Origin of the sequence: Campylobacter sp. RM5004 (assembly GCF_022369455.1) — a bacterium.
GTDB lineage: Bacteria > Campylobacterota > Campylobacteria > Campylobacterales > Campylobacteraceae > Campylobacter_E.
The window spans coordinates 746,795-804,465 of sequence record NZ_CP059599.1 but is presented as its reverse complement, the minus strand read 5'-3'; the positions used below and the strand labels follow the sequence as shown (position 1 = coordinate 804,465).

General features: G+C 29.1%; 58 protein-coding genes and 1 pseudogene (2 of these 59 running past the window's edge). 16 read left to right on the top strand and 43 right to left on the bottom strand.

Annotation, left to right across the window (positions count from 1 at the left end; all coding sequences use genetic code 11):
* The 6 genes and pseudogenes from AVANS_RS04105 to pta form a co-directional block, all read right to left on the bottom strand.
* Window positions 1-1,047, bottom strand: partial view of an MFS transporter gene (locus tag AVANS_RS04105; protein WP_239818390.1) — the 5' portion only. It extends 213 nt beyond the left edge of the window; 1,047 of the gene's 1,260 nt are visible here — the first part of the coding sequence; its start codon is at window positions 1,045-1,047; its stop codon lies off the left edge, out of view.
* Window positions 1,048-1,069: 22 nt separating this feature from the next.
* Window positions 1,070-2,227, bottom strand: coding sequence for a UxaA family hydrolase (locus AVANS_RS04100; protein WP_239818531.1), 1,158 nt, complete (start codon window positions 2,225-2,227; stop codon window positions 1,070-1,072).
* A gap of 102 nt (window positions 2,228-2,329) precedes the next feature.
* Window positions 2,330-2,587, bottom strand: a pseudogene (locus tag AVANS_RS04095) (UxaA family hydrolase); the annotation flags it as partial.
* On the bottom strand, window positions 2,584-3,480 hold the full coding sequence (locus tag AVANS_RS04090; RefSeq protein ID WP_239818389.1) for a dihydrodipicolinate synthase family protein: 897 nt from the start codon (window positions 3,478-3,480) through the stop codon (window positions 2,584-2,586). The pseudogene AVANS_RS04095 and the gene AVANS_RS04090, both read right to left, overlap by 4 nt.
* Before the next feature lie 278 nt (window positions 3,481-3,758).
* Window positions 3,759-4,928 (bottom strand): acetate kinase, encoded by a 1,170-nt coding sequence (locus AVANS_RS04085; RefSeq protein ID WP_239818388.1) that lies wholly within the window; start codon window positions 4,926-4,928, stop codon window positions 3,759-3,761.
* Window positions 4,929-4,947: 19 nt separating this feature from the next.
* Entirely contained in the window at window positions 4,948-6,402 is a 1,455-nt protein-coding gene (pta, locus tag AVANS_RS04080) for a phosphate acetyltransferase (RefSeq protein ID WP_239818387.1), read from the bottom strand.
* Window positions 6,403-6,471: 69 nt separating this feature from the next.
* On the opposite strand from pta, the gene flgH reads away from it, so the two are divergent.
* Genes flgH through AVANS_RS04065 form a run of 3 tightly spaced genes read left to right on the top strand, consistent with a single transcriptional unit; the run spans window position 6,472 to window position 8,935 of the window.
* On the top strand, window positions 6,472-7,143 hold the full coding sequence (flgH, locus tag AVANS_RS04075; RefSeq protein ID WP_239818386.1) for a flagellar basal body L-ring protein FlgH: 672 nt from the start codon (window positions 6,472-6,474) through the stop codon (window positions 7,141-7,143).
* A 28-nt stretch (window positions 7,144-7,171) separates the two neighbouring features.
* Window positions 7,172-8,035, top strand: a complete 864-nt coding sequence (locus AVANS_RS04070) for an AraC family transcriptional regulator (protein WP_239818385.1) — start codon at window positions 7,172-7,174, stop codon at window positions 8,033-8,035.
* 60 nt (window positions 8,036-8,095) lie between these two features.
* Window positions 8,096-8,935: an ATP-binding protein gene (locus AVANS_RS04065; RefSeq protein WP_239818384.1), complete on the top strand. Its 840-nt coding sequence runs from the start codon at window positions 8,096-8,098 to the stop codon at window positions 8,933-8,935.
* A gap of 17 nt (window positions 8,936-8,952) precedes the next feature.
* On the opposite strand, the gene AVANS_RS04060 is transcribed toward AVANS_RS04065, so the two are convergent.
* From AVANS_RS04060 to AVANS_RS04035, 6 genes are all read right to left on the bottom strand, one after another.
* The gene (locus tag AVANS_RS04060; RefSeq protein WP_239818383.1) at window positions 8,953-9,684 is read right to left on the bottom strand and encodes an IclR family transcriptional regulator C-terminal domain-containing protein; all 732 of its coding nucleotides are present in this window, start codon (window positions 9,682-9,684) and stop codon (window positions 8,953-8,955) included.
* An 88-nt stretch (window positions 9,685-9,772) separates the two neighbouring features.
* Complete coding sequence (locus tag AVANS_RS04055) at window positions 9,773-11,611, bottom strand: transketolase (protein WP_239818382.1); 1,839 nt, start codon at window positions 11,609-11,611, stop codon at window positions 9,773-9,775.
* Window positions 11,612-12,652 (bottom strand): PDZ domain-containing protein, encoded by a 1,041-nt coding sequence (locus AVANS_RS04050; RefSeq protein WP_239818381.1) that lies wholly within the window; start codon window positions 12,650-12,652, stop codon window positions 11,612-11,614.
* A complete protein-coding gene (locus AVANS_RS04045) occupies window positions 12,649-12,951 on the bottom strand; it encodes a YbaB/EbfC family nucleoid-associated protein (RefSeq protein WP_239818380.1) in 303 nt (100 codons plus the stop codon). The genes AVANS_RS04050 and AVANS_RS04045 overlap by 4 nt, the downstream gene beginning before the upstream one ends.
* A complete protein-coding gene (locus tag AVANS_RS04040) occupies window positions 12,944-14,284 on the bottom strand; it encodes a UDP-N-acetylmuramoyl-L-alanyl-D-glutamate--2,6-diaminopimelate ligase (protein WP_239818379.1) in 1,341 nt (446 codons plus the stop codon). Before AVANS_RS04040 ends, AVANS_RS04045 begins: the two co-directional genes overlap by 8 nt.
* Window positions 14,281-14,553: a NifU family protein gene (locus AVANS_RS04035; RefSeq protein ID WP_239818530.1), complete on the bottom strand. Its 273-nt coding sequence runs from the start codon at window positions 14,551-14,553 to the stop codon at window positions 14,281-14,283. The genes AVANS_RS04040 and AVANS_RS04035 overlap by 4 nt, the downstream gene beginning before the upstream one ends.
* Window positions 14,554-14,657: 104 nt before the next feature.
* On the opposite strand from AVANS_RS04035, the gene trxA reads away from it, so the two are divergent.
* Together trxA and dapB are read left to right on the top strand one after the other, a co-directional pair.
* On the top strand, window positions 14,658-14,966 hold the full coding sequence (gene trxA / locus AVANS_RS04030; RefSeq protein ID WP_239818378.1) for a thioredoxin: 309 nt from the start codon (window positions 14,658-14,660) through the stop codon (window positions 14,964-14,966).
* A 5-nt stretch (window positions 14,967-14,971) separates the two neighbouring features.
* Window positions 14,972-15,706 (top strand): 4-hydroxy-tetrahydrodipicolinate reductase, encoded by a 735-nt coding sequence (dapB, locus tag AVANS_RS04025; RefSeq protein WP_239818377.1) that lies wholly within the window; start codon window positions 14,972-14,974, stop codon window positions 15,704-15,706.
* A 118-nt stretch (window positions 15,707-15,824) separates the two neighbouring features.
* Here dapB and AVANS_RS04020 read toward each other — a convergent pair whose 3' ends face one another.
* Window positions 15,825-16,388: a YiiX/YebB-like N1pC/P60 family cysteine hydrolase gene (locus AVANS_RS04020; RefSeq protein WP_239818376.1), complete on the bottom strand. Its 564-nt coding sequence runs from the start codon at window positions 16,386-16,388 to the stop codon at window positions 15,825-15,827.
* 72 nt (window positions 16,389-16,460) lie between these two features.
* Between AVANS_RS04020 and AVANS_RS04015 the strand changes: the two genes are divergently transcribed.
* Window positions 16,461-16,826, top strand: a complete 366-nt coding sequence (locus AVANS_RS04015) for a DUF4878 domain-containing protein (RefSeq protein WP_239818375.1) — start codon at window positions 16,461-16,463, stop codon at window positions 16,824-16,826.
* A 281-nt stretch (window positions 16,827-17,107) separates the two neighbouring features.
* Window positions 17,108-18,418 carry a C4-dicarboxylate transporter DcuC gene (gene dcuC / locus AVANS_RS04010; RefSeq protein WP_239818374.1) on the top strand — a complete coding sequence of 437 codons (1,311 nt, stop codon included), beginning with the start codon at window positions 17,108-17,110 and terminating at the stop codon, window positions 18,416-18,418.
* Between the two features lie 37 nt (window positions 18,419-18,455).
* On the opposite strand, the gene AVANS_RS04005 is transcribed toward dcuC, so the two are convergent.
* From AVANS_RS04005 to rpsT, 17 genes are all read right to left on the bottom strand, one after another.
* Window positions 18,456-19,334, bottom strand: coding sequence for a radical SAM protein (locus tag AVANS_RS04005; protein WP_239818373.1), 879 nt, complete (start codon window positions 19,332-19,334; stop codon window positions 18,456-18,458).
* Between the two features lie 266 nt (window positions 19,335-19,600).
* Window positions 19,601-20,476, bottom strand: coding sequence for a WYL domain-containing protein (locus AVANS_RS04000; protein ID WP_239818372.1), 876 nt, complete (start codon window positions 20,474-20,476; stop codon window positions 19,601-19,603).
* Window positions 20,473-21,078: a hypothetical protein gene (locus tag AVANS_RS03995; RefSeq protein WP_239818371.1), complete on the bottom strand. Its 606-nt coding sequence runs from the start codon at window positions 21,076-21,078 to the stop codon at window positions 20,473-20,475. Before AVANS_RS03995 ends, AVANS_RS04000 begins: the two co-directional genes overlap by 4 nt.
* Window positions 21,079-21,245: 167 nt before the next feature.
* Window positions 21,246-21,440 carry a hypothetical protein gene (locus AVANS_RS03990; protein WP_239818370.1) on the bottom strand — a complete coding sequence of 65 codons (195 nt, stop codon included), beginning with the start codon at window positions 21,438-21,440 and terminating at the stop codon, window positions 21,246-21,248.
* Window positions 21,441-21,599: 159 nt separating this feature from the next.
* Window positions 21,600-22,343: a hypothetical protein gene (locus AVANS_RS03985; protein WP_239818369.1), complete on the bottom strand. Its 744-nt coding sequence runs from the start codon at window positions 22,341-22,343 to the stop codon at window positions 21,600-21,602.
* 109 nt (window positions 22,344-22,452) lie between these two features.
* Window positions 22,453-22,587, bottom strand: a complete 135-nt coding sequence (locus tag AVANS_RS09570; protein ID WP_275583456.1) for a hypothetical protein — start codon at window positions 22,585-22,587, stop codon at window positions 22,453-22,455.
* A 508-nt stretch (window positions 22,588-23,095) separates the two neighbouring features.
* Window positions 23,096-23,503 carry a large-conductance mechanosensitive channel protein MscL gene (gene mscL / locus AVANS_RS03980; protein WP_239818368.1) on the bottom strand — a complete coding sequence of 136 codons (408 nt, stop codon included), beginning with the start codon at window positions 23,501-23,503 and terminating at the stop codon, window positions 23,096-23,098.
* Window positions 23,504-23,551: 48 nt separating this feature from the next.
* A complete protein-coding gene (gene hypF / locus AVANS_RS03975; RefSeq protein ID WP_239818367.1) occupies window positions 23,552-25,672 on the bottom strand; it encodes a carbamoyltransferase HypF in 2,121 nt (706 codons plus the stop codon).
* Entirely contained in the window at window positions 25,656-26,798 is a 1,143-nt protein-coding gene (locus AVANS_RS03970; protein ID WP_239818366.1) for a hypothetical protein, read from the bottom strand. Before AVANS_RS03970 ends, hypF begins: the two co-directional genes overlap by 17 nt.
* The gene (locus tag AVANS_RS03965; RefSeq protein WP_239818365.1) at window positions 26,788-27,360 is read right to left on the bottom strand and encodes a hydrogenase maturation protease; all 573 of its coding nucleotides are present in this window, start codon (window positions 27,358-27,360) and stop codon (window positions 26,788-26,790) included. Before AVANS_RS03965 ends, AVANS_RS03970 begins: the two co-directional genes overlap by 11 nt.
* A complete protein-coding gene (gene cybH / locus AVANS_RS03960) occupies window positions 27,357-28,004 on the bottom strand; it encodes a Ni/Fe-hydrogenase, b-type cytochrome subunit (protein WP_239818364.1) in 648 nt (215 codons plus the stop codon). Before cybH ends, AVANS_RS03965 begins: the two co-directional genes overlap by 4 nt.
* Before the next feature lies 1 nt (window position 28,005).
* Entirely contained in the window at window positions 28,006-29,712 is a 1,707-nt protein-coding gene (locus AVANS_RS03955) for a nickel-dependent hydrogenase large subunit (protein ID WP_239818363.1), read from the bottom strand.
* 2 nt (window positions 29,713-29,714) lie between these two features.
* Window positions 29,715-30,794, bottom strand: a complete 1,080-nt coding sequence (locus AVANS_RS03950) for a hydrogenase small subunit (protein ID WP_239818362.1) — start codon at window positions 30,792-30,794, stop codon at window positions 29,715-29,717.
* 232 nt (window positions 30,795-31,026) lie between these two features.
* A complete protein-coding gene (nifJ, locus tag AVANS_RS03945) occupies window positions 31,027-34,572 on the bottom strand; it encodes a pyruvate:ferredoxin (flavodoxin) oxidoreductase (RefSeq protein ID WP_239818361.1) in 3,546 nt (1,181 codons plus the stop codon).
* 60 nt (window positions 34,573-34,632) lie between these two features.
* On the bottom strand, window positions 34,633-35,505 hold the full coding sequence (locus tag AVANS_RS03940; RefSeq protein WP_239818360.1) for a hypothetical protein: 873 nt from the start codon (window positions 35,503-35,505) through the stop codon (window positions 34,633-34,635).
* Window positions 35,502-36,569, bottom strand: coding sequence for a peptide chain release factor 1 (gene prfA / locus AVANS_RS03935; RefSeq protein ID WP_239818359.1), 1,068 nt, complete (start codon window positions 36,567-36,569; stop codon window positions 35,502-35,504). The genes AVANS_RS03940 and prfA overlap by 4 nt, the downstream gene beginning before the upstream one ends.
* A gap of 7 nt (window positions 36,570-36,576) precedes the next feature.
* A complete protein-coding gene (rpsT, locus tag AVANS_RS03930) occupies window positions 36,577-36,843 on the bottom strand; it encodes a 30S ribosomal protein S20 (RefSeq protein ID WP_239818358.1) in 267 nt (88 codons plus the stop codon).
* Between the two features lie 98 nt (window positions 36,844-36,941).
* On the opposite strand from rpsT, the gene glmM reads away from it, so the two are divergent.
* The 3 genes from glmM to hemJ are packed head-to-tail and all read left to right on the top strand — an operon-like array spanning window position 36,942 to window position 39,150.
* Window positions 36,942-38,264, top strand: a complete 1,323-nt coding sequence (glmM, locus tag AVANS_RS03925; RefSeq protein ID WP_239818357.1) for a phosphoglucosamine mutase — start codon at window positions 36,942-36,944, stop codon at window positions 38,262-38,264.
* Complete coding sequence (gene lspA, locus AVANS_RS03920) at window positions 38,261-38,704, top strand: signal peptidase II (RefSeq protein WP_239818356.1); 444 nt, start codon at window positions 38,261-38,263, stop codon at window positions 38,702-38,704. Before glmM ends, lspA begins: the two co-directional genes overlap by 4 nt.
* Before the next feature lie 2 nt (window positions 38,705-38,706).
* On the top strand, window positions 38,707-39,150 hold the full coding sequence (hemJ, locus tag AVANS_RS03915) for a protoporphyrinogen oxidase HemJ (protein WP_239818355.1): 444 nt from the start codon (window positions 38,707-38,709) through the stop codon (window positions 39,148-39,150).
* Window positions 39,151-39,270: 120 nt separating this feature from the next.
* On the opposite strand, the gene AVANS_RS03910 is transcribed toward hemJ, so the two are convergent.
* From AVANS_RS03910 to AVANS_RS03890, 5 genes are read right to left on the bottom strand one after another with little or no spacing between them, the layout of a single operon-like run.
* Entirely contained in the window at window positions 39,271-40,305 is a 1,035-nt protein-coding gene (locus AVANS_RS03910; protein ID WP_239818354.1) for an aspartate-semialdehyde dehydrogenase, read from the bottom strand.
* Window positions 40,302-41,603 (bottom strand): sigma-54 dependent transcriptional regulator, encoded by a 1,302-nt coding sequence (locus AVANS_RS03905; protein ID WP_239818353.1) that lies wholly within the window; start codon window positions 41,601-41,603, stop codon window positions 40,302-40,304. The genes AVANS_RS03910 and AVANS_RS03905 overlap by 4 nt, the downstream gene beginning before the upstream one ends.
* Window positions 41,600-41,986: a hypothetical protein gene (locus tag AVANS_RS03900; RefSeq protein ID WP_239818352.1), complete on the bottom strand. Its 387-nt coding sequence runs from the start codon at window positions 41,984-41,986 to the stop codon at window positions 41,600-41,602. Before AVANS_RS03900 ends, AVANS_RS03905 begins: the two co-directional genes overlap by 4 nt.
* A complete protein-coding gene (locus tag AVANS_RS03895; RefSeq protein ID WP_336611575.1) occupies window positions 41,962-42,444 on the bottom strand; it encodes a lipoprotein required for motility in 483 nt (160 codons plus the stop codon). Before AVANS_RS03895 ends, AVANS_RS03900 begins: the two co-directional genes overlap by 25 nt.
* Window positions 42,445-42,484: 40 nt before the next feature.
* The gene (locus AVANS_RS03890) at window positions 42,485-43,180 is read right to left on the bottom strand and encodes a plasminogen-binding N-terminal domain-containing protein (protein WP_239818351.1); all 696 of its coding nucleotides are present in this window, start codon (window positions 43,178-43,180) and stop codon (window positions 42,485-42,487) included.
* Window positions 43,181-43,276: 96 nt separating this feature from the next.
* Here AVANS_RS03890 and AVANS_RS03885 point away from each other — a divergent pair, with 96 nt between their 5' ends.
* The 4 genes from AVANS_RS03885 (at window position 43,277) to AVANS_RS03870 (ending at window position 47,716) form a co-directional block, all read left to right on the top strand.
* Window positions 43,277-44,449 (top strand): peptidoglycan DD-metalloendopeptidase family protein, encoded by a 1,173-nt coding sequence (locus AVANS_RS03885; protein ID WP_239818350.1) that lies wholly within the window; start codon window positions 43,277-43,279, stop codon window positions 44,447-44,449.
* Window positions 44,449-45,801, top strand: a complete 1,353-nt coding sequence (gene mgtE, locus AVANS_RS03880) for a magnesium transporter (RefSeq protein ID WP_239818349.1) — start codon at window positions 44,449-44,451, stop codon at window positions 45,799-45,801. Before AVANS_RS03885 ends, mgtE begins: the two co-directional genes overlap by 1 nt.
* Window positions 45,802-45,868: 67 nt before the next feature.
* Entirely contained in the window at window positions 45,869-47,554 is a 1,686-nt protein-coding gene (locus AVANS_RS03875) for a methyl-accepting chemotaxis protein (protein WP_239818348.1), read from the top strand.
* 12 nt (window positions 47,555-47,566) lie between these two features.
* The gene (locus AVANS_RS03870) at window positions 47,567-47,716 is read left to right on the top strand and encodes a hypothetical protein (RefSeq protein ID WP_239818347.1); all 150 of its coding nucleotides are present in this window, start codon (window positions 47,567-47,569) and stop codon (window positions 47,714-47,716) included.
* A 399-nt stretch (window positions 47,717-48,115) separates the two neighbouring features.
* Here the strand turns inward: AVANS_RS03870 and AVANS_RS03865 are convergent, their stop codons facing one another.
* The 6 genes from AVANS_RS03865 to selA form a co-directional block, all read right to left on the bottom strand.
* The gene (locus AVANS_RS03865) at window positions 48,116-48,745 is read right to left on the bottom strand and encodes a histidine phosphatase family protein (protein WP_239818346.1); all 630 of its coding nucleotides are present in this window, start codon (window positions 48,743-48,745) and stop codon (window positions 48,116-48,118) included.
* Window positions 48,738-50,324, bottom strand: coding sequence for a phosphoglycerate dehydrogenase (gene serA, locus AVANS_RS03860; protein ID WP_239818345.1), 1,587 nt, complete (start codon window positions 50,322-50,324; stop codon window positions 48,738-48,740). Before serA ends, AVANS_RS03865 begins: the two co-directional genes overlap by 8 nt.
* Window positions 50,325-50,433: 109 nt before the next feature.
* Window positions 50,434-50,934 carry a hypothetical protein gene (locus AVANS_RS03855; RefSeq protein ID WP_239818344.1) on the bottom strand — a complete coding sequence of 167 codons (501 nt, stop codon included), beginning with the start codon at window positions 50,932-50,934 and terminating at the stop codon, window positions 50,434-50,436.
* 45 nt (window positions 50,935-50,979) lie between these two features.
* Window positions 50,980-51,975 (bottom strand): HAMP domain-containing sensor histidine kinase, encoded by a 996-nt coding sequence (locus AVANS_RS03850; RefSeq protein WP_239818343.1) that lies wholly within the window; start codon window positions 51,973-51,975, stop codon window positions 50,980-50,982.
* Window positions 51,976-52,081: 106 nt separating this feature from the next.
* Window positions 52,082-52,519: a thioredoxin-dependent thiol peroxidase gene (gene bcp / locus AVANS_RS03845; RefSeq protein WP_239818342.1), complete on the bottom strand. Its 438-nt coding sequence runs from the start codon at window positions 52,517-52,519 to the stop codon at window positions 52,082-52,084.
* Entirely contained in the window at window positions 52,519-53,808 is a 1,290-nt protein-coding gene (gene selA, locus AVANS_RS03840) for an L-seryl-tRNA(Sec) selenium transferase (protein ID WP_239818341.1), read from the bottom strand. The genes bcp and selA overlap by 1 nt, the downstream gene beginning before the upstream one ends.
* A gap of 47 nt (window positions 53,809-53,855) precedes the next feature.
* Between selA and AVANS_RS03835 the strand changes: the two genes are divergently transcribed.
* Both AVANS_RS03835 and AVANS_RS03830 read left to right on the top strand, forming a co-directional pair.
* Entirely contained in the window at window positions 53,856-55,466 is a 1,611-nt protein-coding gene (locus AVANS_RS03835) for a 4Fe-4S binding protein (protein WP_239818340.1), read from the top strand.
* Window position 55,467: 1 nt separating this feature from the next.
* Complete coding sequence (locus tag AVANS_RS03830; RefSeq protein WP_239818339.1) at window positions 55,468-56,151, top strand: hypothetical protein; 684 nt, start codon at window positions 55,468-55,470, stop codon at window positions 56,149-56,151.
* Between the two features lie 11 nt (window positions 56,152-56,162).
* Here AVANS_RS03830 and AVANS_RS03825 read toward each other — a convergent pair whose 3' ends face one another.
* Window positions 56,163-57,002: a DUF535 family protein gene (locus AVANS_RS03825; RefSeq protein WP_239818338.1), complete on the bottom strand. Its 840-nt coding sequence runs from the start codon at window positions 57,000-57,002 to the stop codon at window positions 56,163-56,165.
* Window positions 57,002-57,671: the 3' end of a translation elongation factor 4 gene (gene lepA, locus AVANS_RS03820; RefSeq protein ID WP_239818337.1), read on the bottom strand. 1,118 nt of this gene lie beyond the right edge of the window; 670 of the gene's 1,788 nt are visible here — the last part of the coding sequence; the start codon falls outside the window, past its right edge — the gene reads right to left on this strand; it ends in the stop codon at window positions 57,002-57,004. Before lepA ends, AVANS_RS03825 begins: the two co-directional genes overlap by 1 nt.

The following is a 57,671-nucleotide window of genomic DNA, read 5'->3' as shown; positions in this document are numbered from 1 at the left end:
TGGTAGATTCCAAAAAATAGGCTGAATTACAATAAAACCAACAGCAGCTAACGAAATAAATAAAATAAATAAAGCTAAAGAATTCATAAATACAGATATAAACATACATAACACTGCTAAAAATAATAATGCAATGCTAAAAGAACTCCAAGACTTTAATTTATCAGCATAACTTGTAATAATAGGTAGAGCAATTAATACTACTAGCCAAGGAATTGCGCTAATAAGCCCAACTTTTAAACCTACACTAGTTCCTAAAAAATGTGATACTTGTGTCGGTAAATAAAACAAAACCCCATAAACACTAAGCTGTATTGCAAAATAAACTAAAACAAATTTCCATACTAATAAAGAAGTTAAAGCTTTACTTGTATTACAATCTTTTTTACTTGCTTGTTCTTTTGCAAGTTCATTTAATAAAATTTGTTTTTCTTCTTCGCTTAAATACTTAGCATCTTCTGGTTTGCTAGCAAGCTTAAAAAATGCATAAACACCTACTACTACCGTAATTGCTCCTTGAATAATAAACATCCATTGCCAGTTTTTAAACCAAATGCTAGGTGCGTAATCTAAAATAGCCCCTGTAATAACGCCACCAAGCATAAGAGCTAATGGAGCTCCTAATTGATAAAAGCCATAAGCTTTTGACCTATATGCAGTAGGAAAAAAATAACTAAGATATAAAATAACTCCAGGACTAAATCCAGCTTCGCTAAGTCCTAATAAAAATCTTAGAATATAAAAACTTGTTTCATCTTTTATAAACATCATAGCCATACAAACAAGTCCCCAAGTTACCATAATTCTACTAAGCCATACTTTTGCTCCTAGTTTATGTAATAACAAATTTGATGGAACTTCAAATATTGCATAACCTATAAAAAATATCCCAGCCCCTAAAGCATAAGCACTATTGCTTATACCCGCATCAATTGCAATATAATCTTTTACATAAGCAATGTTTGATCTATCCAGCATTGCTAAGCAAAACATTAAAAGTATTAAAGGCATTATCTTTAAATACATTTTATTTACTATTTTTTCCATGTAATCCTCCTTTGATTACGACTTAACAAGTTGTTGCAAGTCTCCAAACGCTAAAATCATTTTGTTTATTGATTTCTGCTTTTGTTAATTTACCTTCGCTTATTCTTATAATTAATTCAATTAACTCATCTCTAATGTCTTCTTTACACTTATTACCATCTACGATTTCACCAGCATTTAAGTCAATTACATCAGCCATATTCTTCGCACAAAAATTATTTGTGCTTAGCTTAATCGTTGGAGTTGTAGGGCTTCCTGTTGGAGTTCCACGACCTGTTGTAAATACAACTAAATTCGCCCCACCTGCAACCATAGCACTAAGCTGTTCTATATCGTTTCCTGGAGTATCCATAAATGTAAGGCCTTTTTTAGTAACTGGCATTGCATAATCAATCACATCTACAACTTTAGTTGTCCCTGCCTTATAAACACAACCAAGGCTTTTTTCTTCAATAGTAGTAAGTCCGCCTGCTATATTTCCTGGGCTTGGATTTGCACCACGAATGTCTGAGCCGCTGTTTTTAACATTTTCTTCAAAGCCATAGATTTTTTCATATATTTTTTTCTCAACATCAGCATTAATTGCACGCCTTGCTAAGATATTTTCAGCTCCTATTAGCTCAGTTGTTTCAGCTAAAATTACAGCTCCACCATTTTCAACCACATAATCACTTAGACTTCCTAGCGATGGATTTGCACTAAGCCCACTATAAGCATCACTTCCACCACATTCAGTGCCTAAGATAATATCGCTAAAATCGCCTTCACTCAATTTGCATTTACTAGCATTTTCAAGCATTTCTTTAACTATTTTTATGCCTTCATTTGTTGTATTTGTAATACCACCTAGCTCTTGAATACTAATCGCTCTTACATCTTTATAAGGTGCTAAGCTTTTAGCTAGTTCTTTAACCGAATTTGAGCTAATAGTCTCACAACCAAGCCCTACTACAAGTGCAGCATATACATTTGGGTTTGCACAATTTCCAGCCATAAGCATTCTTGTTTGTTCTGCGTCAAAATCAAGTTGGCTACATCCGTGCTGATGAGTTACATATACAGCTTCAGGGCATGCTTTGGCAATATTTTCTACAACCTTATTAGCGCATACAACGCTTGGAATTATTAAGACTTTATTTCTTAAGCCAAACTTGCCATCTTCTCTTCTATAACCTTTCAAAACTACTTTTTCGTGTTTTGAATCTTGTGCGTTTAGATTTTTCTTGTTTGCACTCTCTTGGCTTAATTTTAAAGCATTTTCTAATTTTGAACTATCACAGCTATCGCCTCTACCACGAACGCCCTCGGTATTATTTGTATGAACCCACTCGCCTTTTTTTATATCAATACTAGCTGCTCCTATTACTTCGCCGTATTTAATGATAAAATCACCTTTTTTGATATCAGTTAAAGCGAATTTATGTCCGCTTTTAATATCATTTAGCAAAGTAACATCGCCAAAAACTTCGCCGTTTTTTAAATCACTTATTGCAGTTGCGACATTGTCTATTTCGCTAACTTTTAAAAATCTATTTTTCATAATGCACTTTCTATGTTTTTAACTAATTCTTTTGCATATTCAAATTTTTCACTAAGTGCTTTTAGAGTTTCTTCGCTTAGTGGATGAATGCTTTTATTTGCGAATGCAAAACCACGAGCTTTAAGTAAAAGTGCAAATCCCATAGGAAATGATAAACTCATTCCAAATCTAATAGCTGGCAACAATGCTTTTTGAAGTTTTATTGCTCTTTCATAATTTTTTTCATTATATGCTTTATAAATCGCACTCATAACATCAGGGAAAACACATCCTGCACTTGTCATTGAGCCTTTTGCACCCATCATTAAAGCTCCAAAATAATGCTCTTCACGACCCACAAATACATCAAAATCACTTGGCACAACATCTAAAATATGATTTAGTAATAACGCATCTCCACTGCTATCTTTCATACCTACAATATTTGGTAATTTGCTTAATTTTTCAATTAGATTTAAACTCATTGCAGGTGCAAAAAGTGGGATATTGTAAATATAAAGCGGAAGCTTTACTTTAGCTTGTAAGTCTTTTACATAAGTATAAAGCGTATCATCGTTAAACTTATAATAATACGGCATCATAAGTAAAAGCGCATCAGCTCCTTTATTATAAGCTTCGTTTGCAAGGTCTAAGCTTTCTTGGTAAATACAACTTCCTATTCCACAAATAACAGGCACTTTTTTATTAGCAGCTTTGATTGAGAGCTCTAGCATTTTTGCTTTCATCTCATAAGGCATTGCTTGTGAATCTCCTGCACTTCCGTTGCAAAACAATCCATCAAGCCCATTAGCAATGCCCCACTCACACATTTTTAAAAACTCAGCTTCATTAATACTTCCATCATCTTTATATGGTGTATATAAAGCTGGTAAAGTTCCTTTAAGTATTCCCATATTATTCTCCTTAACTTTTTGTATATACAAAAAAATTAAATTTTATTTTTTGTATTTATGAAAGATATTGCATAAAAGGTAAAAATTATTTAATTTAAATCAAAAAATCCAAATATTTTTAAAAAGTGTTACTTTTCGTATAAGTTAAATCATATTTTGTATATACGAAAAAATAAAAGAATTATATTTATGACTTAATGCAAAAAATAATTAAATTAAAGAATAAAGATTAAAAAAGTTTTGGAATTTGAATTAGGAATTTCCTAATTCAAATTCTTTTAAATTAATGCTAAAGTTTGCTTTGCTATTGATAATTCTTCGTTTGTTGGAATAACTAAAATAGGATATTTTGAATCAGCTTTTGCTATATTTCTTGCTACTTTTTCACGCTTAGCATTCTTTTCTTCATCAATACTAAAGCCAAGGTGTGCAAGTTGCTTACAAACAGCTGCTCTCATTAAATCATCGTTTTCGCCAATTCCAGCTGTAAAAATTAGAGCTTTTGCAGGAGTTACTGCAAGGTATGAGCCTATGTATTTTGCTATTCTATAACAAAACATATCAAATGCTAATTTTGCTTTCTCATCGCCGTTTTGCATATTTTCTTCAATTTCACGCATATCATTAGCACCACAAATTCCTAATAAGCCACTTTGTTTATTGCAAATTTTATCAAGTTCAGCAACGCTTAAGCCTTTATTGTATGCTAGATAAAATAAAGCTCCTGCATCAATATCACCACATCTAGTTCCCATCATTAAACCTTCAAGTGGAGTAAGCCCCATTGAAGTATCCACACATTTACCACCTTTAATAGCACTAATACTTGCACCATTTCCTAAGTGAGCTGTAATTGCATCAATATTTTGAACGCCTAAGAATTTTTCTGCTTCGCGAGTTACATACTCATGAGATGTTCCGTGAAAACCATATCTTCTAACGCCATCTTCTTCATAGTATTTATTAGCTATTGCATAGCGATATGCGATTTCTGGCATTGTTTGATGAAATGCTGTATCAAATACTGCAACGTTTTTAACACTTGGAGCAAGACTTATAATTGTTTTAATTCCTGAAATATTTGCAGGATTATGTAAAGGTGCTAATTTTACTAATTCATCTAAAGTTTTTAAGCAATTATCATCTACTAAAGTTGCTTTAATAAATTTATCTCCACCATGAACTACACGATGACCTACTGCTGCTAATTCGCTAAAATCAGTTAAAAGTCCGCTTTTTGCAAATAAATCACGAACTACTTTTAAGCCATCTTCGTGATTGTTTATGCCACCTAAATGCTCTAATTCTTTACCATCAAATTTAATTTTTGCTCTTGAATTGCTTTCACCAATTTGCTCAACCAAGCCACTTGCAACGCTATCTTCATTGAAAAATAATTGAAACTTTAGTGAGCTTGAACCTGCGTTTAAAACTAATACTTTTTTCATTTTCTTTCCTTTTTATAATTTATTGTGCTTGAATTGCACTAATTAAGCATGTATTTACAATATCTTCAACCAAACAACCTCTGCTTAAATCGTTGATTGGCTTGTTTAAACCTTGAAGTAATGGACCAACTGCAATTGCTCCTGCACTTCTTTGAACTGCTTTATAACCTATATTTGCTGCGTTTAAATCAGGGAATACAAATACATTTGCTCTTCCTGCAACCTTACTATCAGGCATTTTCTTACTAGCTGTTGCAATATCTACTGCAGCGTCAAATTGAATAGGACCATCATATACTAATCCTTCATAAGCTTTTGCTAACTCGCAAGCTTGTTTGGTTAAATCCACACTAACGCCACTTCCGCTATTTGCAGTTGAATATGAAAGCATTGCTACTCTTGGCTCAAAACCAAAAGCTTCATAAGTTTTTGAACTAACATAAGCTATTTCAGCTAAGTTTTCAGGAGTTGGATTTGGAGTTACTGCACAATCTGCAAAATACCACACCTTATCACTTAAGCACATGAAAAATCCACCGCTTACACTCTTTACACCTGGCTTGGTTTTTACTATTTGAAGAGCTGGGCGAATTGTATCAGCAGTAGAACATGCAGCACCACTAACCATAGCATCAGCATAGCCTAAATGAACTAAAAGAGTTCCGAAGTAGTTTCTATCTTTTATAAGTTCTTTTGCTTGTTCGATAGTCATGCCTTTTGATTTTCTAGCTTCAAAAAGCGCATTAGCACATTCATCATCTAACGATGAATTACCTGGATTATAAGTCTTTACATCATCTAAATCAAGACCTAAATCACTAGCCTTTTGTGCTATTTCTTTATTGTTTCCTAAGATTATTAGTTTTACTGCTTTGCTTTCTAATAATTTATGAGCTGCTTTTAAAATACGCTCATCGTTTCCTTCTGGTAAAACTATTGTTTTAATATCGCTTTTTGCTTTACTTTCAAGCATAACTTCAAATGCCATTGGACTTACATATTCAGGCTTTTTAAGATTTAATAATTCATCTATGCTTGTGTTTTCGTTATATAAACTAGTATAGTTATGATGAATTTTAGCAAACTCAAATTTGGTTAAATCACTATCAATTACATAATTTAGATTTAATTCTTTACTAAGTCTTAGATTAATCCAAAATGTATCAAGACCACCAAAAGCACCAAAACTAGAAACTAAAACAAAATCATATTTAGCTTTTAGCTCATTAAACTTGATAATTATACTTTTATAAAAAGCATTCTCATTTTCTAAATACTTCTTAACTCCACTTTGTGTATCAAATAAATATTCTGTTTTGATATTAAAATCTTTACTTAATTTATCTAAACCACAAACACCATCTTCACAAGCAAGTGCTTGAAAAACTACCATATTAGGGTATTTTTTAGATAATTTAATAGCAAGATTATTTAGGTTTTCCCTGTTACTTTTTTGAAAGTAAATCGCATTCATTGCTACTCCTTCATTGATTAAATTTTGCTAGAGTATATGCCTAAAGTATTAATAAATAAGGAAAATCTTGTGAAAAAAATATATGCTTTTATTTTAGGCGTAATAATTTCAGGTTGTGGCTTAGCAGACCCACAAATGGATATGAAAGCCCCAACTTATGTAGAACAAATTGAACCTAAGGCTGAAAATAATTTAGGAAGTCCTGGCTCACTCTTTGGCAAAGGCTCAAACCCATTATTTAGCGATAATAAAGCAATGAATGTAAATGATATTGTTACAATAATCATAAAAGAAGATGCTTCGCAAAGCTCAAAGGCAAGCAAAAGCACTAATAAATCTACAAATACTAATTTAAACGCAGGAGTATTCGCAGGATTATTATCAAAACTTAATAAAAATACTGATATAGGATTTAATACTAAAAATACTAGTGATTTTAGCGGTAGTGGTCAAGCAAGTAGAAACGAAAAATTTCAAACCACGATAAGCGCTAGAGTTATAAAAGTTTTAGCTAATGGAAATTATTTCATAGAAGGAAAAAAACAGCTTTTAATAAATGGCGAAAAACAAATCGTGCAAATCTCAGGAGTAATTCGCCCTTATGATATCTCAGGGCAAAACACAATTGAGAGTAAATATATCGCAGATGCTAAGATACTTTATTCAACTCAAGGAGAGATTGATAAGGCTACTAAAAAGCCTTGGGGAACTAAAGCAGTTGAGACTATTTGGCCTTTTTAATTCCTAATTCAAATTCCAAAGAGTTTATATGATATATTTACCTAATGAATTAGGAAAAATTAGTAAAAAGGTGATTAATTCAAATTATCTTAATCTTTGCCTTTATGAAAAAAGTAAAAATGATGATTTTTATGAAGTATGCTTTGATGATTATGCTTTAGTTTTTATAAACGAAGGTCAAAAAATAATTCATACAAAACAACAAGATTTTACTATTAATAAAAATGAGATTTTGTTTTTTACCAAAGGCTCGTATTTAATAAAAGATTGCATTCGCAATAATTATTATAATTCAATCATTATTTGTTTTAAAGAAAGCATTTTGATTGAATTAATTTATAAATATAAATCTTTATTAACTAGCAATTTTGCTACTGATGAGCATATTTTTAAGCTTAATTCAAACGAGCTTTTAAACTCAATTTTTACTTCATTTTTGCCTTGTTTTTCTTATAAAACTAATGAAGAAATTATAAAATTAAAATTTGAAGAATTATTTTTAGCCCTACTTTATAGTAAAAATAATCAAAGTTTTATTACATTTTTAAAAACGATAATAAATAATTTTAAATTACCATTATTTCAAATATTTTCATATTGCGAAAAAGATTTTCAAAATGTTTTAGAAATGGCAAAATTTTCAAATATGTCGCTTACTAGCTTTAGCAAAAGTTTTAAGCAAAGTTTTGGAATAAGTGCTAAAGAATGGCTTGATAATAAAAAATTTGAAAAAGCAAAATTCTTATTAGAATTTTCAAATAAAAATATCACAGAAATTTGCCTTGAAGTTGGGTTTAATTCGCCTGCTTGGTTTATTTCAAGATATAAAAAAAGATATAAAACAACCCCAAAACAATTCCAAAAAGCAAAAAACTTATATTTTTTACATTAAAACTATTAGAAAATAAAATTATTTTTTCTTATAATTTATACAAAAAACAAGGAGAGAAAAATGAAAAAAATTATTTTTAGCATGGTTGCACTAAGTTTTGTTAGTGCTTATGAAATTAAAGAAATCAATACTTTTGCTTCACCTGAAAGCGTTGTGGCAAATGATGATTATATTTTTGTATCAAATGTAGGAGCTAAATTAGAGCCACTAAATAAAGACAATGATGGCTATATAAATATAATTTCTAAGAAAAATGATAAATTAGAAGTATTTGCAAAAGATTTAAACGCTCCAAAGGGTATGAAAATCATTGATGATGTTTTATATGTTGTAGATATTGATACAATTTATGGCTTTGATATTAATACTTATAAAGAAGTGTTTAAATTAGTGATTAAAGATGCAGTATTTTTAAATGCTATTGAGAGTCTTGATGCAAATACACTTTTAGTAAGCGATACAGGAACTTACAAAATCCATAAAGTTGATTTAAATGGTGGAAAATATTCTGATTATTTAAATATTGATAAAGAAAATGGTGGTCCAAATGGCTTATTAATTGATGAAAATTATTTGTATGTTGTAGGCTATGATCCTAGCGAAAAAGATGGCGGAGCTATTTTAAAGATTAATCTTAGCGATAAAAGTATTGAAAAACTAAGCAATAATTTAGAGCAATTTGATGGAATAGTAAAAGTAGATAAAGATATATTAATTACAAGCTGGGGCAAAGAATTAAAAGGCTATATTTATAAATTATCAAATAATAAATTAGAAAAGCTAAATTTAAGAGATTTGAAAGGTCCTGCTGATATGTTTTATGATAAAAGCACAAAAACTCTATTAGTTCCTGAAATGGCTAATAATTCTTTATTAAAAATAAAATTAAATTCATTATGAGATTTTCTCATAATGACTTATGAAAGATGTTCTTCTATTATCTTTTTATAATTTAATAATTCTGTTGTTATTATTTCTTTTTTCTCATCGTTTAAATGAAATTTTAAAATCGTTACGCTAATTGCTGCGAAAATCTCTTTATTTTTTCTAATAGGCACAGCAAAACAAGAAAAATCATCGTCATATTCTCCATATTCATAAGAATATCCTAGATTTTTACAATACTCAATATTTTCATATAAATCATTTACATTATTAATCGTTCTTGCAGTGTTTTGCTCTAAGATTTGCTTTTTAAATATTCTTTTTAAATCAGCCAAAGTCTTATCAAATAATAATGCCTTGCCTAAAGCAGTTGCATGTGCGTTAGCAACATCTCCTGCTTTTGTTTTTAAAGCGATTTTTTCATTTCCTTCGCTTTTGTGAAGATATATAACCTTTTTACCATTTAGCATACCTAATTGAACATTTAATTTAATTTTTGCAGCTAATTCATCCATATAATAAATAATAACTTTTGTTGATTTTCTTTGTTCTAGCTCAGGATTTAGACAAAAAGATAATTTATAAACTTTATTATCGTAAGTTAAATAATCTAATTCACATAAGGTTTTTAAAATAGGATGTAAAGTCCCTACGCTTATACTGCATTCTTTAGCAATTTGGCTAATATTCAAACCTTCATCACAATTTTTCAAAGTTTCTAATACTTTTATAACCCTTAAAGTTGGTTGATGCAAATTTTCCACGATTATTCCTAAAGTTTAATTCCTATTTCAAATTCTTTCAAAATTACAAAGAATTTGAAATAGGAATTTCAAAAGAAATTCCTAGTTTTTAAATCTTGATTTTATCAGCACTAAAGCCAAAGTGTTTGAATACATCTTTTTCTTTTCCACTAGCGCCAAAACTATCCATTATTATAAGTTCATCGCAATATTTGTATAATTCATAAGACCTTGCAGCTTCAATTCCTATAACTTTTCCTTTTAATAAAGATTTATCAAATTCTTTATTAAATAATTCAAAGCAAGGCATACTTAATACATTGATATTTTTATCTTTTGCAACTTCAAGCGCGAGTGCTACTTCACTACCACTTGCAATTATTGTAGTGTCTGCAACATCATTATATTTTACAAAATAAGCACCCTTGCTAATATCAGGAATGCTAGTATTTAAGCTAGGAAGTGCTGAGCGACTTAGTGCAAATGCGCTTGGATTATTTAATTTAAGTGCGATTTGCCAGCAAGCAATATTTTCAGCCATATCAGCAGGACGGAAGGTGTATAAATTAGGTATATTTCTAAGAGTACTGATTTGCTCTATTGGTTGATGTGTTGGACCATCTTCGCCTACACCTATGCTATCATGAGAAAATACGAAAAACGCCTTAAGATTCATAAGTGCAGCAAGACGAATTGAAGGCTTTAAATAATCACTAAATACTAAAAATGTAGCACAAAACGGATGTAAGCCATATCTAGCCATTGCATTAACAATAGCTCCCATTGCATGCTCACGAATACCAAATGCTATATTTTTGCCACCATCTTTTAAATCTTTAAAATCATTTAAATAAGTTTTATTTGATGGTGCTAAATCAGCTGAACCACCTAAAAATGTAGGAATTGCTCTAGCGATTTCATTTAAACAAGCGTGGTTGCTATCTCTTGTAGCATAATTTTTACTTAAATCTAATTTAGAAAAATCTACATTTAATTCTTTTTTACCTTCTAGAAAAGCCATAAATTCAAGTTGTTCTTCGCTAAATTTATTAGCTTTATCCCAATTTGCAAAATACTCATCACTTCTTTTAATCATTTCTTTAAAGCCATTTTTTGCAACTTCATCTATATAAAATTCTTCTTCACTCCAAGAAGCTGCTTTTTTTGCTTTTAGCGCTAAGTCTTTTCCTAAAGGTGAGCCGTGAGTTTTCTCGCTACCTTCTAGCTCGCAAGCACCCTTGCCTATCTTAGTTTTTGCAATAATTATGCTAGGTTTTTTAGCGTTTTTAGTCTTTTCTAAAGCTTCGTTAATTTCGTCAAAATCATGTCCGTTGATTGTAAGCACATCAAATCCAACGCTATTAAATCTAGCTACTATATCATCACGAAATGCGTTTTTTACATCGCCTTCAATGCTAATTTCATTGCTATCATAAATTAATACTAAATTATCAAGATTATGAACATTTGCTAAAGAACAAGCCTCATAACTTATACCTTCTTCTAAATCCCCATCTCCACAAAGGCAATAGATTTTATGATTTAAAGAATTATTCAATCTCGCACTTGCAAACTTTGCAGCCATTGCAAAGCCAACAGCATTTGCTACACCTTGTCCTAATGGGCCTGTATCAATCTCTACTCCGTGAGTTTTAATCTCAGGATGACCTGCTGCAAGTGAGCCTAATTGACGAAAATTTTTAAGCTCATCAAGACTTAAATCAAAACCACTTAAATGTAAAAACGAATATATAAGTGAGCTTGCATGACCGCCTGAAAACACTAATCTATCACGATTGATATGATTTTTTGTGTTTAAATTAAGCTTTGTGCTAAGAACTGCTAAGATATCGCTAAGCCCCATAGCTACACCAGGATGTCCGCTATTTGCAGCATTTATCATATCTACACTTAAAAACTTTAAATTATTTGACATATTTTGTAACATTTATATTCCTTTGTTTATAGTGATGAAGAATTGAAAATCTCCATTTTTATTCTCGTCTTTAATATATCTTTGAATTAATATATTTAAAACTCCGCCTTGCTGAACTAATTTATTAAACTCTGCTTTATTACGCACGATAACATTATTTACTCTTAAGATTTTATCTTTAAGTTTGAAGCCCAAATTCCTATTTGAAATTCCAATAACATTTAAGTTATTATCAAGGCTTATTCCTAAAGAATTTGAAATCTGAGTTTTAACGATAGCTTTTTTTGTAGTAAATACAGGTTGTTCGTAGATTTTAGGACTAACAACTGAGCTTATATTAATCTCTTCATTATCCCTTAAAACTTTTAGATAAATTGTGCTTTGATTTTCTGCAAATAATATTCTTTCATTTAAAGCCCTAAGCGATTCAATAGGCTTATCATCAATGCTTAAAATCTCATCATTTAATCTTAAATTACTATTAAAAGTAATTCCATTTACAAAATATCTATCCCCTCTTTGAGTAAAAGTAGCACCTATATCGCCCCAATAAACATCATTGTATTTTTTAAAATGATTTAAGTAGCGATTACCTATAAATTCTCCATTAAGCAAACTAATACCTAAAACTTTGCAGCAAGGTGAGTTTAATAAACCGATTTTAGTATTAAAATCTAGCTTATCTCTTTCAAAAAGTCCTTGAGCTAGATATTTTAAATGACCTATATATTCTTTTTTAGGATCAATTACACCTAGCCAATCATTTCTAGTTTTTTTAGTTTCATCATCGGTTATAGGTTTAATTAGTGAAAAATCAGTTCTTACTAAATAAAGATTTAAAAATGGATCATATTTAATATATGAATTAAGCTTTGTTTCCGGTAGTTTAATAACTGCTAAAAGGTTTTCTTCTAAAACAAAAGCAGGTAAGCCTTCATAATTTAACATGCTTGATTTGTTCTTTTCATAACAAGCTAAAAAATCATCAAATGTAGGTCTCTCAACCCCAAATAAAGAAATGCTAAGCATTAAAGATAATGCTAGCTTTTTCATTGCCCACCCTTTAAAAACATATCAGCAGCCATATTTTTAGTATTTGCACTAGCTTGTTCTAAAGCTTCGTTTAAAGCAGAAATTAAAAGTATTTGCATAGAAGATTTATCTTTTAATAAATCATCATCAATTTTAATATCAATTACTTGAAATTTGCCATTAACTTTTACTTCTACCATTCCAGCACCACTTTTTGCTACGAATTCTTTATTTACAAGTTCGTTTTCAAATTCTTTTGCTTTGTTTTGAACATCTTGCAACATTTCTTGCATTTTTGAAAAATCAAAATCTTTAAACATATTCGCCTTTCAATTTAAGTTTTTCTTCATAATTATTAATTTCTTCTAAGCATTCAATTGCAACTTTTTCATCTAAGAATGGATATTTTACACCTTTTATTTCTTGATAATCTTCATCGCCTTTGCCTAAAATCATAACACAATCATTCTTATTTTGTGCCATTAATGCTTTATATATAGCTAATTTTCTATCAATTACTATATTTATATTTTTAAGCTCTTCAGCACTTAAGCCTTCAATCATATCTTTTATAATTTCAATCGGCTCTTCATCTCTTGGATTATCGCTAGTTAAAAATAAAGTTTTTGCATAATGACAAGCGATTTTTGCCATAGGAGTTCTTTTGCTTTTATCACGATTACCACCTGCACCTAAAACTACTATTAGTTTTTTATGTTTCATTGCTTCTAATACATTTGCAATTCCATCAGGTGTGTGTGCAAAATCTACTATGATTTCTCTTCCGTATTTATTAGAAATTTGTTGCATTCTTCCCATTACACCTGCGTAGTTTGCTATTGCATTAATTAATTTATCTTTATTTGGCTTAACTAATTCATTTACACAAGCAAATGCAGCTAATAGATTATAAATATTAAAAACACCCCTTAAAGGTGAGCTTATTTCATATAATTCATTTTTAATTGCAAATACAGCGTCAATTCCATCATTTAAAGTATAAGCTTTAACGCTATATAAAGCTGGATTTTCAATACCATATGTAATAGCACCTTTTATATTGTATAAAAATTTATAAGCATCTTGATTTATTATTTTTAAGCACTCATCTTGAAAAAAGCTAGCCTTACATTCGGCGTAATTTTCAAATGTTTTATGAAAGTCTAAATGATCTTGAGTTAAATTAGTATAAATTTTAGCTGCGAATTTCATATTACCATAGCGATTTTGCGCAATTGCATGAGAACTTACTTCCATTACGAAATATTCGCAATTATTATCGGTAGCTATTTTTAAATAGCTTAATAATTCTAATAAAAATCCAGTGGTTAAAGACTTATTTGCAACTCTTTCATCATTACAAAAAGCCCCACGAGTTCCACATAAAAATACCTTTTTTCCTAAATCGATTAATATTGAATAAATAGCAGCAGCCGTTGTAGTCTTACCATTAGTCCCGGTAATTCCTATTATTTTTATATCTTTATTTATATTTAATAATTTTCTTGCTTCTTCTTCATTAATTATTAAAGCACCTTTGTTTTTTGCATCATTTTCGTATTTGGAATTTGAATTCGTAATTAGAAAATAACAGCCCTTTTCACATTCGTTTGAATTATCTGTTATAAAAGTTTCATTAATTTGTATTTTCATAGTTTTAAGAAAGCTTCCTTTCCACCTTCTAAGTTGATTAAAGTTAAATCATTATCAATTTGCTCTTTTAAAGCTCTTTCTAGCCCTAATTTTAATGTAGTATTTGCAGCAGCACAACCATGGCAAGCTCCAAGTAATTTTATATAAACTACACCATTTTTAACACCTAAAAACTCCAAATCTCCACCATCATTATGTAATATATGAAGCTTTGATTTTAATACATTTAAGCAAGGCTCAATTAACTCTTCATCGCTAAATATCATAATTTTTCCTTGAATTATTTTTATCATTATTGTGCTTAAATAAAATAAATATTCATTAACTAAGTTAGATAATAATTTTTATTTACAAATATTTTTAGGAGATTAAAATGGCAAAAGAATTAACAAGTGAAAATATTAATTTAGCTAAAGAAGGCGTTGCATTAGTAGATTTTTGGGCACCTTGGTGTGGACCATGCAGAATGCTTGCACCTGCGATTGATGAATTATCAAATGAATTTGAAGGTAAAGCATTAGTAGCAAAAGTAAATATTGATGATTGTGAAGACTTAGCAGCTGAGTTTGGTATTCGTTCAGTTCCAACTATGCTATTTTTCAAAAATGGCGAAATCGTTGATACAGTAATCGGTGCTCAAGCAAAACAAGCTTTAGCTGATAAATTAAACGCGTTATTATAATCTCCATGATAAATCTAGCAGTATTCGGAGCAAATGGTAGAATGGGCGTTGAGCTAGTAAAACTAGCTTCAAACGATGAAAATATTAATCTAATTTATACTTTTACTAAAGAAAATTCTAATTATGATGAGTTATTTAAAGCTCAAGTTATAATTGATTTTTCAGCACCTACTGCTAGTATGGAGTTATTAAAAAAAGCAAGTTCTTTAGCAAATCCACCTGCTTTAGTTGTAGGAACTACTGGACTTAGCGATGAATATTTTAATCTAGCAAAAGATTATAAAGGTAAGTTCTTTTGGGCTTCTAATACTTCTTTAGGGGTTGCGATTTTAAACGAACTAACAAAAATTGCCGCAATGGCATTAAAAGATTTTGATATTGAAATCTACGAAAAACATCACAAATATAAAGCCGATGCACCAAGTGGAACAGCTTTAACTTTAGCAAATAATGCAAAAGAAGCAAGAAATAAGGCTTTAAATAAAGAACACACAATATGTTTTAATAGAACACAAAAAAGACAAGATAATGAAATAGGACTTGTAAGTCTTAGGGGTGGTAGTGTTGCTGGTTATCATAGTGTGGGATTTTATGGAGATGATGAAAGCGTAGAGCTAATTCATAATGCAAATTCTAGAATAATTTTTGCCAAAGGTGCTATTAAAATAGCAAAATGGCTAGTAAATAAAGAAAATAAAAATTATTCAATGAGTGATTTTGTAAAAGAGCTTTTAGATTAACGATAAAGCTCAAATATCAATAAACTTCTTAAAACAATATCGGTTATAATTAAGTCCTTTTCACTACAAGCAGTAAAAATAAGGGCGAAAATTATAGCTATAAGAATTTTAATTGCGCTCATTTTAAATAATCCCTTTCTTCAAAAATTACTTCATGCTCTAATTTTAAAAACTCACTAGGAAGTAAATAATAACCTTTATTAATAGGTAAATCCAAATAAGTCTTATTAAGCTTTATGTTTAAATATTTTTTCAAATCATTATAAATATATGTAGTGCAATATAAAGCATTTTCGCTTTCGTCTAAAACAAAATCACTTTTTAATTTAGCTTTTAAATCATTAATTAATTTTTCTTTATCTTTTAGATTTTTTAATCTTATAATTTTTACTTCTTTAGCACCATTTAAGAAGTCCTTTAAATCAAACTGAACTACCCCACTAAAGCCAAAATCTTCATAAGTAGCATGAAGAATCTTAGTTGGATTAATACTAGAAATTATTCCTATGTGAGTGTATTTTGAATTAGTAGCTAACTTTATTAGCTCACTTTCAATTCCTATACCTTCTCTTAAAATCAAATCTCCAAGCATTAAATTATTTGGAATGCTAAATGAAGAAATATTTAAATTAAAGTATAAATAAAATATAAAAATATTAATTAAAATTATTAATTTTTTCATAAAAACCTTTAATTTATAAATTATTTATTAAAATTTATATAATACTTTTTATTGCTTATTGAAAGGAAAATTATGAAAAAATTATTATTAACAATTGTTGCATTTTTGTTTGTTGCTTGTGGCGGAACAAATCCTGAAGATATTGCTAATAAATTTTTTGAAGGTGTTTTTGAAGGAAAAGTTGATAGTGTAGTTGAGTGTTTTGAATACAATCAATATACCAAAGAAGTAGTAAAGGGCAAAGTATCTATGATGGTTTTAACAGCTAGTGAAAAAGCAAAACAACATGGTGGTTTTAAATCAGTAAAAACAAAGCTAATAAACAAAACCGAAAATACTGCAAAAGCAACAACTACTTTAATCTTTAAAGATGGAACTAAAATAGATGAAAATGTATCGCTATACAATAAAGATGGAAAATGGTTTATACAAATGTAAAATAATCTAAATTCCTAATTCAAATTCCACTCAAAAAAGCTAGAATTTGAATTAGGAAATAGAATAATAATTATTATTTAAAAAATAAAAATACTATATTAAAAATTAATCTCAAAATATAATAATACTTTAATAAATTTACTTTAAATGCCTATTTTATCAAATAATACTATTTTTATCTTTTATTTTAAATTTCATTATTATTATTAAAAATTTACGAGATTTAGTTAGTATTAGCATAAAAAATATTTATTATTTTTTGAATAATTTAAGGAGAAATTATGGGTACATTCGCAATGATTAAAATCGCTATTGCTTTAATCGTAGTTATTGCAACAATAACTCTTTTAATCAAGCGTCATGAATCAAGAATGGTTCTTTTTACAAGTGGTGTGATTTTATGTATTATCGCAGGTGCTCCTATGGATGCACTAGAAGCTTTTACAAAAGCTATTAAAAAGGCAAATATAATTGAGCCTATCGTAGCTGCAATGGGTTTTGCTTATGTTTTAAAGCTAACTTCGTGTGATAAGCATTTAGTCCATGCACTATCTAAAGTATTAAAATATGCAGGGATTTTCTTAGTTCCTGGTGCTGTATTAATTACTGCTTTTATTAATATTTCTGTTACATCTGCTGCTGGTTGTTCTGCTGCTGTTGGTGCTGTTATTATTCCTTTACTTATGAGAATGGGAGTTCATCCTGCACTTGCAGCTTCAACTGTTTTATTAGGAACTTACGGAAGTGCTAACCTAAACCCAGGCTATCATCAAACAAATATCGTTGCTGAAGTTAGTAAAGTTGATGTTATGGAAGTTATTCATTATGAAGCATTTTATTTTGGTATGAGTGCGATTATTTGTGCTATTGGATTAATGATAGTTGGAATCGTGCTTAAAGAATATAAAGGTTATGTTCCTGAAGATTTAGAAAATGATGATGAAAACTTTAAAATTAATCCTATAAAAGCTATTGTTCCTATTGTTCCTGTTGCTATACTTTTAATTCTTAGCAATTCACATTTTAAAGAATGGTATGAAGCAAGCTTTGCACTTAAAGTGCCAAAAGTTGGAATCGGTCATGCAATGATTATAGGTTCATTACTTGCATTTATTACTTGCATTAAAGATGTAAAAGCTGGCGATGTTATGAAGAAGTTTTGTGCTGGTATGGGAGAAGGGTTTTCTCATGTTTATGGGATAATCATTTGTGCAGGAATATTCGTTGCAGGTCTTAATGCGATGGGATTTGTTCAGCAATTAATTGATTTTATGAAATCAAATCCAAGCATTGCAACATTTATTGGTTCGGTTGGAACTTTTGCTCTTGCTTTAATTACAGGAAGTGGCGATGCAGCAGGAATTGCATTTAATCAATCAGTTACTATTAAAGCTGCTGATATAGGGCTTGACCCAGTTCATTTAGGTTCAGTTGTAACGGCTGTTGCAGGTCTTGGAAGAAGTATGAGCCCAATTGCTGGTGCAGCTATTATTTGCGCTACTTACGCTAAAGTAAATCCAATTGAACTAGCAAAAAGAAACGCACTACCTACAATAATCGCTGCTATTGTTTATACGATAGTTGCTATTTAATTTAACTTTCCTAATTCAAGAATTTGAATTAGGAATTTCATTTATTTAATTTGTAAAAATTAATATCATTTATCTTTGCTAATTTAACGATATTTTTTTCTAGCAATTCTTTTAATAATTCTTTATCATTTATGCTTATTTCATCTTCGCTAAGCGGTCTTAATTCTAAAGTTTTTAGCAAATCATCATATATTTTTTCGTTTATTGTTCTTGAAATAATATTTACATTAATATTAGTAAGCAAGCTTGCTAATTCTTGTAATTTTTCAAAACTAACAGCCTTTACATCATAATCACTTGGCCTATCAATAGTGCCTAAATCAAGTCTTGAAGCTTTTATATTTTTTAAGATTTCATTTAAAGCTATAAAATCTTCTTTATTATCATTAATTCCTTCTAAAACCAAGCATTCTAAAACAAGTTCGCCTTTATAAATATTACTAAAATTAATAATTCCTTGAATTATTTTTGATAAATTTATGTTGCTTCTATCAATCTTGCGAAAGACTTTTTCATTTACACTATCAAGGCTAAGTTTTACAGCGTCAAGTTCTAATAAGGCTTTTTGAATATTTTCATCAAAAATAGTGCTTGCATTGCTTAAGATTAGTGATTTTGCATTTTTTTTAATTTTATTAATTTCTAAAATTAATTCCTTTAAATTAGGATATAAAGTAGGCTCTCCATTAGCACTTATGCTAATATAGTCTAAATCCTTATGAATATCTAAAGCCTTTTTTAGTTCGCTTATAATATATTCAACGCTTAAATTAGCTTCATTTTTGTGCTTTATCTTTGCCTTTCCTAGCTCACAATATAAGCAATCAAAATTGCAACATTTCTCATTAGGACTTAAATCTATACCTAAAGATTTTTTAAATCTTCTTGAATTAATTGGACCAAAAATTACCTTCATATTTATCCTTAAAATTAATAGAATTTGAAATAGGAATTAAGGCTATAATATAACCTGACAATTTTTCAAATAATCAAATAAATAATATAATAAAAGCTTTTCTATTTTACTAAAATTAATTACATTAAAATTTTAATATAAGTAGTAAATCAACATATAAAACTAGATAATTTATTGGCTAGATTTAATAAAAATTAAATAGATAAAATTAATTATTTTTTATTCTTATAAACAATTTTGTTTATATTTTATAAGGCTTAAAATTATTATTGGTTTAAATATTCTAAATACTTTTGTATTATTTTTTCATTTTTAGAAGTTAATTCTTTTGGAGCTAGAATTTTTACATAAGGTATAAACCTAAACACAACGCTAAGCAATTCATCATCACAACTTACCATTGTGCTGATTATAAGTTTGTCGCTAGTTTTATCTAAGATTTCTTGATTTGCTAGGATTTTATGGTTTAAAAAATACTCTATTCCTAAGCTACTAACTTCTAAAATAACTTCAATCCTATCACAACTAGTAAAGAAAAAATCACTATCTTTTTCAAGCTCTTCTAAGACCTTTTTATCATGCAAAAACTCATCTTTGCATATATTTATAGCCTTTAGCTTGTATAATGCAAACGTTTTTATAATATCATTTTCAGTAGCTACTAAATACCATGCACTTAAATGACTTATAAGCTTATATGGTTTTAAGGTTCTTGGTTTATTATCGTAATTTACTTTTATGATTTTTTGAAAGATGATAGCCTTGCATAGGTTAGTAAAATCACTCGTATTATACATATCACTAATTGGCTGAAACTTTATAGGAAAATACTTACTTTCAGAAAAATTTTCTATAAAATCAATTGCAAATACCCCCCCCCCCATGATATTTTTTAACAAATTTATATAGTCGTTTTTATAAGTTTTTAAAATCTTACTATCTTTTATGTAATACCTACCGCTATCATCTTTAGCAATAGATAAATGCCCTAATCTTTGCATAATATCACGCTGAATGGTTCGCTCACTTACTCCGTATTCAAGTGCTAGTTCGGCTTTGCTAAAACGCTCTTTGTTATAAAGTCTTATTAATATCTCAATTATTCTTTCTACTAACAAATCTCCTGTACTTGGTAATCTCATTGCTTACTTTTCTTTTTATAGTTTCTTGGAAACGCAGCTTTGCCTAATTGCCACAAATACACATCAATTTGCTTGATTTTAAACTTGCCTAAGCCATAAAATTTAATAAACTCATTTATAACATCACAAAAAGTCTCATAATTTTTTAAATCCATTTTTTTAGACTTATAAAAACTATCAATTTTTTGAAAATATTTTAACATAGTGTCTACATAATAATCATATATGGGAAATTTTTCTGGCTTATGATGAGAGCAATATTTGCTAGCAAATGAATAAAATTTTTTATTTACTCCATTTATATTTACACTTGCTATCTTACTAACCAAACTTAAATCCCCATCTTCTAAACCCTTATCAATATTTAAATCTTTTATATGCTTAGCAACAGGAAAAATTGAAAAAATTTTTGTACTATAAAAATCATTTAATGATGATGCTTTTATCAAAATATCATCTATATCATCATTTTTTGGATAAGTTTTAGTAAACAATTTATTTAAAGCAACTTCTTGTAATTCATAATGCTTATCAACTTTTTCTATAGTGTATTTTTGTACTTCTTCTGAAGTTGGTCTTTTTATTTTGATTAATGGTGTCATATTTTTCCTTAATAATTTTATTTTAAACCCTTCAAACCAAAGAATTTAAAATAAAATTTCATTTATTTATTAAACTAAACAAAAATAAATAAAATTACTATAATGATACTTACTGTTTGTTTTAGCAAGTATCACTAAATTATAAACTAATATGAATAATAATCTCTTTACATACTTTGATGATATCCAGATGGACTATTTCTACATTTCCCCTTAAAAATATACTCTCCTTCCGCACAACAATAACGACATACAGGAATAGAATTTTTTCTTACATATACATGAACCCCTTCTTGACTATAACCACATTCTCCAGCAAAACCACAATAATCTCTACCACAACAAGAACAAATATAACTCATATTTTCTCCTTAAAAATAAATTCTTACTTTAATAAGTATTGATATTTTAACACATACAAAAGACATACTATGTCTTTTAACTTGATTAAAATGAGATATTTATAAATTTTACATAAATTAAAAGATAAAATTATGAAGAATAAATTAATTAGCAATTAGTTAAAAGCTAATTGCTAAATCAAAACCTAAAGCATGTCTATTGCTATAAATAGTAGATTGTTTTAAATATTTTAACCCTATTTTATACCCTATCTTGTAGCCAAATAACTCATTATCATAAATGCCTATTGTAGCACTATATTCTAAAGGAGTTTTTATAGTTTTATTAAATGATTTTATATATTTATTTTTAAAATATTTTCTATCATATAAATCAAATTCCAAATAAAGAGTATCAAATAAAATCATAGAATCAAAACCATAAATCACACCATTTAATCTTTCTTTTTCATTAGCTAAATTAACAATTTTATATCCTAACAGCTCATACTTTTCAAGGTGATATTTAAATTTAGTACGAGTATAACCAAATAATAAATTTGTTTTGATTTTAAACAAGCTAAATTCGTTATATAAACTATAAGCCAACATTAAATTAAAGTTTGAATGAATTTGTTTTACATAACCTACTTTTTTTACTCCACCTTCAGGATGCATTATATCGCTTTCGTATCCAGAACCACCAATTGATATCTCAAATCCTATAGGTAAATCATTATATGATTCTTTAAACATTTTTATATAAAAACTATCATATAGATTATTATGGTTATTTTTAATTCTGCCTATTTTATCTACTTCAGGATTTTGTATTTTAAGTTTAGTAAAAGTACTGGATGTACCTATATAAGCAGCATTTATAGTAGTTGTTAATAAAGTAATTATTGCTAATATTTTTTTCATTTTAAATATTTTCCTTTATATTAAATAAATCAAGACTTATTTAAAATACGCAAAATTAGCCAAATAAATTAAGTTTGGCTAAAAGTTTGCGTATTAATACTAATTATTTTTAATCATAATCATCATCATCAGGACCATCGCATTCACATTTACCATGAATATCATAAAGAAAACCACAAGTAGGGCAACGGCCATCATCATAATGGTTAATAGAAAATTTGTCCTCAATTAAAGAAAATCTCATTTACTTCTCCTTAAAATAAATTCTTGTTTAAAAACAGGTGATGAAATGATAACTAAAACAAAAGACACACTAAGTCTTTTTGTGTAATTTATGAGATAATTTTTGTGATTTTGTAAAAATATTTGGATTTAAAATTAACAATAATCTTATTTAGAAATTTAAAATAAATTTTTATTTGTTTAAAGTAAAATTATTTACTTGATATCAAATATATAAAATTACCTTGATAATGCTTATGTGTTTATCTAAATTATAACCTACTTACTATATTACTAAGATTTATATATTAAATATAGTTATAACTTTTTATATTAATTTTATTATAAGAAATATTAACAACTTATAAAATTACTGATTTAAAACTATCAATATAACGCTTTCATTTATATAAATATAAGTTTTATCTATACCAAAATATGCAATCTTTATAAAGTTAAAAAGAAAAATGAAGAAAATAATTCTAAGGATATGATATAAATTAAGCTAATCACTAAGATTAGCTTAAAAATTATTTGTTTTTTAATAAATCTCTAATTTCGGTTAGTAGCACGATGTCTTCTGCAGGTGCAGGAGCTGGAGCTTGTTTTTCTTCTTCTTTTTCTGCTTTTTTAAGCTTATTGATTAGCTTTACAACAACGAAAATTGAAAAAGCAATGATTAAAAAATCAACAACATTTTGAATAAACATACCATAATTAACAGTTACATTCTCAGCTTCTTTAGCACCTTCTTTGATAACTAATTTTAAATCGCTAAAATCAACCCCACCTGTTAAAACCCCAACAATAGGCATAATAATATCGCTTACAAGTGAGCTTACAATCTTACCAAAAGCAGTTCCGATAACCACACCAACAGCTAAATCCACAACATTGCCACGCATAGCAAATGTTTTAAATTCTTGTAAAATTTTCATGATTAATCCTTTTTGAAAAAAGGCGTGATTTTATCAATATATAATAAATTAATCCTTAAAATTCATATTATTTAAGAAGTAATTAAGTTGTCCTAAAGCAATGCAACCATCGTTTATAGCAAAGTCTTTTGGAGTATAAAATTTATATTCTTTATCTTCTAAAAGCAGCCTTAAAATAGTTTTATTACAAAACACTCCACCACTTAAAACCGCTCTTTTACTAGGACTTAAAGTTTTGATTATATAAACAATTGTATTTATAAACTTAGTGCATGCAAGCTCACAGCTTTCATTTATACAACTTGCAAAAATATCTTTATAATTTATAATTCCTAATTCAAATTCTACCTTATAAATATCTTTTATATTCTCGTTATAATAGCTTTCTATTAGCATTCCCGAATGTGCTTCAAAATCATTCTTTTTTAACCCACAAACAAGATAAGCAAAAGCGTCAATTATCCTACCAAGTGAGCCTGTATAAAGCTTGCAGTTTTTTAAGGCTATATCATAATTATTATTTATTTGATAAGGTAATTCGTATTTTTGCATAATAGCATAGGCTAATAATTCATTATTTTTAACATTCACTAATTTAAAATTATCAAAAGAAAACGCAGTATTAATTGTATTTTTTGTAATGTCTAGCACTTCTCCACCACTTATATGATGATTATTCTTAAATCCCGTGCCATCAAAACAAAATGCTCTAATATTTTTAAGATTTAGGCTCATTGCATGGGCTGCGTGATGATAGATTTTTATAATTTTTGTGGTTTTGCTAATTCCTATTTTAAATTCTTTTGTAATTTTTTCGTGGTATAAAAAATGTGGGTGTAAATCAGCCAAAATATAATCAAATTTGATTTTATAATTACTTACAAAAAATCTTAAAGTTTTAATGAAGTTTTCATAAACACTAATATCCTTTAAATCCCCTATGAAAGGTGATTTTATACAAAGCCCATTTGTATATATTAAAAACTCGTTTTTTTCTTCCATTCCAAGGGCAAGAATATTTATATTTTTCTTTATTTTATGATGAAAATAATGCGGCGAAAAGCCCCTAGCACTTCTTAAATGATGATAAGTATTATTAACTACTTGCCCTACACTATCATCAATTTTATTAATAATTTTTCTATTATGATTTATTATTAAATCAGGTTTTAATCTCTTAAACTCGCTTTTTTTAGAATAAATCATCTCACCACTTTTGTTTGCACTAGTAGCCACTAATGCAAAATCAAGCCCCTTAAAAAGTATATGAAATATCGGTGCAGTTGGCAAAAATATACCTATTTGGCTAAATTCAAAATGTATATTAAAAGCAGTTTTGTTAAGACTTTTAAGTAGCATTATAGGTCTTTGCTCACTTTTTAAAATTTGCTCTTCTTTTTTTGAAATTTCGGCGTATTGCTTAGCCATTTTAATATCTTTAACCATTATTGCTAAGGGTTTTTTAGGTCTTTGTTTTAAAGCTCTTAATTTATCAACCGCATTGCTATCGTTTGCATTACACAATAAATTAAATCCGCCAACGCCTTTAATCGCTACAATTTTGCCATTTTTAAGATATTTTATAGCCTTTGCTAAATCTACATTAAGCCTTGCCCCACAGCTATTACATGCAATAGGCTCAGCAAAAAACCTTCTATCATCAAGGTCGTTATATTCTTTACTGCATTCATCGCACATAATAAACTCACTCATAGAAGTGTTTGTTCTATCATAGGGGATTTTTCTTATCACACTATATCTTGTGCCACAATTCGTGCAGTTTATAAAAGGATGATTGAATCTTCGTTTTAGCTTAGGATTATTAAGCTCTTTTATGCAATCCTTACAAGGAGCGAAATCTGGCAAAATAACTGCTAGATTACGCTTATCTTTACTTGGTTTTTTGATAATAAAATCATTATAAGTTTCATTAGTTTTGGTAATTTTTACTTTTTCTATACTTGCTAATGGGCGATTTTTTTTAAGTATTTGTTTTAAGTCTTTTATAAATTCTCTAGCTCTTTTTTCATCGCAATCAAGCGCTAAACTAACTCCTAAAGTATCGTTTAAAATATAGCCATTAAGTCCTTTTGCTTTAGCTAATTTGCAAACTTCAGGGCGAAATCCTACTCCTTGAACCTTGCCTGTTATATTAATTAAAACACTCACTATTAGCCCATTTGCTAATTTTTAAATGTGGATTTAAAAATGCATTGTAACTTAAAAACGAACTATACTCTATAAGCTTTGTGCTTATGTATCTTTCATCGGTATTTAAATTTCCAAGCATTTTTACAAGCCCTTCAAAAAACCCTACTTCAATCATCGCTGCATTTGCTAATCTAAAGCTCATTAATGAAGAGATTAATTTTGCTATATTTAAGCCGTTTTCATCAATTATAAAATCAACACTAACGCCCTTTGTATAATTATTAGGAACTAGCTTTAAAACATCGCTTTCTAGTATTATGTTAGCAAGTTTAATTAGAGCAAAAATATTATCTTCAACTAATTCAAAATCACTTAAGCTAAATTTCTTTTCATAATTTGCTAAGAGTTTTTCTCCATGCTCTAAGCCTTTTAAAAGATTAATCAAACTAGCCTTGTTTTTAGGTAATCTAAAGCTTAATTTATCAATATTAAAAGCATTATCAAACTCATTAGTATAAGGATTTTGAATAATACAAAATGTATCGTTATAAGGCTTAATTATTAGTGCGTTTTCTGGCTTTTTTATATAATAAAGCTCATTGCTTTCTTTTAGTTCATTATACAAATCTTTATTATTTGCAAAACCTACATATAAAAAATCTTTTAAATTATGAGCTTTTTTATAAAGTGGTTTTAGTGCAAGTTTTATAAATGGTTTTTCATAAGAATTTAACAATATTTGAGTATTTTTATCACATACAAATGCTTTTTGTAATAATTCATAATTAGCTATAACTACAAAATCACTCTCATTTGTTTTTTCATAATTTTGCACTTTTAATGCTAAATCATCAAAAATTTCATCACAAAGATTTAAAGGTAATTTTGAAATTCCTATTTCAAATTCTTTTCTTTTTTCGCTTTTTTCTTCGCTTACATTAAAATCTTGTAAAAATAAAAAATAAGGAACTTTTTTAATAAGCTCATTAAACTCTAAAATCTTTTCGCTTTCATCATTTAACTCTAACGAAAACTCATTATTTTCATAAAAAAGCTTATAATTTATATTGATTTTTTTTGCAATATGGCTTAAAAATATTCCAAAATCTTTTAAATTAATCTTAAAATCATACCTAATTAACACTGCTTAAATTCCTATAATTACTAATCGCTTTTTCAATACTAAAATCACCTTTAAACTCTAAATTAAAACCATCTTTGTTTAATTCATTTAAAAGAGTTTTTTGTAATTTAACAAAAGATTTTTGAATACTTTCACTTAAGCCAATCTTCATAGGCTCAAGGCGATTTGGAACAATTCCTAAAATCTTGCACTCTGGCAAATCACCAACTAAATTCATAAAATTAAGCATCATTTGCATTTCAAGCTCATGTGCACTGCCTTGATAATTTATATTAGTTGGCACTTGCTTATAATCAAAAAATACAACATCACCTACTTCTAAATCATCAGCATTAATACAGTCAATCACATAAACTTTATCAAAATCAGCAATTATATGGGCTAAATTCATAGCCATTGTTCCGCCGTCTAAAAATACTAATTGAGTTGAAATTCCGTTTTTAAATTCTTCTTGTATTAAAGGATTAGGAGCTAGATTTTTCCTAAAATATTCAAGAAAAATAACTCCAGCTCCCTCATCGCCTATTAAGATATTTCCAATTCCTAGAACTAAAACTCTCATTTATATTTGTATCCACTAAATATAGCGTCCATTGCACCATCTTTGCCTTTAACAGCATTAAATACAGCCATATAAATATGAACTCCTACAAAAATCATAGTAATCCAAGTTAAAATATGATGAAGAATTCTAACATAAGCAAGTCCGCCAAACATTTCTTCAAATGGCTTAATAAACGGAGTTATCATAGCTGCAAAGCCTTCATGATATACATTTATATAAAGCACGAAACCTGTTAAAATCAGCAATGCTAAAACAATATAAAAGAAAAAATAGCTCACAAATTGAAGTGGATTATAAACACCTTGCAAGTGTGGGTGCTTGCCTAAAAATAAATAAAACTTAATTTGTTCTATCCAAGTTTTAATACTAAAGCAATCCTTTATACTTACACGCTCTTTATGGCTTAATTTATCAAAAATAAAAAGATAAAGTTTAAAGATAAAACAAGCTAAAAGAATAAATCCAGCTACATTATGCACGAAGCGAAACTTTGCTTGCATAAATAAATTTGGCTCAGTTGATTTATCAGGCGCAATAAATACACTTGCTATATAAAAGCCACTAATACAAAGGGCTAAGATAGCAAAAGCTCTTAGCCAATGAGTAGCCCTAAGACCAATAGAAAACTCATAATGTTTCATATCACACCCCTACTTTATATTCACCTAACTTATTACCTTTTTTATCCATAACATGCACAGCACAAGCAATGCAAGGATCGTATGAATGTATTTTTCTAATAATTTCAAGTGGTTTTGTAAGATCTGCAATTTTAAGACCGATTAAGCAAGCTTCATAGCTTCCCATAACGCCATTAGCATCCTTTGGACTTGCATTCCATGTAGATGGAACTACGCATTGATAATTTTGCACTATACCATCTTTAATTCTAATCCAGTGGCTTAAAACTCCCCTTGGAGCATTACCTATAAAGCGACCTTTATATTCTTTGTTTTTATCTATTACATAAGGCGCGCAAGTGCTTTGATCAACTTTTAGATTTTGGATTAAATTATCTAAAGCTTTTAAAGCGTGTTCGCTTATAATTTTAACTTCAAGCATTCTTGCTGCAGTTCTTCCTAATGTGCTAAGTAAGTCTTTAAGCTCAATATTTAATTCAGCTAATAAAGCATCAACTTCTTTTACAACGATAGGATTTTTTGCTAAGTAATTTACGATAATTGTTGCGATTGGTCCAACTTGTACAGGTAAATTATCATATCTTGGAGCTTTAATCCAACTATATTTTCCATTCATATCAAATACTTTAGAATCTTCTAACTCGCCTTTATGATTTAGGGTTTTTTCATCTACTAAACCTGTATAATTTGGCTCTTGTTCGCCATCATAAGGATGAAGTGCTTTATCATTTTTATACCAAGCTCTAGTTGCTTCTTCTGTGATTTTACTCTCATCTACTTCGCTTAAAACAGGGTTTTTTAGCATATTTGTAACAATTCCGCCTTTGAATAAATATTCATCTCCTAAATAAAACTCATTAGAACACATGAAATTATCAACACCTACATCATTCATTACGCTTGGCTCGTTTTTATAAACAGCTGCAGCCATCTTAATATCAGCCAAATAAGCACGATGAATAAAATCACTAATTTCAAGGAATTTAGTTTTGTATTCGCCAATTCTTGCAGGATCAAGTATATCCATAACGCAAGTTACACCACCAACGGTTAAGCTTTGTGGATGTGGTTGTTTTGCACCAAAAATAGCCATTAATTGTGCTGCAATTCTTTGAATTTTTAAGCACTCTAAATAGTGGCTTAATGCAATTAGGTTTTGTTCAGGGCTAAAGCGATAAGTTTTGTGTCCCCAATAAGCATTTGCAAATATTCCTAATTCTCCTTTATCAACAAAGCCTTTTAACTTTTCTTGAACAGCTTTAAGCTCTCCAACACCACAAGCAAATGGCTTATCACACCATTTTAGAGCTTCTTGCTCAGCTTTTACTGGATCAGCGCTTAAAGCACTTACAACATCAACAAAATCAAGCCCGTGTAATTGATAAAAATGAACGCAGTGATCGTGCATAAATAATGCAGCATTCATTAATGTTCTTGTAAGTTTTGCATTTTTTGGCAGAACTATACCTAAAGCATTTTCAGCTGCTTCAATACCTGCTCTATAATGCGAATATGTACAAACTCCACAAATTCTTTGCGTCATAAAGCCCACATCTCTTGGATCTCTACCTTTTACAATAGTTTCAATTCCACGCCAAAGAGTTGAACCTGCATAAGCATCGGTTACTACATTATTATCATCAACTATTACTTCTACTCTTAAATGTCCTTCAATTCTCGTAATTGGATCTACTACTATTTTTTGCATTTTTATTCCTTATCTTTTTTAATTGTTGAAATTGTTGCATGAGCAGCTATTGCTACTCCTGTTAGTGTTAATACACCTATTCCTATCTTATCACTTGTTGCATCATTAAAAAATGTTCTAAATGATTTATTTTTAAGTGGCTCTTCAAAAGCTTGCATACTATCCCAAAAATCAGGCTCAGAGCAACCTATACAACCATGTCCAGCTCCGATTGGCCAGTTTGTGTGCTGATTAAATCTATGCTTTGCACAATTATTGAATGTATATGGTCCTTTACAACCAACTTTATAAAGACAATAACCTTTCTTAGCACCTTCATCGCCAAAGCTTTCAACAAACTCACCTGCATCAAAATGCCCTCTACGCTCACAATAATCATGAATTCTATGCTCATATGCCCACTTAGGACGATTAAAATTATCAAGTGCCATAGAACCAAATAATAATAATTGTAAAACAGAGCCAACGATATTTTTCTCACTTGGAGGACAGCCTGGAACATTAATCACGCTTTTATTTGTAATCTTGCTAATTGGCACAGCATTTGTTGGATTTGGAGCAGCTGCTTGAATACCACCAAAGCTTGAACAGGTTCCTATTGCTAAAATCGCTGCTGCATTTTCACAAGCTTTTTTTGCTATTTCTTCTCCTGTATGGCCTTTAGAACCCAAGGTTAGATAAAAACTAGAACTTCCTGCAGGAACTGCACCTTCTACTAATAATACATATTTTCCTGCATGTTTTTTAATAGCGTTTTCTAAGTTTTCATCAGCTTGATGACCGCTTGCAGCCATTACGGTTTCGTGATATTCAATATTTAAATAATCAAATATTAAACTATCAATTGTAGGTGCATCACTTCTAAGTAAACTCTCACTACAGCCTGTGCATTCAGCCATATGTAGCCAAATTACAGGAGTATTACTAGCATTTTCTACTGCATTTGCAATATTTGGAGCAAAAGTTACTCCAAGTCCTAGCATAGTAGCCATTCCGCTAGACCATTTTAAAAAATCCCTTCTACTAAAACCATGTTCGTTTAGTATTTGCATTAAATCTTTTTTGGCATTAAGATTTTGCATAATATCTCCTTAAAAAAATTTATTAATTTTAATATGATTTAAAGAATTTAAGGTTACAAAAAAGATAATTTTAATCTTAAAATAAAAGCTTTTTGATAATAAAGAAAAAAATCAATTTCTTAATTAAAACATTTCTAGAAATTAATTTAAGAAGATTTAAGTTAATTTTTAAATTCCTAATTCAAATTCCTTAAGAAAATAAAAATAATTAAGCCCTAAAAAGGGCTTAATATTAATTAGAATAATCAGCTGCTGCTAAACGCTTTAATTGTCTGTAGCGTCTTTGAGCGTCTGCTTTGTTGCGTGCATATAATTCTTCTGCTTCTTTTGGATTAGACTTTTTAAGAGAATTATAGCGAACTTCTGCCATTAAAAAGCTTTCATATAAATCCCAATCAGGCTCACGAGAAACAATTTTTAATGGGTTTTTGCCTTCTTCTTCTAATCTTGGATCAAAAGTATAAATCGGCCAATAACCACACTTAGTAGCAATTTCAGCATGATCTCCACTAGCACCCATTCCGCCTTTAATTCCGTGAGCTATACAAGGGCTATAGCAAATTATTAAGCTTGGTCCATCATAAGCTTCAGCTGCAATTAATGCTTTAATAAAATGAGCATAGTTTGCGTTTGAGTTTACTTGAGCTACGAAAATATTTCCATAAGTCATAGCGATTTGTCCTAAGTCTTTTTTCTGACTTGGCTTACCACTTGCAGCAAATTGAGCTACCGCACCAGTTCTTGTTGATTTAGATGCTTGTCCGCCTGTATTTGAATAAACTTCGGTATCCATTACTAATACATTCACATCTTCTCCACTTGCTAAAACATGATCAAGTCCGCCATAACCTATATCATAAGCCCAGCCATCGCCTCCGAAAATCCATTGAGATTTTTTAGCTACATAGTTTTTAAGTCCTAAAATTTCTTTAGCACCTTCAAGCTCTGCGTGTTGCTCTAATAATGGGATTAATCTATCTCTTACATCTGCTGTTATATCAGCATTTTTCTTATTAGCTAACCACTCACCATAAAGTGCAGCAATTGCATTTGGAGCTTTATCTTTTGTATTAATCATAATATCTTCAATTCTATGACGAATTGTCTCAGTTGCAACTCTCATACCCATACCAAACTCAGCATTATCTTCAAATAATGAGTTACCCCATGCAGGTCCAAAACCTTTATCGTTTTTGCGGTATGGAGTTGAAGGTGCAGAACCACCATAAATTGAGCTACATCCTGTTGCGTTTGCAATCATCATTCTTTCACCAAACATTCTTGTTACTAATGTGATATATGGAGTTTCACCACAACCTGGGCATGCTCCGTGGAATTCAAATAATGGTTGTGCAAATTGAGCACCTTTTGTAGTATCTTTTGCTAAATAGTTATCTTTATAACTTACTTTATGGAATAAATAATCAGCGTTATCTTGCTCGCCTTTTTCTAGTTCTTCTTCTAGTGGAACCATTACAAGTGATTTTTCTTTACTTGGACACTCAGTTACACAAAGTTCACAACCTGTACAATCAAGTGCTGATACTTGGATTTTAAATTTAAGACTTTCGCCTTTAATACCTTTAGCATCTAGTGAATGCTCTTTTACTCCTACTGGAGCGTTTGCCATTTCTTCTTCATTGATTAAGAATGGGCGAATTACTGCATGTGGGCATACTGATGCACATTGGTTACATTGAATACAATTTGCCTCAATCCATTTTGGAACCATAACACCAACGCCACGCTTTTCAAATTGAGTTGTTCCGTGCTCAAAACTACCATCTTCATGTCCTAAGAATGCAGAAACTGGTAAATCATCACCTTTAGCAGCGTTCATAGGTTTTACAATGTTTTCAACAAAAGCAGTTCCTATGTATTTATCATCAGCTTTTTTCTCTTCAACAACTAGATTTGCCCATGCTGGATCAACATTAACTTTTACTAAGCCTTGTGCTCCTGTATCAATAGCCTTATAGTTCATTTCAACTATTGCTTCACCTTTTTTCACATAGCTTTTATATGCAAATTCTTTCATATATTTTTGAGCATCTTCATAATCAATAATTTTTGCTAATTTAAAGAATGCACTTTGCATAATTGTATTTGTTCTATTGCCAAGACCAATTTCACGAGCAAGTTTTGTAGCATTGATAATATAGAAATTTACATTTTTTTCTGCTAGAACTTTTTTAACTTTATTAGGAATTTTTTCTATTGTAGTTTGCTCATCCCAAATTGAGTTAAGTAGGAATGTTCCATTTTCTCTAATGCCTGATAAAACATCGTAAATATCTAAATAAGCAGCTACGCTACAAGCAATAAAGTGCGGAGTGCTTACTAAATAAGTAGATGTGATAGGTTTTTTAGAAAATCTTAAGTGGCTTCTTGTATATCCACCTGATTTTTTACTATCATAAGCAAAATAAGCTTGTGCGTATAAATCAGTTTTATCTCCGATAATTTTAATTGAGTTTTTGTTTGCACCAACTGTTCCATCAGCACCAAGTCCGTAGAATAAACACTCAGTTGTGCTCTCATCTCCTAATGAAATCTTTTTACCTAATGGTAATGAAAGATTTGTTACATCATCATTAATACCGATTGTGAAATTATTTTTTGGTTTTTCCGAATTCAAATTCTCAAACACTGCAAGTAATTGTGCAGGATCTACGTCTTTTGAGCTTAAACCATATCTACCACCAACAATAATAGGAGCATTATCTTGATCATAATAAGCTGCTTTAATATCAAGATATAAAGGCTCACCTATACTACCTGGCTCTTTTGTTCTATCTAAAACAGCAATTTTTTCAACTGATTTTGGCATTTCGTTAAAGAAATATTTTAAGCTAAATGGTCTATATAAATGAACCATCATAACACCAACTTTTTCGCCTTTTTTGTTTAGATAATCAACTACTTCAGTTAAAGCCTCATTTACACTACCCATTGCTACAACCACACGAGTTGCATCAGCTGCTCCGTAATATACAAATGGCTTATAAGTTCTTCCTGTAACTTTTGAAATTTCATTCATATAATCAGCTACTACATCAGGTAAAGCGTCATAATATCTATTTGCTAATTCACGAGTTTGGAAGTATATATCATCGTTTTGTGCTGTTCCACGAGTTTTTGGATGTTCAGGATTTAAACAGGCATCACGAAATGCTTGAACTGCGTCCATATCAATTAATCTTTTAAATACTTCATAATCCATAACTTCAATTTTTTGAATTTCGTGTGAAGTTCTAAAACCATCAAAGAAGTGCATAAATGGAACACGACCTTTAATAGCACTAAGGTGAGCAACACCAGCTAAATCCATAGCTTGTTGAACACTATTTGAGCATAGCATCGCAAAACCTGTTTGGCGAGCTGCGTAAATATCTTGATGATCTCCAAAAATTGAAAGAGCTTGAGCTGCAATTGCACGAGCAGCAACATGAATAACACCAGGTAGCATTTGACCTGCAATTTTATACATATTAGGAATTTTAAGTAATAAACCTTGAGAAGCTGTATAAGTAGTAGTTAATGCACCTGCTTGAAGTGAGCCGTGAACACTACCTGCAGCACCTGCTTCACTTTGCATTTCTACAATTTTAACAGGCATACCAAAAATATTTTTCTTACCTTGAGAAGCCCAAATATCTGTATAATCAGCCATTGGAGAACTTGGAGTAATAGGATAAATTCCTGCGACTTCAGTAAACGCATAGGCAGCATATGCAGCGGCTTCGTTACCATCCATTGTTTTCATAACTTTTGCCATAATTTTTCCTTTTTTTATAGAATTTGTGTTTCAATTCTACTCAAAGCTTATAAATAAATGTTAATTTGATTCAAGTTTATATGTGCTTACAAATAGGATATTTTTTGTATCAAAAAGATTATTAGTTGATAAAGAAATACTTTTTACTTTTGGATTTACAATATCATCATAATGAGTTAATAAATCAGAAAAAAATATAATATCTTTATTGTTTCCAAGAAACTTTTTTATTATTTCTTTAAACTCTATAAATATTATTTTCAACGAATCATAATTTTCCATTTTTAATTCAATTTTTTTATTTTTTATCATAAGCTTGATTTTGCTTTCATCAACCAAGGTAAGCTTTAATTCTAAGTCTAATTTATCTAAACCAAGATGAGAATTTTTAATTTCATATTTTGTTTTTAGACTAACATTTATATTTTTAAAAGTATCAATAATTGTTTGATAAGAACTAATATCTACATACCAAGTTAAAAATGCAAAATCATCTAAGATATTGTTTTTAAATCTTAATTTCTTAATTCCTATTTCAAATTCTTTATGAGAATTGTCAATATTATTTATCGGATTATTAAAAAAACTGCCATCACTTAAATAATATTCAAAATTATTTTTTTTAATAAACTCTGCTCTGTAATCTTTACTATCTTTATCTAATAATTTAAAAAAAGTTATTAAATCTTGTCTATTTCTTAGATATAAATTAGAAAATTGAAAATATTTAGAAACTCCATTATCTATATTACATTCAGAATGATTATAGCATTCAACCTTTCCAGCTAAATAAAATCTTTCTAAACTTTTTACTAATAATTCTTCTTCTTGCTTTTGTTTTAAAATTTCAATCTGTTCTTTTTGATTATTTTTATATAAAAACACACTTGTTACAACTATTATAACAAGTATGTATGCTAATACTTTTGTCATAAATTAGCTTCGTTTAAGGCCTCTGCTTGATAGTGTGCTATTAAAGGTTCTATAATTTCATCTAACAAACCATCTTGCATAATGATATCTAATCTATGAAGAGTTAAATTTATTCTATGATCGCTTATTCTATTTTGTGGATAATTATAAGTTCTAATTCTTTCACTTCTATCTCCACTTCCTACTTGAGATTTTCTACTTTCTCTTTCCTTTGCTAATCTTTCTTGCTCTTGCATTTCATAAAGTCTTGCTTTTAATACTTTTAAAGCACTTTCTTTATTTTTATGTTGGCTTTTCCCATCTTGATTAACAACTACAAGTCCAGTAGGAATATGAGTAATTCTTACAGCAGAATCAGTAGTATTAACACTCTGACCACCATGCCCACTACTTCTCATAACATCAATTTTTAAATCATTTGGATTTATTTGTATGTCATTATCCTCAGCCTCAGGCATAACTGCAACGGTTATTGCACTCGTATGAACTCTTCCTTGAGACTCAGTAGCAGGAACTCTTTGAACTCTATGTGTTCCACCTTCGTATTTTAACCTTGAATAAGCTTTATCACCCTTAATCAATAAAATAATTTCTTTAAATCCACCTGCACTACCTTCGCTTTGACTTACAATCTCTATTTTATAATCTTTACTTTCTGCATATCTAGCATATGCTTTAAATAAATCTCCAACAAATAAAGCTGCTTCATCTCCACCAGTTCCTGCTCTAATTTCTAGGAAAATATTTTTTTCATCATTAGGGTCTTTTGGTAGTAAAAGCACTCTTATTTCATCTTCTAACTTAGGTTTTAAATCTTCTAAATATTTTAATTCATCTTTAGCTAATTCACCTAATTCAGGATCTTGTAATAAGGTCTTATTCTCTTCAATTGATTCTAAAGTATTTAAATATTTCTTAGCAACTTCAACTATATCCTCTAAACCTTTTTGTTCTTTTGATAAGGCTGTAACTTTTGCTAAATCTGAAGTATTTTCAATATTACTTAAAAACGCTTGAATTTCTTCATAGCGTTTTAAGAAAGGCTCAAGTTTGCTTGCTAGCATTTAAAAATTAAGCACCAATTTTATTTACTAAAAGCGCTAAACGACTTACTTTTCTTGAAGCTGTTTGTTTTTTTAGAAAACCACGGCTTACCATTTCATGAATTTTTTTATTAGCTACTTTTAAAGCTGCTGCTGCTGCTTCGCTATCATTAGCTAATGCTGCTTCACGAACTGCACGAGTAATGTTCTTAAGTCTTGTTCTATAGAATCTATTTCTAATAGTTTTTTTAATTGTTTGTCTAGCTCTTTTTTCTGATGATTTATGATTTGCCATAAAAAATTCCTTCGTAAAAATTTTTAAAAGAATGATTTTAGTAAAGTTTTGTTAAAATAATCTTAATTTAAAATTAAAATCATAGTGAAAGGCTAAAAATGATATTTGGAACTGATGGAATTAGAGGCTTTGCAGGTAGCGATTTGAGTGCTTTTAAAGCTTTAAGAGCTGCAATGGCGATAGGAATATTTTTTAAAAACAAAGCTGTAACAAAAAAAGTAATAGTAGGAAAAGATACAAGAAGAAGTGGTTATATGATAGAAAATGCTATCGTAAGTGGGCTTAATGCAGTAGGTTTTAATGTATTACAAATTGGCCCTATGCCTACACCTGCTGTGGCGTTTTTGAGTGAAGATATGAGATGTGATTTTGCCATTATGATAAGTGCATCTCATAATCCTTATTATGATAATGGGATAAAAGTATTTGATGCAAATGGTTTTAAATTAAGCGAAGCTGACGAGCTTGAAATTGATAAAATTTTTAATGATGAAAACTTAATTAATTCCCATCTTGTGATAAAAGATAAAATAGGTTCTGCAAAAAGAATTGATGATGTTATAGGAAGATATATAGTTCATATTAAAAATTCATTCCCAAAAAATACAACCCTTAAAAATCTAAGAATTGTGCTAGATTGTGCTAATGGAGCAGCTTATAAGGTTGCACCTGCAGTTTTTTCTGAGCTTGGTGCTGATGTAATCACTTTAGCTTGTGAGCCAAATGGAATTAATATAAACGATGGTTGTGGGGCACTTCATCCAAATATGCTTGCAAAAGAAGTAAAAAGATTAAGAGCTGATATAGGTTTTGCATTTGATGGAGATGCTGATAGATTAGTTGTGGTTGATGAAAATGGCGAAATTATAAATGGCGATATTTTATTAGGTGTCTTAGCAAAAGCTTTAAAAGATAATGATAATTTAAGTGGTGTTGCAATCAGTAAAATGAGTAATATGGGCTTTTTAAATTATCTTAAAAAACATAATATTTCTTATGTTACAACTGATGTTGGAGATAAGTATATTTTACATGCAATGCAAGAAAAAAATTATAATTTTGGTGGAGAACAAAGCGGACATATAATTTTTAGTGATTATGCAAAAACAGGTGATGGAATAGTTGCTGCACTTCAAGTAGCTAAACTATTATTAAATAAAAAAGCTAGCGAAATCTTTAGTGAAATCAAACTTTATCCACAAAGTTTAACAAACTTAAAAATAACAGAAAAAAAACCTCTTGAAAGCCTAGAAGGAATAGATAAATTATATGAAAAACTTAAAATTAATAATGTAAATTATTTGTTTAGATATTCAGGAACTGAAAATTTAATGAGAATATTGCTTGAATGTGAGGATGAAAAAACACTAAAAGCAATGGAAAGTGAATGTGTAAAATACTTTAAAAGTGTGCTAGTATGAAGAAGAAATTAATATATTCTTCTTTAATTATTATTTTTGTAATAATACTTGATAGATTAAGTAAAAATATATTTTTAGCTGGTTATGAATGGCATTTTACCCCTATTAGTTTTTACTTAGTTTTCAATGATGGTGTTGCGTTTTCAATGCTAAGTTTTTTACAAGGATATTTAAAATATATACAAATTATTTTATTAATGATTGCAGGAATATTTTTAGTTAAAGAGAAAAAATTTCTAAACGATAATTATTCTGCTTTATCATTCATTTTAGCAGGTGGAATGAGTAATATTTACGATAGATTTTTTTACCCTGGTGTAATTGATTTTATCGCTTGGCATTACTGGTTTAACTTCGCTGTTTTTAACATTGCTGATGTTTGCATTAACTTAGGAGTGTTTATAATAATCTTAAAAGAAATAATTAAAAAAAGGAGTTAAGAATGGACTTTTTAACAAATAATTATGATTGGATTAAATGGTTACACTTTTTAGCATTTATTTCATGGATGGCTACTTTGTTTTACTTGCCACGCCTTTATGTTTATCATCAAGAACATTCACATAAAAAAGAATTTGTTGAAGTTGTAAAAATTCAAGAAGATAAACTGTTTTACTTCATAGGACAACCTTCTATGATAGTTACAGTTATTACAGGTATTTTAATGATTAGTGCGAATACTACCCTAATGCATTTAGGTTATTTTCATCTTAAATTGCTTTGCGTTGTTTTACTTTTAATATATCACTTTGATTGCTTAAGATATTTAAAACAACTTAAAAACGATACCTGTACAAAAAGTGGTAAATTCTTTAGAGTCTATAACGAAGTTCCAACAATTATAATGATTGGAATAGTTACTGCAATGATTATAAAACCATTTTAATCTAAAAAAGAATTTGAAATTCCTATTTCAAATTCTTTTATTTTTTTATGTCTAAAAACAAGGATTTTAAAGCTATTTGAAGTGTAGAATTTGAATTAGGAAATTCAAATTCTAATAATATTATTTATTTAAAGCTAGTAAAGCAATTCTTACAGCGTTTGTTGCAGCTCCAACTCTTATTTGATCAGCTACGCACCATAAATGCAAAATCTTAGGATCATTTAAATCCTTTCTAATTCTTCCTACATAAGTTTCATTTGTATCGCTTGTAAAAAGTGGCATTGGATAGCGTAATTCTTCGCTTGGCTCTTCTTCATTATGGGCTTTCGCATTTGGATTATCCATAAGAACTACACTAGGAGCCTTGCTTAAAATTGCTCTAACCTTATCTAAATCAACTTCGTTATTAAATGTAATTGTAATGCTTTCACTATGGCTTCTTAGAACTGGTACGCGCACACAAGTCGCACTTATTTGCATTTTTTTATGCAATATTTTTTGAGTTTCATTTACCATTTTAAGTTCTTCTTTTGTATAACCACTTTCTGTAAAACTATCAATTTGTGGAATTAAATTAAGTGCTAATTGATAAGTAAATTTAGAAGGTTTAATCTCTTCAAATGCAAAAACTTTTTGTAAGCCTTCCATAAGCTCACTCATACCTAAATTACCTGCACCACTTGCTGCTTGATAAGTGCTAACATCAACTCTTTTAATATCAAAAGCATCATCAAGTGGCTTTAAAACTTGAACCATTTGAATGGTTGAGCAGTTTGGATTAGCGATAATTCCTTTATGCTTAGCAAAATCTTGCGGATTACACTCAGGCACTATTAAAGGAACATCATCATGCATTCTAAAAAAACTTGTATTATCAATTACTAAAGCACCTTTACTAGCTGCTATTTTTGCGTATTTTTCACTTACACTTCCACCAGCTGCAAAAAATGCAATATCAATATCTTCTTCATCAAAACTATGCTCGTCTAATTCTTCAATAACATAAGTTTCATCACGCCATACAACTTCTTTGCCTGCACTGTTTTTACTAGCCAATAATCTTAAATCTTTTACAGGAAAATCATATTCGTTTAAAACATTTAATATTTCTTCTCCAACTGCTCCGCTAGCACCTACGATTGCAATACTTTTCATATTTCATCTCCTAAATTGTATTTTTGCATTTTTTCTTTAAAAGCTTTTTCGCTCATTGAGATTAATTTTGCAGCTGCTTTTATATCCTTTTCTTGCTTTAAAGCTTCTTTAATTAGTTCAAATTCTAAATCATTTATATTAGTTTTGTTACTATTTGTAAAATTAAGTCTTAAATCACTTGCTTTTACAATATTTTCATCGCTTAAAATCGCAGCACTTTCTATAATTGAAATTAGCTCTCTAATATTTCCAGGATAATCATAATCTAATAAAAGCTTTTTAGCTTCATCACTTAATGATTTTTCTCCTAAATCATATTCATCGCTAACTCTTTTTAAAGTAGCATTTGCAATTTCTATTATTTCATCTTTACGGCGTCTTAGTGGCAAAATATCTAACATAATTGTATTTAATCTATAAAATAAATCGGCTCTAAATTTGTTATTTTTTATATTTTCTTGAATATTTATATTACTAGCACTTATAATTCTTACATCTATATTTATAGGTTTTGCTCCACCTAATCTTTGTATGCACTTTTCTTGCAATACTCTTAATAATTTTGCTTGCAAACTAGCACTCATTTCCCCTATTTCATCTAAAAACAATGTGCCTTCGTTAGCTAATTCAAATAAGCCTAATTTATTGCTATTTGCATCTGTAAATGCACCTTTTTCATAGCCAAATAATTCGCTTTCTACTAGATTTTCAGGAATTGCTGCCATGTTTATAGCGATAAATGGCTTATTTGCTCTTTTGCTATTTTCGTGAATAAATTTTGCAAAAACTTCTTTTCCTACCCCACTCTCGCCACTTAAAAACACACTTACATTAGTCTTTGCAGCCTTTAGCGCAGTAGTTTTTAATAAGTCTAATTCGCTTGAATTACCTAAAAAACCATCTTGCTTAATCAAGCTTTCTTTTTTTGTTTTTTTAGCCTTTTTTTCTCTTATTACTTTTGCTCTATTTATTGCTTCGTATAATCTTTCTAAATCAAATGGTTTTGTTAAAAAATCTTTCACGCCTAATCTTAAAGCTTCTATTGCTTTGTTTAAAGTAGCATTACCTGTAATTATTATAAACTCAGCATTTATGTTTTGTTCTAAAGCAGTTTTTACAAACTCTAGTCCATCCATTTTTGGCATATTAATATCACTAATAATTAAATCAAAACTATCATCAAGCTCTTTTAAAGCATCTATTGGATTTTTATAAGTTTTAAGCTCATAATCATCGCTTAATGATAATTCAAGTGATTTTCTCATATTAATATCATCTTCAACTATGGCTATTTTCATACCTTATCCTTTGTAAAAATTAGTATTTTTCCTTGATTTTGTTCAGCTTTAAAATAAATCGGTAATAATCTTAAATAAGTTTTAATACTAGCTTTAAAATTATTTACATCTACATATTCACTAACTATTGCTTTATTTACACAATCAATTAAATTACTTTGCTGATCTTTTAAGCTTTCATATATATTGTCTTTTGTAGCGTTAAGTTCACAAACATAAGAGTATTTCGCCTTTTTATCAATACTCATTGCACGACTTAGATGAAATTCTTCATTAGTTAGGACTAGATTATTAGTGCTTAATCTAGCCCAAAAGATATAATCAGGATTAGTTGCGTTTAATAATCCTACTAAAGTTATTAATATGAGAACAATTCGTTCCATTTATATTTATCAATTTTAAGTTCTAGCTCAACAGTGTAAAGCCCGTCTTTAAAGCCTTCACCTGTAATGTTTGCATTTTTAATAAGTCCATTTACATAAGTTGTAATTAATGAGCTTCTTAGCATTGCATCTTTTACATTTTCTCTTGAATTTACTCTAATTCCATATAGCTTTCCTGCTAGTTGTCTATAAGCATCTGCTAAAGCTGCTCTTTTTGCTAAAGCTAAGGCTTGTGCTTGAGAAACAGTGTTTTGTGGTGGAATGCCTTCGCCAATTGCAGAAAATATCATAAGACGAACTGCTTCTTCTTCTGGACTTAAAACTGGCTCTTGATAACTTGCTTTTTTATAAGCTGTTGTTTTTTGAGTATTATTTTCTACTTGAATATTTGTTGTCTTTTTTTGTGGAACGCAAGCACAAATAAGTAGAGCAAATGCTATAACACTTAATTTTTTCACGATTAATCCTTTTTAATAATTTTATGCATTAAAGCAATTATTATTCCTTTTCCTTGAATAGCTCGTTATAATATGAAAAATAATCTGTTGTTTTGCTTAATTGTTTAGAAATATTTGAATAAAAATTAATATTTTCATTTTTATTTACTTTATATTCAAAACTAGCAATTTTTTTAAGAGAAGAACATTCATATAAACTTAAATTATCTTCTGCAACATACATAATACTTCCTACAACCCATGTTTTACAAAAATCTCTTAAATCATTTCTACTAGGAACTATCAAAGAAGATGAATATAAATTAGCTGCAAAAACATTCGTATCAAAATAAATAAAATCTTTAAAATTATTTTGAACCATTTCATAATCTTGCTTACTAGGAGCAATTAACATTGTATGTTTTACATAAGTATTTAATACAACCCTATCGCCTATTTGTGGTGCTAAAACAGGCAAAGGTAATGCGGTTTGTTTTAAATCAGAAAATGTATATAACTCTAATTTCAATACATTATTTTCAAAAGATACAAAATTAGCTCTAGCTACAATAATAGAATGCTCTTCTACATCTTTTACTATAAATGCTCCATTTTTTAATTCATCTAAATTTAAATTATTATCCACAATATGTGCATAAACATAGCCTTGCTCAACCTTATCAATCACAGCACTTGTAATTTGATTTGCATACATAAATAAAGAAAAGAAAAAGAAAATAAAAGTTTTCTTAAACATAACAATCCTTTTAAAATTAATTACTAAATTATAAGCATAAAAAAGTAAAATGTTTGCCTTATTTTGTAAAAATTTATTATATTTTAAGGGAAAATAATGCGAAAAATCATATTAATTTTATCTATTTTTTTAAGTGTAAATCTAATCTCAAAAGAACTAAAAATGGAAGAATTAATTTGGGAACGAGGGGAAAGCTTTTTATTTTTCTTACAAAAAAATCAAATTCCACTAAGCATATATCACAATCTTGATAAAGAAGATAAAGAATTAACAGCAGAAATAATTGCAGGTATAAAATATCAAATATTAAGAGATGAAAACGAAAACATAGAACAAGTCTTAATTCCTATTAGCGAAAATTTACAAATCCAAATATATAAAGATTTAGAAGATAAATACGCAATCACATTTACACCAATAAGTTATAAAATAGAAAATACAAATCTAACATTTAAAATAAATAAATCTGTTTATCAAGATATTATTGATAATACCCAAAACTCAAAATTAGCAAGTGCATTACTAAGAGCCTATGCAGGGACAATTAATTACACAGGTATGAAAAAAGATGATAAGGTAGTAATTGTGTATTCGCAAAAAAGAAGATTAGGTAGAGTTTATGGAGATTTAAATATAAAATCAGCAATGATAGAAGTAAATAAAAAACCTTATTATATATTTAAATATGGAGATAATGATTTTTATGATGAAAGTGGAAAACAACTAGAAAGCTATACTTTCATACTACCTGTTGGAAATGTAAGAATTAGCTCTCCATTTAACCCAGGTAGATTTCACCCTATTCTTAAAAAATATAGAGCTCACTTAGGAATTGACTATGCAGCACCTAAAGGAACTCCTATTAAAGCAGCGGGAGCAGGAAAAATAAGCTTTAGGGGTGTTAAGAACGGATATGGAAATGTTATTCAAATAACGCATTCAAGTGGTTATATGACACTTTACGCACACATGAGTAAGTTTGGAAATTATAAAATAGGTGATAGTGTAAAACAAGGTCAAATTGTTGGTTATGTGGGATCAACCGGACTTAGTACAGGACCACATTTACATTTTGGTATGTATAAAAACAATACAGCAATAAACCCAGCTAGTGTCGTAAGAATTACAAAAGATGCTCTAACTGGCAAAGAAAAACAAAAATTTGATTTAGTTGTAAAAGATTATATAAATGAAATAAAACATATTTTAGAAGCAAAAGTTACTCCTATAAAAGAAGAAAGCTTTGAAAATATCGTGGAGTTAAATTAATGAAAAATACAGCAGTAGCTTTTGAAATAATTCAAGATTTTTTAGATGAAAAAGATGTTAGCTACGCTGAATTACTAGAAGCTTTAAAAATAATCAAAAATGATGATTATGAAGCTTATGAAAATATAATAAAAAGCCTTGATGATGAAGACTTAGGAAATATAGCAACTTTAATGCCTGAGCATATGTTAAGTGATGTTTTAAAACTTGCATCTAGTAAAAAACTTGCACTTGCTCTAGGGGAGTTAGAGAGCGATGATGCAACCGACTTAATGCAAAGCATTGAAGAAATAGATGATGAAAAAGCTAATCGTATTTTTTCAAATCTTAGCAAAGATGAACAAGATGATATATTATTCTTAAAACGCTACGATGATGAAAAAGCCGGTGCTTACATGCAAACAGAGATTTTTACGGCAAAATTAGATGATACTTTAGAAAGCGCTATTACAAAATATAAAGAACTTAAAAAAAGCCAAGAAATAGAGCATATCATTCAACTTTTTATAACTGACGAAAATGAAAAATTAATTTATAGTCTTCATGTTGGAGATTTAATTTTATATGAATTCAATGATACTTTTAAGCAAATACTAGATAAAAACGAAGACTTATCAAAAGATTTGCACTTTGTAAGAGACTATGATGATATACAAGAAGCAATTACCATGGTTCAAGATTACGACTTAAGCGTAATAGCTGTTGTAGATAACAACAATAAATTATTAGGAAGAATAACTTATGATGATATTCACGACCTAATTCAAGATTATGCAACAGAGCAAATGTATAACTTTGCAGGGGTTGGCGATATTGATAGCGAAGATGAAAATACCATTAAAGCAGCAAAAAGTAGAGCAAAATGGCTTATTGTAAATCTAATCACTTCTTTAATCTCAGCTCATGTAATTGCTATGTTTTCTGACGCAATAGAACAATTAGTAGCCCTTGCAGCTCTTATGCCAATAGTTGCATCAATGGGTGGAAATACAGGCTCTCAAGCACTTGCAGTTACTATTAGAAAACTAGCCTTAGGCGAACTTAGCTATGAGAGTTCAAAAAATATAATTTTTAGAGAAATAGCTATTTCTTTCTCAAACGCAACAATTTTTGCAATAATTTTAGGAGCAGTTGCGTATTTTTGGTTTTCTATGCCTATGCTTAGCCTTGTTATATTTATTTCAATGATTTTAAATCTTGGTTTTGCAGGTTTAATAGGCTCATTAATTCCATTATTGCTTAAAAAATGTGGGTTTGATCCTGCTTTAGGAAGCTCAGTGTTGCTTACAGCAACAACAGATGCTTTAGGCTTTTTTAGCTTTTTATTGCTAGCAAAACTAATTATTTTATAGATTTAATTTAATTTTAACATTTATGTGATTAAATTCAACTTTTTAAATTATCAATTAAGGAGATAATATGAAAATTTCAACGAAACTTTCTTTGTGTATTTTCATTGGGTTATTTATATTAAGTATAAGCTTAATATTTATATCAAACAAAGGCATGCAAGATATTGATGATGTTTCTCAAAACACAGTGTCAGATTTAGCAATTAACGATGCTAGAAGCGCTGCAAAAAGTGTTGTTTATGGTTTTTATCACTTTACAGAAAAACTATATAAAGACTTCGTAAAAGCAGGAGATGGTCCTGAAGATGCACTTGAGAGCACTATTGAATACTTACAAAATATGAATCTAGATAGTGCAAATATAAGATTTTTTGCTATTAATTCTGATGGAACTTATTTAGTTCATTACCAACCTGAAAAAATAGGTCAAAACCTTAAAGCAGATTTAGATAAAAATGGCGAAAGCTATGTAATGAAATTTGTTAAAAACGGCTTAGCTGGTGGTGGTTTTACTGAAGTTACTTTCTTTGATAAGATTGCTAATAAAGATAGAAGTATAATAACATATACAAAAAAAGATAAAAATATGGATATTATCTATGGTTGCACTATTGATATGGATGTAACTAAAGCTCAAATTAACGAAGCAGGACATTTTATTGATGAAGTAATTGAGAGCTCAAACTTTAAATTTATAACAGCTGCAATTGTAATTTCTGTTGCTATGCTAATTTTAATAATGATATTTATTAAATTACAAATCTCTCGCCCACTAAACAATCTAACAGCTAAATCAGTAGAACTTAGCAGTGGAGATGGCGATTTAACTAAAAAGTTAGATGATAGAGGTAATGATGAAATCGCTGAAGCTTGCAAAGCAATTAATATTTTCTTAGAAAAAGTAAGAGTATTAATAGCAGAAGCAAAAGACATCTCAAACGAAAACGCATCAATTGCTAACGAATTAAGCCACACAAGTCTTCAAACAGGTAAGCGTGCAGAAGAAGGTAGTGTTATTGTAAATGAAGTTGCAAACAAAGGAACAAACACTAAAGCTAACCTTGATAGTGGAGTTGTTGGTGCAGTTAAAGGCAAAGATGAATTAAGCAATGCAACCAAATACATAAATGTAGCAAACCAAGCGATTAATACTCTAACAGCACAAATCAATCATAGTGCAGATATAGAAAGCTCACTAGCTAGTAAGATAGAGCAATTAAGCCGTGATGCTGATAATGTTAAATCTATTTTAGAAATAATTAACGATGTAGCTGATCAAACAAACTTATTAGCATTAAATGCTGCTATTGAAGCAGCTCGTGCAGGAGAGCATGGACGTGGCTTTGCAGTAGTTGCTGATGAGGTAAGAAGCCTTGCTGAAAGAACTCAAAAGAGTTTAAGTGAAATTAATGCAACAATTAGCGTTATAGTTCAAGGCATTAAAGATGCAAGCGAACAAATGAGTAGCAACTCAGCAGAAATTAGCAAACTAACCCAAGTAGCAAGCAATACTCAAGAAACTATTAATGAAATGGGAAGAGTAATGAGTGAAGCTGTTAAGATTAGTGAATCTACTGTGAATGATTATTTAAATACAAGCAAAGATATGAGCGATATTTTAAGTGGTGTAAATAATATGAACACAATCACTAATGAAAATGCAAGAAGCGTTGAAGAAATAGCAGGTGCAGCAAATCATCTAAGCGAAATGACAGAGCAGCTAAACAAAAAACTAAATGAGTTTAGAACTTGATAAGGATTTGTTATGGATTTTTTAGATTCTTTAAAGCAGATTAAAAGCGACATTAAAGAAAACGAAAAGAAAAAAGAACAAGAAGCTGAACTTGCAAAAATAAAAGCAAAAGAACAAGAATTAATGAACGAATTCTTAGAATACATGAAAGACTTAAAATAAGCCCTTTTTATAAAGGGCTTACCTACTAAAACAATAAAATCAAATTCCTATTTCAAATTCTTTGGTTTTTATCATAATTTAATTCTAAATGTTTTAATTAACAGCTTTTTAGGGATTAAAGCAATGATTAATTTCCTAATTTAAATTCTAAGAATTTGACATAGGAATTAGGATTTATAAATCTTAGTTTGTATTAAATGTTTTTAAGTGATTTTTTAAAGTATAAAAACTAAAATTTAGACTTTTACACTCGTGTAATAAAAACAAATTCCTATTTCAAATTCCTTGATTTTTATCAGATGGTTTTGTAAAAAATAATAATTTAAAAGCTTTGTAAAGATTAAAATAAATATAAATTTCCTATTTCAAATTCTAAGAATTTGAAATAGGAATTAGAGTTTATAAACCTTTTTGAATTTCGTCTGTAAATAAATATCCTAAATGGCTTGTATTATTTAAGGTTATAATTTTTGTAAAATCCTTTGAAAGTTCTAAGACATTTATACAAGTATTATCTTGAGTTATATTCCAAAACGAACTAAGCTCTAAGCCTAAAACATAAGCAAGCAATACCTTATTAACAGCATCATGAGCAAATACTGCAATAGTTTTTCCATCATATTTTGTTAAATACTCATCTAAAGCAAGTTTTACTCTAGCTAAAATATCATCTAAGTTCTCTCCATTAGGCATTTTTACTAAATGCGGAGCACTCTTCCAAAGTCTTAATAAATCCTCATCAATTTCGCTTGATAATTTGCCTTCCCAAGTGCCGTGATTAATCTCTAGCAATCTCTCATCTTTTATCACTTCTAAATCATGATATTTTGCACTTTTACAAGCTGTCTCATAAGCTCTTTTTAGTGGGCTTGCAATAAAATAATCAATCTTTAAAGGCTTTAAAGCAAGAGCAAGTTTGCTAGCTTGCTCTTCTCCCAAAGGGCTTAAATCAGTATCAATTTGTCCTTGGTATCTGCCTTCTTTATTCCAGTTTGTTTGTCCGTGTCTAAGTAATATTAGCTTAATCATCGCAAATCTCACTGCAATCAATTATCTTAACCCCATGAACTCCTGCTAATTCACAAAGCTTTTTATAATCATTCTTTAAAGGCTTTTTATTAACGCTAATTGCCATGATATTTTCACCACTTACATGGGTTTTGCTAACTTGCATGCTAAGAATATTTATACCAGCAGCACCTAAAATAGTTCCGATTTGTCCTATCATACCAGGCACGTTATCGTGTGGAACTAAAAGCAGCACCCCAGTAGGTTCAAATTTAATATCATAATCATCAATTCCGCTAACATAAGCACTCTTATCGCTCATTAAAGCACCTTTTATTTCATGCTCTCCTAATTCGCTTACGATTTTTACTTTTATTTGATTATTTACTTCATCACTTTTTTGCTCTATTAGGCTAATTCCCCTACTTTGAGCTAAAACAGGTGCATTAACCATATTTACTTTTTCTTGCAAAATAGAATTAAGTAATCCCGTAAGCATTACTTGACTTAAAGCCCTAGTATCTAGCTCTTTAAACATATTTGAATATTCAATATAAACTTGTTTTATAGCTGAATTACTAACTTCACAAGCGATAAATCCTAAAGCTTTTACTAGATTAAAATAAGGCTTAATTTTATTTAGCATTTCAGGGCTAACTGGCACAGCGTTTAATGCACTTACAACTAATTCACCATTTAAAGCATCTTTAATAGCAATTGCTACATCAACGGCTACGCCTTCTTGAGCTTCAATTGTAGATGCTCCTAAATGTGGAGTTAGGACAACATTTTCTAGCGTTGTAATTTCGTGATTTCCTAGTGGCTCATTAGGAAATACATCAAGTGCAGCTCCTGCAACCCTGCCATCCTTTAAAGCCTTTGTTAAATCATCAATATTAATACATTCACCCCTTGCAGCATTAATAATTCTTACGCCTTTTTTCATCTTTGCTATGCTTTTTTCATTTATCATTTCTTTTGTTTCATCGGTTAATGGCAAGTGTAAGGTAATAAAATCAGCATTAGCAAAAACCTCATCTAATTCGCATTTTTTAACTTGAATTTGTTCTGCTCTTTCATGGCTTAAATATGGATCATATCCAATAACTTTCATTCCAAAAGCTTGAGCTCTAGCAGCAACCCCTGCTCCAATTCTTCCTAATCCTAAAACGCCTAAGGTTTTATCCTTTAGCTCAATTCCTACGAAGCTTTTTCTATCCCATAAGCCATTTTTAATACTTGTATGAGCATTCGGTATCATCCTTGCAAGACTTAGCATTAATGCCATTGTATGTTCTGTCGCTGCATTTGTATTGCCATTTGGTGCATTTACTACTATTACGCCTTTTTTAGTAGCTGCTTTAATGTCAATATTATCAACCCCAACACCAGCTCTTCCGATTACTTTTAATCTATTTGCGTGTTCAAGTACTTTTTCTGTAATTTTAGTAGCACTTCTAAGAATTATCGCATCAGTATCAACAACTGCTTTTAACAATTCTTCTTCACTAATTTTAGGGATTGCAATTACTTTGCAATCTTTTTCTAAAATCTTTGTAGCTAATTCGCTAACCCCATCTAAAACCAAAATCTTATTCATCTACTCTCCTTTAAAATAAAATTTCTATTCTAGCAATAATTTTAAAGCTTTGATTAATTAAATAAGATTATTTATGTATTTTTTAAATTCCTGTTTCAAATTCTTCAAACTAAACTTTAAAATCCACTATATTTCCACCAAGTTTAATAATCTCATCATTTATTAAATCTATTGTTTTATTAAGCGTATTTTCTAAAGCTTTGCTTGAGCCTATTAGCTTTCTTGCTTCATTAAAGCTATTAATTACTCCAATTCTTCCTTGATATAATTTATCTAAATCATTGTCTGAATTAGATATTACATATTCGGCTATTTTCTTACTTGTAGCCTCAACATCAAAATTAGGCTTAGCTGGATTAATAACCTCATCTTTATTTATTATTTCATAATATTTATTCATGTTAAGATTTAGATTTGAAATAATTGCTTGATTTTGAACGCTTGATTTTTCTTCATTAAAACCTAAGCTTGAAAACACATAAGCATTTATCAAATCATCGCTATTTATATGAGAAATATTATTTCCAACTACATCTATTCCTGCTTTTTTAAAGCTATTGCTTATAAAGTCTTTTGCATCGTTAATCGTGTTAATGTTATTTATTTTCATTGTATTCTCCTTGCAATAAAAAAATCGGAAAATACTCATTAACCTTTATAATTCTATATTAAAACTTTTTGGCTCATCAAGATAATAAATCTTTGCATTGTGTGCGGTGCAAATCTGTTTGCAAAGCGCTAAACCTAAGCCATTGCCTTTAAGTTTCGTAGTATTAAATGCTTCAAATAAATTAGCTTGATTTGTGATTTTTTCGCCACTATCAAAAACGCTAATTTTATAAATATCATCGTATTTTTTGCCTATGATTTTTATACTTCCGCTTTCTTCACAAGCATCAACAGCGTTATAAATAAGATTGCTTAAAACTAATGTTAATAATGATTTATCAGCATTTATAGCAAAAGGCTCAAAATAGCATTCGCTAAGGATTATTTCATCATTTTTATTGTAATTATTAAAGACATTTAAGCATTCCTCATTTAATTCTTCTAAATTAAACTCATATTTATTTAGCTTAAAGCCACGAGTAAAGAGCAAGGTACTTTCAATTATTCGTTCAACCCTTTTAATTGCATCTTGCATTTGCAAAACTATATGCTTATTTTTAAGCTCAACCTTGCTAAATAGCACACCCGCTAGAAGTGAAACTGAGCCAATGGGATTTCTAATTTCATGAGCAAGATTTGCTGCAACTTGCCCCATAGAAACAAGCCTTTCATCTCGCTTTTCTTTAGTGATATTTGTAGCCATTATTAGAAGTTTATCGGCGTAATTGATTAATTTTATTTGATAAAAATTATTTAAAAATTCTAATTCATAATGCTCTTTGCTAAGGTCAATTTGCTTAAATAATTCATCATTTGCAAGCTTATTTTTTACTATTAGATTTTTATTTTCATCTAAGACCCAAATAGCACTTGGTAAAACTTCTATAATCTCATTTATCATTAGCATTAAACTATCATAAGAAGTTTTAAGTGCTTTATATTCGTTTTCTACCACATAAGTTTGCTCAATTAATGCCTTTAGCCCATCAGCAAAACTCTGCTTATCCGATAAATCTAAACTATCTAAGATATTTTTATTCATAAAAGTCCTTTAATTTTTTAATTATCTTAGCAGTTTTTATAAAAACAAAAGGAATTTGAAATAGGAATTTGATTTTATAATTTTAGCCTTAATGGCTAAAATCTAATTATTTTTCTAACAAATCTTTCATAAGTCTTGTAGCAAAGCCTGTTGCTTTATGATTGCGGTATTCTTTTATGATTTCGCCGTTTTCATCAAGCACAAAACAAGAGCGAATAAGCCCTTCATATTCTTTTCCATAATTTTTCTTAATTCCCCAAGCACCAAAAAGCTTAGCTACTTCTTTATTCTCATCGCTTAATAAAATCTGATTTAGATTATAATCATTCTTAAATTTCGCTAATTTTTCACACTTATCAGGGCTAATTCCAATTAACACATAACCATTATCAAGCAATTTATCATAATTTTCACTTAACTCACAATTTTGCTTAGTACAACCTGGAGTAAATGCCTTTGGATAGAAAAATACTATCACCTTTTTACCACGAAAATCACTTAAATTAATCGCAACTTCATCTTGATTTAGTAATGAAAAGTCCATTATTTCTCCTTAAAAACTTCTTTAATTATTTTTGCTAAGCATTCTAATTGACTAGGTAAAACGCTTCTTAAATCAATTATCACGCTATCTTTATCATAATTAGCCACTACGCCTTTATCTAAAAGCTCTTTTATTTTGCATTTATTAGCTTTGATTTTTAAAGCATAGCCATTTAATAATTTATCAGGCATTGAGCCACCCCCTACAAGGCTTTTGCTCTCTATTATTTCGCCTAAATTAATTAGCTCTTGTAAGGTTTTTGCCTTAGCTAAAACATCTTGCTTTTTATCATTTATTAATGCTAAGCTAGGTAGTCTTTTATAATCTTTTTCTAAATAGTTTTGCACTGCACGAGTTAGCATTAAAAGGCTAGTTTTATTTAATCTAAACATTCTTAGGAGCTGATTTTTGCGAAGTCTTTCAATTAGCGTTTTTTTACCTAAAATTATTCCTGCTTGAGTGCTTGCAAATAATTTATCCCCACTAAAAGAGATTAAACTAATACCATTTGCTATTAGGCTTTTTAAACTTGGCTCATCTTTTAGGCTATCATTTATACAATCTGTATAACCACTTCCTAAGTCATAATAAAATATTTTTTCATTTTTTCTAGCTAGTTCATTTAAAGTAATTACATCAACTTCTTCGCTAAAACCACCTATATAAAAGTTTGACTTATGAGTTTTAAGTATCATTGCAGCGTTTTCTAATTCGTTTTCATAATCTCTTAAATTAGTTTTATTTGTTGTACCAACTTCAATAAGCCTTGCACCGCTTTCACGCATTACTTCACTTACTCTAAACCCACCGCCGATTTCTACTAATTCGGCTCTACTTGTAATTACTCCTTCGTTTTTACCTAAGGTATTTAATACTAAAAATACAGCAGCAGCGTTATTATTAACCACTAAAGCATCTTCGCAGTTAAATAAGATTTTTAAAAGATTTATTAAATATTCATCTCTTTTTCCACGAGAATTAGTTCCTAAATCAAATTCCAAATTAATATTATTAGTATGAAAATCCTTAAGCCACATAAAATCTTCTTCACTAATTAAAGCACGACCTAAGTTAGTATGTAGCACTACTCCTGTTGCATTTATTAAAACTTTTGGAGCTTTTAATAAGGCTTGATTAATTCTTTTGTCAAGTTCGTTGAGTATCATTTCATAAGTTTGTTCTTTATTAGCAATTCTTAGTTCTGCTATTAGCTCTTTTGCTAAAGCACTTACTAGATAACTTGGTTTATCATTAAAGGCATTAATTAATTTAGATATTTGGGGTAACATAGATATTCCTTAAATATTTTTTAAAATACTAGCAAGGAAAGGTAAAGATGAAAGAGTTTGCATATTTAAAAAAAGCTGATTTTATAAATGATTTAGGCTCACAAATAAAGCTTATAGAAACTCCAACAAGTGAGAAATTTCTAGTAGCAAACGATAAGGCAATAAATGCTTTAATATATGCACCAGAGATTGATTTTTATATAAATAATACAAAAGATTTTAATTTAGAAAAATTAAATAAATTATATGAAGCAAGAGCTATTAATTATGATTATTCAAATGAGATTAATTTATACGCAAAGATAGATAAAAGAATTTGCATTTTATTTGATGATGAAGAGCTTAAAAATAAGCTTACTGATAATGGATTTAAGGCAATTTGCGTTAAGGAATTTGAATTCGTATATGGCGGCATTGGCTCACTTGTAATAGTTACTAAAGCTGGTGAAATAGATTGTGATTTGGCTATTTCAAACGATGATTTAGAAAATCACGCAGTAATTAAAAATGATGAATTTTTATTTGAAAAATTAAACTCATTAACAGGAAATATAAGCTTTGTTAGAAAAATTGAGTTTAACTCAAGCTTATGCCAACTTGATGGGCGTAGGAGCGAGCATTGTGGCTGGTGCGTAGATGCGTGTCCTAGTGTTGCACTTGCAAGTGATGATAATAAAATAATCTTAAGTGAAATAGATTGTATAAATTGTGCTAAATGTGTTAGCGTATGTCCAACAAATGCGCTTGAGTTTTGTGAGTTTAATAAAGACTGCATAAAAGAAATTAGCAAAATCTATAAAAACGAACAAATAATAATCACTGATGATTATCAAAATAATATTGATTTAAAACACTTTTTACCTTTTAATATTCCTTTAAATTTGCTTGATGAATTAATATTAATGCATTTAATAAATACAACCTGTAAAAGCATTGTAATTATTGGAAAAATTAGCGAATTTCTAGCAGAAAAAATCAAGCTTGTAAATGATATTATCTTTGCAATTACCGGCAAAATAGCTATTTATACAAATATTAGCCTTGATGAAGTTTCTAGTGAATTAGTAAGCGAATTTCACTCAAGCGAAAGTAATTTTAGATTAAATAAAAGAGAGCTTTTTGGACTTAAAATCTCTTCAATGTTGCAAGGTGCAAATAAAGGTGAAGTAAATGCAAAAAATTATGCAAAAATTAGCATAGATGAGAGCAAATGCACCTTATGTGCTTCGTGTGCAGGTGCATGTAATACTAACGCAATTTTAGCTGATAGCAAGACTAATTCTATTATTTTTAATGCTTCACTATGCACAAGCTGTGGGTATTGTGTAAGCTCATGCGCTGAAAAAGATACTATCTTTATGCAAAATGATATTTTAGAGCTAAATCCAGCTAGTTTTACTCATCAAACTTTAGCTCGTGATGAATTGTTTGCCTGTATTGAATGTGGAAAAGAATTCGCAACTAAAAAATCAATTGATAAAATCGTAGGTATTTTAGGAGCTACTTTTAGTGCTGATATAACGAAAAAATATTCATTATATTGCTGTGCTGATTGTAAGGCTAAAATAATGATGTTAAAACAAGCTCAAGTTTTTGAAGATAGCGATAATTTCTTCGCTCCATTAAAAGAAAAATTAAATAATTTTTTAAAGGTGTAATATGAACGCAGAATTAAATATAACTAGGTCTTATTTTTATGAATTTTGTGCTAGAGCATTAAGCTTTATGAATGAAAGTGATTTTAATATTTTAAGAGAACAAGCTAAGTTTTTTTATGATAATTTAGATGATTTACAAGATGATTTTAAAGCTATTTTAGATAGCGATTATGCTACTTATAAAGATGAGCAAAATGCTGTTTTTTATGATTTTTCTTATGTAAATGTGCCAACTGATGCGAGTTTTTATGATGAAGGCCGTGATAATGGCAAAATGAGAATAATTACAACAGGTATTTTAAAAAGAGCTAACTTAGTAAAAAATGAAAACATGAGTGATAATGAAGATAGTATGAATTTTTTATTTTTCTTAGGTAGTGTTTTATGCAAAAGCAATGATGAATTATGTAATGAATTATTTTCAAGAGTTATAAATGAAGTTGTAGATGAATTTTGCGAGAAATTAGCACAGCATAAAGGATCAAAACTTTATATAAACATATCTAATATAATTTCATATTTAGTGCAAATTGAAAGAGCTTTTTATGGCATAAATGCACCTATTAAAAAGCAATCAGTTGCCGATATTGCTTTACAAAGAATTCCTTACGAGCCAAGACTTCCAACTGAGTTTTCTAAAATAAATATGAGTGAATTAACAAGCTTTAAAGAAAATATTGAATAACCTGTTTCAAATCAAGAATTTGAAACAGGAATTAAGGATTTTAAAAACTCATATCTTTTTTTATACATTGAGCGTTTTTTAGACGCTATTTCTTCTATTGGGGTAAGTTTGAATTCTAATTTTTTATAACCTAGATATTGTTCTAAAACACTACAATTTTCTTCGTAAACACTATCTAAATTATGAATATTGATAATTTTTCCTTTTCTTTTTTTACCTCTTTTAAAATTTGATATTGCATATTTATCATTAACACCATATACAAATTTTAAACCAATTTGCTTTGCAAATAAAAAAGTGTAAAAAATCATAAAAGTAATAGGTCTTAAACCATAAAATTTTTTAGTAAAATTTTTTAAATCTTCCTTTATATCACCACAACCTTGCAAACATGTTATTAAAATACCATCATCCAAAATAATAAAATTTAAATCATATATAGCTTTATTATTAAAATGAAGACTTAATAAAAACATACCTTCATTAATCATTCTAGGCGTGTTTTTTAAATATATAGAATATTCATTATCAAGTTTCAACAATAATTGTTTTTGGCTAGAAAAAATATCACCATAATAAAAACTTATTAGTTCTAAATCTCTTTTAAAGCATTCATAACCCTGCTTAAAGCTAAAACATTGACAACCATATTTTTTGTGTAATAAATCAACTACTAATGAATTATTATTTTTAAAGAAACAAGATGCTTTATCTGAAGTATGAAAACAAATATCATTCAAAATATTATAATTTTTCTTATAAAACATCTTTCTAAAACTAAATTTTAAATATCTAAAATAATTCTTAAATAGACTATCGTGTTTTACATAGTTATATTTAATACAATTCATTAATCAATCTTTAAAATACTTAAGAATGCTTCTTGTGGTAAGCTAACTTTACCGATAGCTTTCATACGCTTTTTACCTTCTTTTTGCTTTTCAAGAAGCTTTCTTTTTCTAGTAATATCACCGCCGTAACACTTAGCAGTAACGTTTTTACCCATTGATTTTACATTCTCACGAGCTATGATTTTATTTCCGATACTTGCTTGAATTGCAACTTCAAATAATTGTCTTGGAACTATTTCTTTCATAGCAGCTACCAAATCTCTTCCTTTGCTTAAAGCCTTTTGATTTGGCACTATAATACTTAGAGCATCAACGGCTTCACCTGCTACTCTTATATCAAGCTTTACTAAATCCCCTACTCTATAATCGCAAAATTCATAATCAAAACTCGCATAACCTTTAGTTAAAGATTTTAGCCTATCGTAAAAATCCATAATAATTTCATTCATAGGTATGTCGTATTCAAGTAAAACTCTGCTTTCTGTTATATAATCCATTTTTGTTTGAATTCCGCGACGATTATTTAAAAGTGTTATTAAATTACCTAAGAATTCACTAGGAGTTATTATTGTTGCTTTTACATAAGGCTCTTTAATGTGATCAATCTTATTTACCGGCGGTAAATCGCTTGGATTTTGAATATTTAATATAGTCCCATCTGTTAAATTT

What these genes read in the sequence shown, in the direction of transcription:
- AVANS_RS04090 (WP_239818389.1), bottom strand. Translation starts at nt 3,480, where the DNA reads ATGGGAATACTTAAAGGAACTTTACCAGCTTTATATACACCATATAAA.
- AVANS_RS04085 (WP_239818388.1), bottom strand. Translation starts at nt 4,928, where the DNA reads ATGAAAAAAGTATTAGTTTTAAACGCAGGTTCAAGCTCACTAAAGTTT.
- pta (WP_239818387.1), bottom strand. Translation starts at nt 6,402, where the DNA reads ATGAATGCGATTTACTTTCAAAAAAGTAACAGGGAAAACCTAAATAAT.
- AVANS_RS04070 (WP_239818385.1), top strand. Translation starts at nt 7,172, where the DNA reads ATGATATATTTACCTAATGAATTAGGAAAAATTAGTAAAAAGGTGATT.
- AVANS_RS04065 (WP_239818384.1), top strand. Translation starts at nt 8,096, where the DNA reads ATGAAAAAAATTATTTTTAGCATGGTTGCACTAAGTTTTGTTAGTGCT.
- AVANS_RS04055 (WP_239818382.1), bottom strand. Translation starts at nt 11,611, where the DNA reads ATGTTACAAAATATGTCAAATAATTTAAAGTTTTTAAGTGTAGATATG.
- AVANS_RS04050 (WP_239818381.1), bottom strand. Translation starts at nt 12,652, where the DNA reads ATGAAAAAGCTAGCATTATCTTTAATGCTTAGCATTTCTTTATTTGGG.
- AVANS_RS04045 (WP_239818380.1), bottom strand. Translation starts at nt 12,951, where the DNA reads ATGTTTAAAGATTTTGATTTTTCAAAAATGCAAGAAATGTTGCAAGAT.
- AVANS_RS04040 (WP_239818379.1), bottom strand. Translation starts at nt 14,284, where the DNA reads ATGAAAATACAAATTAATGAAACTTTTATAACAGATAATTCAAACGAA.
- trxA (WP_239818378.1), top strand. Translation starts at nt 14,658, where the DNA reads ATGGCAAAAGAATTAACAAGTGAAAATATTAATTTAGCTAAAGAAGGC.
- dapB (WP_239818377.1), top strand. Translation starts at nt 14,972, where the DNA reads ATGATAAATCTAGCAGTATTCGGAGCAAATGGTAGAATGGGCGTTGAG.
- AVANS_RS04020 (WP_239818376.1), bottom strand. Translation starts at nt 16,388, where the DNA reads ATGAAAAAATTAATAATTTTAATTAATATTTTTATATTTTATTTATAC.
- AVANS_RS04015 (WP_239818375.1), top strand. Translation starts at nt 16,461, where the DNA reads ATGAAAAAATTATTATTAACAATTGTTGCATTTTTGTTTGTTGCTTGT.
- dcuC (WP_239818374.1), top strand. Translation starts at nt 17,108, where the DNA reads ATGGGTACATTCGCAATGATTAAAATCGCTATTGCTTTAATCGTAGTT.
- AVANS_RS04005 (WP_239818373.1), bottom strand. Translation starts at nt 19,334, where the DNA reads ATGAAGGTAATTTTTGGTCCAATTAATTCAAGAAGATTTAAAAAATCT.
- AVANS_RS04000 (WP_239818372.1), bottom strand. Translation starts at nt 20,476, where the DNA reads ATGAGATTACCAAGTACAGGAGATTTGTTAGTAGAAAGAATAATTGAG.
- AVANS_RS03995 (WP_239818371.1), bottom strand. Translation starts at nt 21,078, where the DNA reads ATGACACCATTAATCAAAATAAAAAGACCAACTTCAGAAGAAGTACAA.
- AVANS_RS03990 (WP_239818370.1), bottom strand. Translation starts at nt 21,440, where the DNA reads ATGAGTTATATTTGTTCTTGTTGTGGTAGAGATTATTGTGGTTTTGCT.
- AVANS_RS03985 (WP_239818369.1), bottom strand. Translation starts at nt 22,343, where the DNA reads ATGAAAAAAATATTAGCAATAATTACTTTATTAACAACTACTATAAAT.
- AVANS_RS09570 (WP_275583456.1), bottom strand. Translation starts at nt 22,587, where the DNA reads ATGAGATTTTCTTTAATTGAGGACAAATTTTCTATTAACCATTATGAT.
- mscL (WP_239818368.1), bottom strand. Translation starts at nt 23,503, where the DNA reads ATGAAAATTTTACAAGAATTTAAAACATTTGCTATGCGTGGCAATGTT.
- AVANS_RS03965 (WP_239818365.1), bottom strand. Translation starts at nt 27,360, where the DNA reads ATGAGAGTTTTAGTTCTAGGAATTGGAAATATCTTAATAGGCGATGAG.
- cybH (WP_239818364.1), bottom strand. Translation starts at nt 28,004, where the DNA reads ATGAAACATTATGAGTTTTCTATTGGTCTTAGGGCTACTCATTGGCTA.
- AVANS_RS03955 (WP_239818363.1), bottom strand. Translation starts at nt 29,712, where the DNA reads ATGCAAAAAATAGTAGTAGATCCAATTACGAGAATTGAAGGACATTTA.
- AVANS_RS03950 (WP_239818362.1), bottom strand. Translation starts at nt 30,794, where the DNA reads ATGCAAAATCTTAATGCCAAAAAAGATTTAATGCAAATACTAAACGAA.
- nifJ (WP_239818361.1), bottom strand. Translation starts at nt 34,572, where the DNA reads ATGGCAAAAGTTATGAAAACAATGGATGGTAACGAAGCCGCTGCATAT.
- AVANS_RS03940 (WP_239818360.1), bottom strand. Translation starts at nt 35,505, where the DNA reads ATGACAAAAGTATTAGCATACATACTTGTTATAATAGTTGTAACAAGT.
- prfA (WP_239818359.1), bottom strand. Translation starts at nt 36,569, where the DNA reads ATGCTAGCAAGCAAACTTGAGCCTTTCTTAAAACGCTATGAAGAAATT.
- rpsT (WP_239818358.1), bottom strand. Translation starts at nt 36,843, where the DNA reads ATGGCAAATCATAAATCATCAGAAAAAAGAGCTAGACAAACAATTAAA.
- glmM (WP_239818357.1), top strand. Translation starts at nt 36,942, where the DNA reads ATGATATTTGGAACTGATGGAATTAGAGGCTTTGCAGGTAGCGATTTG.
- lspA (WP_239818356.1), top strand. Translation starts at nt 38,261, where the DNA reads ATGAAGAAGAAATTAATATATTCTTCTTTAATTATTATTTTTGTAATA.
- hemJ (WP_239818355.1), top strand. Translation starts at nt 38,707, where the DNA reads ATGGACTTTTTAACAAATAATTATGATTGGATTAAATGGTTACACTTT.
- AVANS_RS03910 (WP_239818354.1), bottom strand. Translation starts at nt 40,305, where the DNA reads ATGAAAAGTATTGCAATCGTAGGTGCTAGCGGAGCAGTTGGAGAAGAA.
- AVANS_RS03905 (WP_239818353.1), bottom strand. Translation starts at nt 41,603, where the DNA reads ATGAAAATAGCCATAGTTGAAGATGATATTAATATGAGAAAATCACTT.
- AVANS_RS03900 (WP_239818352.1), bottom strand. Translation starts at nt 41,986, where the DNA reads ATGGAACGAATTGTTCTCATATTAATAACTTTAGTAGGATTATTAAAC.
- AVANS_RS03890 (WP_239818351.1), bottom strand. Translation starts at nt 43,180, where the DNA reads ATGTTTAAGAAAACTTTTATTTTCTTTTTCTTTTCTTTATTTATGTAT.
- AVANS_RS03885 (WP_239818350.1), top strand. Translation starts at nt 43,277, where the DNA reads ATGCGAAAAATCATATTAATTTTATCTATTTTTTTAAGTGTAAATCTA.
- mgtE (WP_239818349.1), top strand. Translation starts at nt 44,449, where the DNA reads ATGAAAAATACAGCAGTAGCTTTTGAAATAATTCAAGATTTTTTAGAT.
- AVANS_RS03875 (WP_239818348.1), top strand. Translation starts at nt 45,869, where the DNA reads ATGAAAATTTCAACGAAACTTTCTTTGTGTATTTTCATTGGGTTATTT.
- AVANS_RS03870 (WP_239818347.1), top strand. Translation starts at nt 47,567, where the DNA reads ATGGATTTTTTAGATTCTTTAAAGCAGATTAAAAGCGACATTAAAGAA.
- AVANS_RS03865 (WP_239818346.1), bottom strand. Translation starts at nt 48,745, where the DNA reads ATGATTAAGCTAATATTACTTAGACACGGACAAACAAACTGGAATAAA.
- serA (WP_239818345.1), bottom strand. Translation starts at nt 50,324, where the DNA reads ATGAATAAGATTTTGGTTTTAGATGGGGTTAGCGAATTAGCTACAAAG.
- AVANS_RS03855 (WP_239818344.1), bottom strand. Translation starts at nt 50,934, where the DNA reads ATGAAAATAAATAACATTAACACGATTAACGATGCAAAAGACTTTATA.
- AVANS_RS03850 (WP_239818343.1), bottom strand. Translation starts at nt 51,975, where the DNA reads ATGAATAAAAATATCTTAGATAGTTTAGATTTATCGGATAAGCAGAGT.
- bcp (WP_239818342.1), bottom strand. Translation starts at nt 52,519, where the DNA reads ATGGACTTTTCATTACTAAATCAAGATGAAGTTGCGATTAATTTAAGT.
- selA (WP_239818341.1), bottom strand. Translation starts at nt 53,808, where the DNA reads ATGTTACCCCAAATATCTAAATTAATTAATGCCTTTAATGATAAACCA.
- AVANS_RS03835 (WP_239818340.1), top strand. Translation starts at nt 53,856, where the DNA reads ATGAAAGAGTTTGCATATTTAAAAAAAGCTGATTTTATAAATGATTTA.
- AVANS_RS03830 (WP_239818339.1), top strand. Translation starts at nt 55,468, where the DNA reads ATGAACGCAGAATTAAATATAACTAGGTCTTATTTTTATGAATTTTGT.
- AVANS_RS03825 (WP_239818338.1), bottom strand. Translation starts at nt 57,002, where the DNA reads ATGAATTGTATTAAATATAACTATGTAAAACACGATAGTCTATTTAAG.